The 57,671-nt window shown below is 73.1% G+C and carries 44 protein-coding genes (1 of these 44 running past the window's edge); 23 read left to right on the top strand and 21 right to left on the bottom strand.

Annotation, left to right across the window (positions count from 1 at the left end; all coding sequences use genetic code 11):
- Window positions 1-121, bottom strand: the beginning of a protein-coding gene (locus tag NFU81_RS22590; RefSeq protein WP_251492755.1) for a hypothetical protein. The gene continues 650 nt to the left of window position 1, outside the view; the window shows 121 of its 771 coding nt (coding positions 1-121); its start codon is at window positions 119-121; its stop codon lies beyond the left edge, outside the window.
- 390 nt (window positions 122-511) lie between these two features.
- Here NFU81_RS22590 and NFU81_RS22585 point away from each other — a divergent pair, with 390 nt between their 5' ends.
- Entirely contained in the window at window positions 512-1,390 is an 879-nt protein-coding gene (locus NFU81_RS22585; RefSeq protein WP_274038140.1) for a DeoR/GlpR family DNA-binding transcription regulator, read from the top strand.
- A gap of 21 nt (window positions 1,391-1,411) precedes the next feature.
- Here the strand turns inward: NFU81_RS22585 and NFU81_RS22580 are convergent, their stop codons facing one another.
- Complete coding sequence (locus tag NFU81_RS22580) at window positions 1,412-1,951, bottom strand: TetR/AcrR family transcriptional regulator (RefSeq protein ID WP_251492753.1); 540 nt, start codon at window positions 1,949-1,951, stop codon at window positions 1,412-1,414.
- Window positions 1,952-2,074: 123 nt separating this feature from the next.
- On the opposite strand from NFU81_RS22580, the gene NFU81_RS22575 reads away from it, so the two are divergent.
- Window positions 2,075-3,508, top strand: a complete 1,434-nt coding sequence (locus NFU81_RS22575; protein ID WP_251492751.1) for an MFS transporter — start codon at window positions 2,075-2,077, stop codon at window positions 3,506-3,508.
- Window positions 3,509-3,640: 132 nt separating this feature from the next.
- Here NFU81_RS22575 and NFU81_RS22570 read toward each other — a convergent pair whose 3' ends face one another.
- A complete protein-coding gene (locus NFU81_RS22570) occupies window positions 3,641-5,398 on the bottom strand; it encodes an acetyl/propionyl/methylcrotonyl-CoA carboxylase subunit alpha (protein WP_251492823.1) in 1,758 nt (585 codons plus the stop codon).
- Between the two features lie 418 nt (window positions 5,399-5,816).
- On the opposite strand from NFU81_RS22570, the gene NFU81_RS22565 reads away from it, so the two are divergent.
- Window positions 5,817-6,275 (top strand): hypothetical protein, encoded by a 459-nt coding sequence (locus NFU81_RS22565; RefSeq protein WP_251492749.1) that lies wholly within the window; start codon window positions 5,817-5,819, stop codon window positions 6,273-6,275.
- Here the strand turns inward: NFU81_RS22565 and NFU81_RS22560 are convergent.
- The 4 genes from NFU81_RS22560 to NFU81_RS22550 form a co-directional block, all read right to left on the bottom strand.
- Complete coding sequence (locus NFU81_RS22560; protein WP_251492747.1) at window positions 6,256-6,864, bottom strand: nucleoside triphosphate pyrophosphatase; 609 nt, start codon at window positions 6,862-6,864, stop codon at window positions 6,256-6,258. The genes NFU81_RS22565 and NFU81_RS22560 overlap by 20 nt on opposite strands.
- Window positions 6,865-6,960: 96 nt before the next feature.
- On the bottom strand, window positions 6,961-7,095 hold the full coding sequence (gene mmpB / locus NFU81_RS41335; RefSeq protein WP_422665262.1) for a morphogenic membrane protein MmpB: 135 nt from the start codon (window positions 7,093-7,095) through the stop codon (window positions 6,961-6,963).
- Window positions 7,096-7,144: 49 nt separating this feature from the next.
- On the bottom strand, window positions 7,145-7,363 hold the full coding sequence (locus tag NFU81_RS22555; RefSeq protein ID WP_422665261.1) for an acyl-CoA carboxylase subunit epsilon: 219 nt from the start codon (window positions 7,361-7,363) through the stop codon (window positions 7,145-7,147).
- A gap of 34 nt (window positions 7,364-7,397) precedes the next feature.
- The gene (locus tag NFU81_RS22550; protein ID WP_251492745.1) at window positions 7,398-8,987 is read right to left on the bottom strand and encodes an acyl-CoA carboxylase subunit beta; all 1,590 of its coding nucleotides are present in this window, start codon (window positions 8,985-8,987) and stop codon (window positions 7,398-7,400) included.
- Between the two features lie 234 nt (window positions 8,988-9,221).
- Between NFU81_RS22550 and NFU81_RS22545 the strand changes: the two genes are divergently transcribed.
- Both NFU81_RS22545 and NFU81_RS22540 read left to right on the top strand, forming a co-directional pair.
- Window positions 9,222-10,121 carry a biotin--[acetyl-CoA-carboxylase] ligase gene (locus NFU81_RS22545; protein ID WP_251492743.1) on the top strand — a complete coding sequence of 300 codons (900 nt, stop codon included), beginning with the start codon at window positions 9,222-9,224 and terminating at the stop codon, window positions 10,119-10,121.
- A gap of 136 nt (window positions 10,122-10,257) precedes the next feature.
- Window positions 10,258-11,376: an adenylate/guanylate cyclase domain-containing protein gene (locus NFU81_RS22540; RefSeq protein ID WP_251492741.1), complete on the top strand. Its 1,119-nt coding sequence runs from the start codon at window positions 10,258-10,260 to the stop codon at window positions 11,374-11,376.
- A gap of 254 nt (window positions 11,377-11,630) precedes the next feature.
- Here the strand turns inward: NFU81_RS22540 and NFU81_RS22535 are convergent, their stop codons facing one another.
- From NFU81_RS22535 to NFU81_RS22525, 3 genes are all read right to left on the bottom strand, one after another.
- Window positions 11,631-12,926 (bottom strand): condensation domain-containing protein, encoded by a 1,296-nt coding sequence (locus NFU81_RS22535; RefSeq protein WP_251492739.1) that lies wholly within the window; start codon window positions 12,924-12,926, stop codon window positions 11,631-11,633.
- A 263-nt stretch (window positions 12,927-13,189) separates the two neighbouring features.
- Window positions 13,190-13,438 carry an acyl carrier protein gene (locus NFU81_RS22530; protein ID WP_251492737.1) on the bottom strand — a complete coding sequence of 83 codons (249 nt, stop codon included), beginning with the start codon at window positions 13,436-13,438 and terminating at the stop codon, window positions 13,190-13,192.
- Window positions 13,435-19,422: a non-ribosomal peptide synthetase gene (locus NFU81_RS22525; RefSeq protein WP_251492735.1), complete on the bottom strand. Its 5,988-nt coding sequence runs from the start codon at window positions 19,420-19,422 to the stop codon at window positions 13,435-13,437. The genes NFU81_RS22530 and NFU81_RS22525 overlap by 4 nt, the downstream gene beginning before the upstream one ends.
- 211 nt (window positions 19,423-19,633) lie before the next feature.
- On the opposite strand from NFU81_RS22525, the gene NFU81_RS22520 reads away from it, so the two are divergent.
- The 9 genes from NFU81_RS22520 (at window position 19,634) to hutH (ending at window position 35,100) form a co-directional block, all read left to right on the top strand.
- Window positions 19,634-21,121, top strand: coding sequence for a class I adenylate-forming enzyme family protein (locus tag NFU81_RS22520; RefSeq protein ID WP_422665263.1), 1,488 nt, complete (start codon window positions 19,634-19,636; stop codon window positions 21,119-21,121).
- Window positions 21,118-22,560 (top strand): condensation domain-containing protein, encoded by a 1,443-nt coding sequence (locus NFU81_RS22515; RefSeq protein ID WP_251492731.1) that lies wholly within the window; start codon window positions 21,118-21,120, stop codon window positions 22,558-22,560. Before NFU81_RS22520 ends, NFU81_RS22515 begins: the two co-directional genes overlap by 4 nt.
- Window positions 22,557-23,492, top strand: a complete 936-nt coding sequence (locus tag NFU81_RS22510; RefSeq protein ID WP_251492729.1) for a thiamine pyrophosphate-dependent dehydrogenase E1 component subunit alpha — start codon at window positions 22,557-22,559, stop codon at window positions 23,490-23,492. Before NFU81_RS22515 ends, NFU81_RS22510 begins: the two co-directional genes overlap by 4 nt.
- The gene (locus NFU81_RS22505) at window positions 23,489-24,457 is read left to right on the top strand and encodes an alpha-ketoacid dehydrogenase subunit beta (protein WP_251492727.1); all 969 of its coding nucleotides are present in this window, start codon (window positions 23,489-23,491) and stop codon (window positions 24,455-24,457) included. Before NFU81_RS22510 ends, NFU81_RS22505 begins: the two co-directional genes overlap by 4 nt.
- Entirely contained in the window at window positions 24,450-25,511 is a 1,062-nt protein-coding gene (locus NFU81_RS22500; RefSeq protein WP_251492725.1) for a 2-oxo acid dehydrogenase subunit E2, read from the top strand. Before NFU81_RS22505 ends, NFU81_RS22500 begins: the two co-directional genes overlap by 8 nt.
- Window positions 25,511-30,946, top strand: a complete 5,436-nt coding sequence (locus tag NFU81_RS22495) for a non-ribosomal peptide synthetase/MFS transporter (RefSeq protein ID WP_251492723.1) — start codon at window positions 25,511-25,513, stop codon at window positions 30,944-30,946. Before NFU81_RS22500 ends, NFU81_RS22495 begins: the two co-directional genes overlap by 1 nt.
- Window positions 30,947-31,012: 66 nt before the next feature.
- Window positions 31,013-31,813 (top strand): enoyl-CoA hydratase/isomerase family protein, encoded by an 801-nt coding sequence (locus NFU81_RS22490; RefSeq protein WP_251492721.1) that lies wholly within the window; start codon window positions 31,013-31,015, stop codon window positions 31,811-31,813.
- 189 nt (window positions 31,814-32,002) lie between these two features.
- Window positions 32,003-33,163, top strand: coding sequence for a GGDEF domain-containing protein (locus NFU81_RS22485; RefSeq protein WP_251492719.1), 1,161 nt, complete (start codon window positions 32,003-32,005; stop codon window positions 33,161-33,163).
- 386 nt (window positions 33,164-33,549) lie between these two features.
- The gene (gene hutH, locus NFU81_RS22480) at window positions 33,550-35,100 is read left to right on the top strand and encodes a histidine ammonia-lyase (protein ID WP_251492717.1); all 1,551 of its coding nucleotides are present in this window, start codon (window positions 33,550-33,552) and stop codon (window positions 35,098-35,100) included.
- 8 nt (window positions 35,101-35,108) lie between these two features.
- On the opposite strand, the gene NFU81_RS22475 is transcribed toward hutH, so the two are convergent.
- Together NFU81_RS22475 and NFU81_RS22470 are read right to left on the bottom strand one after the other, a co-directional pair.
- Entirely contained in the window at window positions 35,109-35,378 is a 270-nt protein-coding gene (locus tag NFU81_RS22475) for a hypothetical protein (RefSeq protein ID WP_033171607.1), read from the bottom strand.
- Window positions 35,379-35,484: 106 nt separating this feature from the next.
- The gene (locus NFU81_RS22470; RefSeq protein ID WP_251492715.1) at window positions 35,485-36,687 is read right to left on the bottom strand and encodes a hypothetical protein; all 1,203 of its coding nucleotides are present in this window, start codon (window positions 36,685-36,687) and stop codon (window positions 35,485-35,487) included.
- A 278-nt stretch (window positions 36,688-36,965) separates the two neighbouring features.
- Here NFU81_RS22470 and NFU81_RS22465 point away from each other — a divergent pair, with 278 nt between their 5' ends.
- The gene (locus tag NFU81_RS22465) at window positions 36,966-38,318 is read left to right on the top strand and encodes a L,D-transpeptidase (RefSeq protein WP_251492713.1); all 1,353 of its coding nucleotides are present in this window, start codon (window positions 36,966-36,968) and stop codon (window positions 38,316-38,318) included.
- Here the strand turns inward: NFU81_RS22465 and NFU81_RS22460 are convergent.
- Together NFU81_RS22460 and xylB are read right to left on the bottom strand one after the other, a co-directional pair.
- Window positions 38,266-39,441 (bottom strand): ROK family transcriptional regulator, encoded by a 1,176-nt coding sequence (locus NFU81_RS22460; protein ID WP_251492819.1) that lies wholly within the window; start codon window positions 39,439-39,441, stop codon window positions 38,266-38,268. The two genes, NFU81_RS22465 and NFU81_RS22460, sit on opposite strands and share 53 nt — an antisense overlap.
- Window positions 39,442-39,838: 397 nt before the next feature.
- On the bottom strand, window positions 39,839-41,263 hold the full coding sequence (gene xylB, locus NFU81_RS22455; protein ID WP_251492711.1) for a xylulokinase: 1,425 nt from the start codon (window positions 41,261-41,263) through the stop codon (window positions 39,839-39,841).
- A gap of 102 nt (window positions 41,264-41,365) precedes the next feature.
- Here xylB and xylA point away from each other — a divergent pair, with 102 nt between their 5' ends.
- Window positions 41,366-42,547: a xylose isomerase gene (xylA, locus tag NFU81_RS22450; protein WP_251492709.1), complete on the top strand. Its 1,182-nt coding sequence runs from the start codon at window positions 41,366-41,368 to the stop codon at window positions 42,545-42,547.
- A 274-nt stretch (window positions 42,548-42,821) separates the two neighbouring features.
- Here the strand turns inward: xylA and NFU81_RS22445 are convergent, their stop codons facing one another.
- Window positions 42,822-43,718, bottom strand: coding sequence for a phosphatase PAP2 family protein (locus NFU81_RS22445; protein WP_251492707.1), 897 nt, complete (start codon window positions 43,716-43,718; stop codon window positions 42,822-42,824).
- A 443-nt stretch (window positions 43,719-44,161) separates the two neighbouring features.
- On the opposite strand from NFU81_RS22445, the gene NFU81_RS22440 reads away from it, so the two are divergent.
- Both NFU81_RS22440 and NFU81_RS22435 read left to right on the top strand, forming a co-directional pair.
- Window positions 44,162-46,225 (top strand): glycosyl hydrolase family 28-related protein, encoded by a 2,064-nt coding sequence (locus NFU81_RS22440; protein WP_251492705.1) that lies wholly within the window; start codon window positions 44,162-44,164, stop codon window positions 46,223-46,225.
- Between the two features lie 91 nt (window positions 46,226-46,316).
- Window positions 46,317-47,459, top strand: coding sequence for a cystathionine gamma-synthase (locus NFU81_RS22435; RefSeq protein WP_251492703.1), 1,143 nt, complete (start codon window positions 46,317-46,319; stop codon window positions 47,457-47,459).
- Window positions 47,460-47,481: 22 nt separating this feature from the next.
- Here NFU81_RS22435 and NFU81_RS22430 read toward each other — a convergent pair whose 3' ends face one another.
- Genes NFU81_RS22430 through NFU81_RS22420 form a run of 3 tightly spaced genes read right to left on the bottom strand, consistent with a single transcriptional unit; the run spans window position 47,482 to window position 48,931 of the window.
- Window positions 47,482-47,784 (bottom strand): hypothetical protein, encoded by a 303-nt coding sequence (locus tag NFU81_RS22430; RefSeq protein ID WP_251492701.1) that lies wholly within the window; start codon window positions 47,782-47,784, stop codon window positions 47,482-47,484.
- On the bottom strand, window positions 47,781-48,341 hold the full coding sequence (locus NFU81_RS22425) for a sigma factor-like helix-turn-helix DNA-binding protein (protein ID WP_251492699.1): 561 nt from the start codon (window positions 48,339-48,341) through the stop codon (window positions 47,781-47,783). Before NFU81_RS22425 ends, NFU81_RS22430 begins: the two co-directional genes overlap by 4 nt.
- Window positions 48,342-48,373: 32 nt before the next feature.
- Window positions 48,374-48,931 carry a MarR family winged helix-turn-helix transcriptional regulator gene (locus NFU81_RS22420; RefSeq protein WP_251492698.1) on the bottom strand — a complete coding sequence of 186 codons (558 nt, stop codon included), beginning with the start codon at window positions 48,929-48,931 and terminating at the stop codon, window positions 48,374-48,376.
- A 207-nt stretch (window positions 48,932-49,138) separates the two neighbouring features.
- Here NFU81_RS22420 and ilvA point away from each other — a divergent pair, with 207 nt between their 5' ends.
- From ilvA to NFU81_RS22405, 3 genes are all read left to right on the top strand, one after another.
- Window positions 49,139-50,368, top strand: a complete 1,230-nt coding sequence (gene ilvA, locus NFU81_RS22415) for a threonine ammonia-lyase (protein WP_251492696.1) — start codon at window positions 49,139-49,141, stop codon at window positions 50,366-50,368.
- Between the two features lie 192 nt (window positions 50,369-50,560).
- Window positions 50,561-51,580 carry an ATP-binding cassette domain-containing protein gene (locus NFU81_RS22410; protein WP_251492694.1) on the top strand — a complete coding sequence of 340 codons (1,020 nt, stop codon included), beginning with the start codon at window positions 50,561-50,563 and terminating at the stop codon, window positions 51,578-51,580.
- Window positions 51,577-52,431, top strand: coding sequence for an ABC transporter permease (locus tag NFU81_RS22405; RefSeq protein ID WP_251492692.1), 855 nt, complete (start codon window positions 51,577-51,579; stop codon window positions 52,429-52,431). Before NFU81_RS22410 ends, NFU81_RS22405 begins: the two co-directional genes overlap by 4 nt.
- Window positions 52,432-52,508: 77 nt before the next feature.
- Here the strand turns inward: NFU81_RS22405 and greA are convergent, their stop codons facing one another.
- Window positions 52,509-53,006: a transcription elongation factor GreA gene (greA, locus tag NFU81_RS22400; RefSeq protein ID WP_251492690.1), complete on the bottom strand. Its 498-nt coding sequence runs from the start codon at window positions 53,004-53,006 to the stop codon at window positions 52,509-52,511.
- A 114-nt stretch (window positions 53,007-53,120) separates the two neighbouring features.
- Complete coding sequence (locus NFU81_RS22395; RefSeq protein ID WP_251492688.1) at window positions 53,121-53,543, bottom strand: DUF4307 domain-containing protein; 423 nt, start codon at window positions 53,541-53,543, stop codon at window positions 53,121-53,123.
- Between the two features lie 135 nt (window positions 53,544-53,678).
- On the opposite strand from NFU81_RS22395, the gene mca reads away from it, so the two are divergent.
- Entirely contained in the window at window positions 53,679-54,551 is an 873-nt protein-coding gene (gene mca, locus NFU81_RS22390) for a mycothiol conjugate amidase Mca (protein ID WP_251492686.1), read from the top strand.
- A gap of 6 nt (window positions 54,552-54,557) precedes the next feature.
- Window positions 54,558-54,791, top strand: coding sequence for a hypothetical protein (locus NFU81_RS22385; RefSeq protein WP_422665260.1), 234 nt, complete (start codon window positions 54,558-54,560; stop codon window positions 54,789-54,791).
- A gap of 36 nt (window positions 54,792-54,827) precedes the next feature.
- Here the strand turns inward: NFU81_RS22385 and NFU81_RS22380 are convergent.
- Window positions 54,828-57,671: tetratricopeptide repeat protein (locus NFU81_RS22380; RefSeq protein WP_251492682.1), on the bottom strand; the 2,844-nt coding region annotated here is incomplete at its 5' end.

The raw sequence follows: 57,671 nt of genomic DNA, 5'->3' as shown, positions 1-57,671 counted from the left end.
AACTGGGCGGCGGGGTGGTGTCGGACGCGCCGCTGTCGTCGTCGTTGTTGTTGCAGGCGGTGAGGACGACCGCGCAGGCGAGCAGCGCCGCGGCCCTCGCGGAGATTTTTCGTATGGACATCAAATTTCCCGTGGGGTGATCTAAAGCGGAATGGACAATTGCCGATGCGTGGGGGACGGGGCGTACCGTCAGCCTAGGCGAGCCCTGAACTGCGCTTGATCCGGGGTCCTTTCACGTGCGAGCGCTTCACTGTACGGACACAGGTGTGGCGGCGACGCGAAATGAATGGTTCATGAAGTGATGTCCGCGGATGCCCGCGGCGAATAGCGGATTCCGTTTTCGTCGGTCGCGCTGCCCCGGTTCACGGCCGGTTGCGGATGCGCGGCGCGCGGGTGATGACATACGAACGTATGGTCGCCCTATAGCACTTGACGGTCTGTTTCAAGCGGAACTTCCCTCATCTGGTGCAAAACGCTGAAAGTAGCGTTCGTTGGGGTTACTGTCGGTTCCGTGTTCGCTGCAGAACGTCGCCAATTGATCCTCGAAATGGTGCGGGCCAACGGAGCGGTGTCGCTCCGGGAGCTCGCCCGCGTCGTCCAGACCTCCGAAGTGACCGTGCGCCGAGATGTGCGGGCGCTGGAGGCAGAAGGACTACTGGACCGCCGGCACGGCGGTGCGGTCCTGCCGGGTGGCTTCACGCGCGAGTCCGGCTTTCCGCAGAAATCCCATCTAGCGACCGCGGAGAAGACGGCCATCGCCGATCTCGCGGCCTCGCTCGTTGACGAGGGCGAGGCCATCGTCGTCGGCGCGGGCACGACCACGCAGGAGCTGGCCCGGCGGCTCGCCCGGGTGCCGGGGCTCACCGTGGTCACCAACTCGCTGCTCGTCGCCCAGGCGCTGGCGCATGCCAACCGGGTCGAGGTCGTCATGACCGGCGGGACGCTGCGCGGCTCCAACTACGGCCTGGTCGGCAGCGGTGCCGAGCAGTCGCTGCAGGGGCTGCGGGTGTCCAGGGCCTTCCTGTCGGGCGCCGGGCTCACGGCGGAGCGCGGCCTGTCCACGTCCAACATGCTGGCCGCCAGCGTGGACCGGGCGCTGGTGCAGGCGGCCGCCGAGGTCGTGGTGCTGGCCGACCACACCAAGCTGGGCTCCGACACGATGTTCCAGACGGTGCCCACCGACCTGATCACCCATCTGGTGACGGACGAGCCGCCGGCCGGCGACGACCGCGCCGCCACCGAGCTGCAGGCGCTCGCCGACCGGGGGGTGCAGCTCGCGGTGGCCTCCGCGGCCCAGGCCGAGCCGCCCGCCCCGCTCCCGGCGCCGCGCCGCTCGCACCCCCTGCGGCCCCCCACCGTCCCCCGTCTCGCGGACCTGCGCCCGCGCTAGCCCGGGTGCCGCACCCGCCCGTCAGCCGACCAGGATGCCGTTGACGGCGAGGGACATCAGCCGGTCGAAGGTCTTGCGGTCCTCCGGGTTCTTCTCCGCGCACAGCACGATCGCCGACGTCAGCTTGAGCAGGTCCGCGATCTCGATGCCGTCCCTGACCGCGCCCGCCTTCTGCGCGCGGGCCAGCAGCGCGCCGCCGGACTCGCGCAGCTGCGCCTTGCACTGCAGCATCCGCCCGTCCGACTGGGCGAGGATCGCCGACGACAGCCCGCGGTACATGGCAGAGTGCGCGCCTACTGAGCGTAGCCAGACGAAGAGCGCGTCCGCCGGGTCGTCCGCGGCGATCAGGGTCCTGGCCCGGTCGTTGAGGGCGTCCAGCTCCCGGATGAAGACCGCGTTCATCAGGGAGTAGCGGTCGGGAAAGTGCCTGTACAGCGTGCCGATGCCGACGCCTGCGTGGCGGGCGATGTCCTCAAGCGCGACGTCGGTGCCGTGCACGATGAAGGCCTGCTTGGCCTCCTCCAGCAACCGGTCGTAGTTGCGCTGCGCGTCTGCCCGCATGCCGTCCGCCTCCAGGGGTGCAGGGGATCGCTTCCCCGATTCCGATTGTAGAACCGGAGGAAGTCTCCGTATAGTTTCCGGAGACGACCTCCGTTTGTCTTCTCCGCTGGAGGCTTGACAGCCATGTCCACGCACCTCGTGCGCGACCAGACCTCGACCACCGGCGTGCCGGCCCCCTCCGGCATGCACTCATTCTTCGCCCTCGCCGCCATCCTCGGTACCCAGCTGATGCTGCTTCTCGACGCGACGGTGGTGAACGTCGCCCTGCCGGGTATCGGCACCCACCTCGGGTTCTCGCCCACCGGCATGTCCTGGGTGCTCAACGTCTACACCCTCGCCTTCGGCGGCCTGCTGCTGCTCGGCAGCCGGATCGGCGACCTGATCGGCCGGCGCACCGCGCTGGTCTGGGGCGTGGCGGCCTTCACCCTGGCCTCGATAGCCGGCGGCGTCGCCCACGACTCCACCACCTTGCTGGTCGCCCGCGGCTTCCAGGGCGCGGCGGCCGCGCTGGCCGCGCCCAGCACCCTCGCGCTGATCGCCACGTCCTTCCGCGAGGGCAGCGAGCGCAACCGCGCGCTCAGCGTCTTCTCGGCGATCTCCGGCGCCGGCTCCGCCGTCGGCCTGACCGTCGGCGGCATGCTCACCGACTGGGGCTCCTGGCGCTGGGTGTTCTTCGTCAACATCCCGGTCGGCATCGCCATCGTGCTGCTCGCGCCGCGCTTCATCCAGGAGACCGAGCGGCACCGCGGCGGCCGCTTCGACGTCGCGGGCGCCCTGACCGGGACCCTCGGCATGGCCTCGCTGGTCTACGCCTTCATCCGGGTCGGCGAGAGCAGCTGGAGCGACACCCGGGCGGTGAGCACCTTCGTGATCGCCGTCCTGCTGCTCGCCGCGTTCCTGGTCAACGAGATCCGGGTGGAGCGCCCGCTGGTGGTGCTGCGGCTGTTCGCCGACCGCAACAGGGCACTGGCGTACGCGGTGATGCTGCTGATGGTGGCCGGGATGTTCGGCACCTTCTACTTCTCCACGCAGTACCTGCAGACCTACCTGGGCTACAGCCCGCTCAAGACCGGCTTCGCCTTCCTGCCGCTGGCCGGACCGCTGTTCGTCGCCGCCAGGATCGCCCCGCGCGCGCTGGCCCGCTTCGGTGCCAAGCGGGTGGCGAGCGTCGGCTCGTCGCTCACCCTGGTGGCCGCGATCTGGATCACGCAGCTGAGCGCGTCGGACGGCTACGCGCAGGGCATCCTGCCGACGCTGATCCTGATGGGCGTCGGCATGGGCTGGACCGTGATGCCGCTGAACACCTTCATCCTCTCGGGCGTCGAGCCCAAGGACGCCGGGTCCGCGTCCGGGCTGCTGCAGACGATGCAGCAGGTCGGCGGCAGCCTGGGCCTGTCCGTCCTGGTCACGGTCTTCGGCACGGTCTCGCGGCACCACACCACCGACCCGTTCATCCACGGGGCGACGGCCGCGTTCACGCTGTCCGCGGTCTTCATGTCGGTCGCCCTGCTGCTGGTGCTGTCGCTCAAGCAGCCCCGGCAGCACGTCCTGAGCTGACGTCCCGAGCTGACGTCCCGAAGCGGCGTCGCGGGCCGGCGTCCCGGTCCGGGTGCGCCACGACGACGCGGCGCGGCACCCAGGACCTGGGTGCCGCGCCGCGTCGTCGTATCCGTATCGGTGGCCTGCGGGTCAGTCCTTGATCTCGCAGATGACCGCGCCGGAGGAGACCGAGGAGCCGACCTCCGCCTTCAGGCCGATGACCGTCCCCGAGCGGTGCGCGTTGAGCGGCTGCTCCATCTTCATCGCCTCCAGGACCACGATCAGGTCGCCCTCGGTGACCTGCTGGTTCTCCTCGACCGCGACCTTGACGATGGTGCCCTGCATGGGCGAGGCCAGCGAGTCGCCGGACGCCGCCACGCCGGACTTCACCGCGGCCCGCCGCTTGGGCTTGGCGCCCGCGGCCAGTCCGGTACGGGCCAGCGTCATGCCCAGCGACGCCGGCAGCGACACCTCCAGGCGCTTGCCGCCGACCTCGACCACGACCGTCTCACGGCCCTGGATCTCCTCCTCGTCCACCGCGGGACCGCTGAAGGGCGCGATCGTGTTGACGAACTCGGTCTCGATCCACCGGGTGTGGACGGTGAAGGGCCCCTGCGGCGGCGCGAACGCCGGGTCCTTGACCACCGCGCGGTGGAAGGGGATCGCGGTGGCCATGCCCTCGACGTGGAATTCGCCCAGCGCACGGGCCGCCCGCTGGAGCGCCTGCTCCCGGGTGGCGCCGGTGACGACCAGCTTGGCCAGCAGCGAGTCCCAGGCCGGGCCGATGACGCTGCCCGACTCCACACCCGCGTCCAGCCGCACGCCCGGTCCCGTCGGCCCGCTGAAGCGGGTCACGGTGCCCGGCGCGGGCAGGAAGTTGCGGCCCGGGTCCTCGCCGTTGATGCGGAACTCGAAGGAGTGGCCGCGCAGCGGCGGGTCGTCGTACCCCAGCTCCTCGCCGTCGGCGATCCGGAACATCTCGCGCACCAGGTCGATGCCGGAGACCTCCTCGGTGACCGGGTGCTCGACCTGGAGCCGGGTGTTGACCTCGAGGAAGGAGATCGTGCCGTCCTGGCCGACCAGGAACTCGCAGGTGCCGGCGCCCTCGTAGGACGCCTCGCGCAGGATCGCCTTGGACGCGGCGTACAGCTGCGCGTTCTGCTCCTTGCTCAGGAAGGGGGCCGGGGCCTCCTCGACGAGCTTCTGGTGGCGGCGCTGGAGCGAGCAGTCACGCGTGGACACGACCACGACGTTGCCGTGCTTGTCGGCCAGGCACTGCGTCTCGACGTGCCGCGGCCGGTCCAGGTAGCGCTCCACGAAGCACTCGCCGCGCCCGAAGGCGGCGACCGCCTCGCGCACCGCCGAGTCGTACAGCTCCGGGATCTCCTCCAGGGTGCGGGCGACCTTCAGGCCGCGCCCGCCACCGCCGAAGGCGGCCTTGATGGCGATCGGCAGGCCGTGCTCCTTGGCGAAGGCCACGACCTCCTCCGCGCCCGAGACCGGGTCGGGCGTGCCGGCCACCAGGGGCGCGCCGGCCCGCTGGGCGATGTGCCGCGCCGCGACCTTGTCGCCGAGGTCGCGGATGGCCTGCGGCGGCGGGCCGATCCAGTTCAGACCCGCGTCCAGCACGGCCTGTGCGAACTCGGCGTTCTCCGACAGGAAGCCGTAGCCGGGGTGCACTGCGTCGGCCCCCGACTCGGCGGCCGCCGCGAGCACCTTCGCGATGTCCAGATAGCTGGTGGCCGGTGTGTCGCCGCCCAGCGCGTACGCCTCGTCGGCCGCGCGGACATGCAGCGCGTCCCGGTCGGGCTCCGCGTAGACGGCTACGCTGGCGATCCCGGCATCCCGGCAGGCACGGGCGACGCGTACTGCGATTTCACCGCGGTTGGCGATGAGCACCTTGCGCACGATGGCTCCCTCCATGAAACAAGCCGAGTTTAGGTACTGGCCACACTTGATGCCGAGGCACCCCTGCACGTGAGCTTGCCCACACGGAGGGTGATCCAAGGGCCACAACAACCCGTGAACGCCTGCTCAGTCCACGGTACGGCCCTGCTCCCGCCCATGTCCCGCACTACCGGGTGTGGGGGACATCTCGCTCGAACTCCCCGCACCGGGCTGACGTTCTTTTGTAGAAACCCCACGAATAGTGCACGCAAACTTTGCTGACCGGTGTGCCTGAAAGAGTGACGGCCGCACGGCGGGTGACCGCGTGTCGGGCGTCCGCGGGCGCCTGCCGGGGGTCCGGCGTTGCGCGGCCCCTTGCCGGGTCTCTTACCCGTGAGTAGCCTGCGACGCGCACGAACAGGCCGCCGGAGGGGGAGAAGTGCGCAGAGGTATAGCCGTCGGCACGGCCGTGGTCCTGGTGCTCGAAGCCCTCGCGATCGCCTTCGTGAACTGGATACTCGGCCTGGCCGTACGCCACCAGAAGATGTCACTGGGCGGGCTCGACCCCGACGCCATGGCCGCCGGATCGTGGGCGGGCGGCGGGATCTTCGCCCTCTTCCTGATCGCCTGCGCGGTCCTGGTGGCCCGTATCGCGCTGCACGACCGCATGTCGGGCCGGGTGGGCCGGATCGTGCTCATCGTCTGCGCCGTCGTCCACGGCGTCCTCGGCGCGATCGTGGTCGGCCTCGTCGGCTGGTACGCCTTCGTCGTGCTGATGCTGGTGCTCGGCCTGCTGGTCGGCACCCTGCTCCTCTACGCCCCCGAGGACCGCGGCGACGCCCCCGCCGCCACCCCGCCCGCCCCGCCCGGCGCCCCGGCTACGTCCACAGGTCCGTGATCCGCACGCCGAGGTCGGCGAGCAGCGAGCGCAGCAGCGGCAGCGACAGGCCGATGACGTTGCCCGGGTCGCCGTCGACGCCGTCCACGAAGGGCGCGGAGCGGCCGTCCAGGGTGAAGGCGCCCGCCACGTACAGCGGTTCACCGCTGGCCACGTAGGCGGCGACCTCCTCGTCGTCAGGGGTGCCGAAGCGCACGCTGGTGGACGCCGTCGCCGACACCTGGCGGCCGCTCGCCGTGTCGATCACGCAGTGGCCGGTCCGCAGCACCCCGGTACGGCCGCGCATGGCCTGCCAGCGGGCGGTGGCCTCCGCGGCGTCCGCGGGCTTGCCCAGCGCCTCGCCGCCCAGGTCGAGTACCGAGTCGCAGCCCACGACGATCTCGCCGCCGTCCAGCATGCCGCCCGACGCCACCGCCGCCGCCTTCGCCTCGGCGAGCACCCGGGCCAGCTCGGCGGGGCTGTCCGCGCTGATCGCGTCCTCGTCCACCCCGCTGACCACGACCCGCGGGTCGAACCCCGCCTGCTTCAGCAGGCCGAGCCTGGCGGGCGATGCGGAGGCGAGGACGAGCACGCGGGCAGTCGAGGTCATCGCACCATCGTAGGGAGCGCCACCGACAGCCGGGCGCCGCACCCGGTTCCCGCACCCCGCACCCGGTTCCCGCACCGGCCCGCAGGCCCGGCACCGTCACACCCGGAAGGTCGCGAAGGCCATCAGGACGCCCGCGACCAGCGCGGCGACCAGCATCGCCCGCCGCAGCATCTTCAGTGCGTGGCGCATCTCCGCTGAGTGCTCTTCGCGTTGATCTTCCGGCCACAACATGTCCCCCAGGTTGCTCCGGGGCGACGTCGCGGCGCCTGAGTACGCGTACTCAGGCCGGACCACCCGGCCACGCGGACATCCGCCACGTGCCGGGGGCCGGGCGGGGCAGCGCCCGGGGGAGGTTGCGGGCCGGGGCCGACCAGCCGGCGGGCCGGCCCACCGGGCCGTCCTCCTCGGCGTCGAGTGCCGCGGCCCGCGCCTGGACCAGCGCCACGACGGCGGCCAGCTCCTCCGGCGTCGGCCTGCCGCGCTCCACCTTGATCACCACGGGTCGCTCCTTTCTGCAGTGTCCTGCGCTCCGGCTACAGCGGGATGTTGCCGTGCTTCTTCGGCGGCAGGCTCTCCCGCTTGTTGCGCAGCGTCCGCAGCGCCTTCACCAGCTGCGCGCGGGTCTGCGAGGGCGCGATGACCGCGTCCACGTAACCCCGCTCCGCGGCGATGTAAGGGTTGAGCAGGGTGTCCTCGTAGTCGGTGACGAGCTGCTGGCGCAGCTCGTCCGCGGCCTGCGGGCTGCCGACCTGGGCGAGGGTGCGGCGGTGCAGGATGTTGACGGCGCCCTGCGCGCCCATCACGGCGATCTGGCCCGTGGGCCAGGCCAGGTTGAGGTCCGCGCCCAGGTGCTTGGAGCCCATCACGTCGTAGGCGCCGCCGTACGCCTTGCGGGTGATGATCGTGATCAGCGGAACCGTGGCCTCCGCGTACGCGTAGATCAGTTTGGCGCCGCGCCTGATGATGCCGTCCCACTCCTGGCTGGTGCCGGGGAGGAAACCGGGGACATCGACGAAGGTGACCACGGGGATGTTGAAGCTGTCGCAGGTGCGGACGAAGCGCGCGGCCTTCTCCGACGCGTTGATGTCCAGGCAGCCCGCGAACTGCAGCGGCTGGTTGGCCACCACACCCACCGGGCGGCCCTCGACGCGCCCGAAGCCGGTGATGATGTTCGGCGCGAAGAGGTCCTGGGTCTCCAGGAACTCCCCGTCGTCCACGATGTGCTCGATCACCTTGTGCATGTCGTAGGGCTGGTTCGCCGAGTCCGGGATCAGCGTGTCCAGCTCCAGGTCCTCCGCGGTGACCGCCAGGTCCGCCGCGGCGGCGAAGGAGGGCGCCTCCTCCAGGTTGTTGCTCGGCAGGTACGACAGCAGCGCCTTGACGTACTCGAAGGCGTCCTTCTCGTCGCCGGCCAGGTGATGGGCGTTGCCCGAGGTGGAGTTGTGGGTGCGCGCGCCGCCCAGCTCCTCCATGCCGACGTCCTCGCCGGTCACCGTCTTGATCACGTCGGGACCCGTGATGAACATGTGCGACGTCTGATCGACCATCACCACGAAGTCGGTGATGGCGGGGGAGTAGACCGCGCCGCCCGCGCACGGCCCCATGATCAGGCTGATCTGCGGGATCACGCCCGAGGCATGGGTGTTGCGGCGGAAGATCTCGCCGTACATCCCGAGCGAGGTGACGCCCTCCTGGATGCGGGCGCCGCCCGAGTCGTTGATGCCGATCACCGGGCAGCCGGTCTTCAACGCGAAGTCCATCACCTTGACGATCTTCTCGCCGTAGACCTCGCCGAGAGCGCCGCCGAAGACCGTGAAGTCCTGCGAGAAGACCGCGACCGGGCGGCCCTCGACGGTGCCGTAACCGGTGATGACGCCGTCCCCGTAAGGGCGGTTGGCCTCCAGGCCGAAGTTGGTCGAGCGGTGCCGGGCCAGTTCGTCCAGCTCGGTGAAGGAGTCGTCGTCCAGCAGCAGTTCGATCCGCTCACGGGCGGTCAGCTTGCCCTTGGCGTGCTGCTTTTCCACCGCCTTGCCCGAGCCCGCGTGGTTCGCCTCCTCGATACGGCGGCGCAGGTCCGCGAGCTTGCCCGCGGTCGTGTGGATGTCGTGGTCCGGCTCGGCCATGGGAGGCGGCTCTCCTGCTCTCGACGGCGGTGACGCGCCCGACGGCTGCTGGCAGCCAGCCGCTGCGAACGGACGCTTCTTAACTCGTGAGTAACGCTGTGTTCCGTAGCGTAGTGGCGACTGTCGGGTACCGGCACTGCGGCGTTCACCACACTGCACCACCGCCCGCCCGCGCGGACCGGGCACCCCCGCGGCCCGGCGTGTCACCGGCGCCCGCGCTCGTAGGGTGGAGGTATGACGTCCAGCCGCTGGTCCGACCTCGACCGACCCCCGCTCAGCGCCGCGGCGCTGAGCCGCGCGGTGGTCACCCCCACATCGCTGTGGACCGCGCTCGACGTGGTCGAGGCCACCGGCTCCACCAACAGCGACCTCGCCGCCCGGGCCGCCGCCGGCGCCGCCGAGGGCGCGGTGCTGGTCGCCGAGGAGCAGACCGCCGGGCGCGGCCGGCTGGACCGCCGCTGGTCCGCCCCCGCACGCTCCGGGCTGTTCTTCTCGGTGCTGCTCCGGCCCGGCGAGCAGGCGCCGGCCCCGGAGTCCCGCGGTGTCGCCGGCGAGGCCGTGGCCGTCCGCGAACCCGTGCCCGTCCACCGCTGGGGCTGGCTGCCGCTGCTGGCCGGGGTCGCCACCGCCACCGCGCTGTCCCGGGTGGCCGGCGTCGACACCGCACTCAAATGGCCCAACGACCTGCTGGTCACCGTCGAGGGCGAGGAGCGCAAGGCCGGCGGCATCCTCGCCGAGCGCACCGGGGAGTCCGGCGTCGTCATCGGCATCGGCGTGAACGTCTCGCTGCGTGCGGCGGAACTGCCCGTGCCCACCGCCACCTCCCTCGCCCTGGCCGGCGCCCAGGGCACCGACCGCGACCCGCTGCTGCGGGCCGTCCTGCGCTCGCTGGCCGACTGGTACGACGCCTGGCGCGCGGCCGACGGCGACCCGGCCGCCTCCCGGCTCCAGCAGACCTACGCGGCCGGCTGCGCCACCCTGGGCCGCCAGGTGCGCGCGGAGCTGCCCGGCGGGCGGGAACTGGCCGGCACCGCGGTCGCCGTCGACGGCGACGGGCGGCTGGTGATCGCAGGACCCGACGGCGAGCAGCCGGTCGGCGCGGGCGACGTCGTGCACTTGCGGCCCTCCCGGTGACGCACTTCGCCCAGCTCCACGCGAGCCGCAGCCTCCCGGTGAGAGTGAGCTGCGGCACACCTGCCGTATCGTGGTCTCGCTGCGTCGTCTCGATGATCGGAAGGGCTGTGCGCAGGAGTTCCTCAGGGGCCGGGCGGTGAGCGTGGACGACCCGGGCGGCCCACCCGTTCCGGACGAGCCGTCCGACGCCGATCCGGGTACGGAAGCCGACCCGGACGGCGACGCCGTCACGGAAACCGGCGAGCATCCGCTGGCGCTGCGGCTCGAACAGCTCATCCTCGGCGCACCCCGCCGCTACACCCCCTTCCAGGCGGCCCGCACCGCCGGCGTCTCCATGGACCTCGCCTCCCGCTTCTGGCGCGCCATGGGCTTCGCCGACATCGGGCAGGCCAAGGCGCTCACCGAGGCCGACGTCCTCGCGCTGCGGCGGCTGGCCGGCCTGGTCGAGGCGGGACTGCTGTCGGAGTCCATGGCCATCCAGGTGGCCCGCTCCACCGGCCAGACCACCGCCAGGCTCGCCGACTGGCAGACCGACTCCTTCCTCGAAGGCCTCACCGAGCCGCCGGAACCGGGCATGACCCGCGCGGAGGTCGCCTACCCGCTGGTCGAGCTGCTGCTGCCGGAGCTGGAGGAGTTCCTCATCTACGTGTGGCGCCGCCAGGTCGCGGCCGCCACCAGCCGGGTCGTCCAGTCCGACGACGAGGAGGCCGTCGACCGGCGGCTCGCCGTCGGCTTCGCCGACCTGGTGGGCTTCACCCGGCTCACCCGGCGCCTGGAGGAGGAGGCGCTCGGCGAGCTGGTCGAGGCGTTCGAGACCACGGCCGCCGACCAGGTCGCCGCATACGGGGGCCGGCTCATCAAGACGCTCGGCGACGAGGTGCTCTTCGTCGCCGACGACCCCGGGACGGCCTCGGAGATCGGGATACGGCTCATCGAGACGATGACCGGCGACGAGACCATGCCGGCGCTCCGGGTGGGCATGGCCTTCGGCACGGTGACCACACGGATGGGCGACGTGTTCGGTACGACGGTGAACCTGGCGTCCCGCCTGACCTCGATAGCGCCGCGGGACGCCGTCCTGGTCGACGGGGACTTCGCGGAGGCGCTGGGCGAGGCGGGGGAGGCACCGCTCTCGGAGGCGGACGTGGAGGCGGCGGACTCGGAGAAGTACCGCTTCGCTCTGCAGCCGATGTGGCGCCGCCCTGTCCGCGGCCTCGGCGTCATCGAGCCCTGGCTCCTCACCCGCCGCACCTGACTCCGTCAGCAGGAGGGCACACTCCCCCCGGCGCGGGGGGACAGGGGCTCCCTTTGCGCAGGGGGGCGCTTCCGCCGGGCGCGGTGGGTGTGGGCTGCCCCTTCGGCAGGGGGTGCCTGACAGGGGCGCGGGGAACTGCGCGCTCAGCCCCCCCACCGGCCGGTGGTCCGGCACGGGACCGAACAGCCCCTTTGGGACGGAGACGACCCGCGCCCCGGTGGGGGCTGAGCGCGCCGCTCCGGGGGCGTAGCCCCCTACGCAGGGGGGAGGCCGAGGGCCTCGGGGACGTCGTGGAGGGCAAGCTCGCGGCATGCGGCGTCGCACAGGAGGGATTCGAGCCCGGACAGTACGCCCGGAATCCGGTCCGCCGGCAGGCGGCGCGTGTCGGCCAGGAGGGAGACCTGGCAGTCGGGACCCTGCTGGGCGAGCACCACGCAGAAGCTCATGTCGTTGCGGTCGTAGCCGCGCACGAACGCCGGCCCGCGCTCGGAGCGCCGTGCGGGACCCGGCGGAAGCGCCCAGTCATGGCTGAGGCGGGCGTCGTTGAAGTAACCGGTCAGGTCGAGCGGGTGCCGGCGGGAGCCGTTCAGCTCGGCGGTGAGGGCGGTCAGCGAGTCCGGGTTGTACTGGCCGCGCATGTAGCCGCCGGTCGAGCGGCGGTAGACCTCCCGCACGGCGTCGTCGAGGCTCACGTCGGCGCGCTCGAAGACCATCAGGCCGTCCTGCGCCGCCGAGCACGCGAGCCGCTGCTGCCGGTCGGTGAAGCGGTTGCCCGCGATGAGTTTCAGCGGCACCGTGCGCTGCCCGCGGATCGCGGACAGCGCGGTCGCGGCCAGCGTCAGCAGCACCGCCGAGGTGGAGGTGCGGGTGCGTTCTGCGAGGGTGACCGATGCCGCGGCCAGGGCGTTCGAGGTGACCCACCACTGCTGGATCGGCGGCGCGGCGGGCGGGTCGTACGCGGGGCGCGGTGCCGTGTCGGGGACCTCGGCCAGCCGGGAGCGCCAGTGCCGCATCGCGCGGGCGTCCTCGCGGAGGCCGCGCTCGGACCGTTCGTGGGCGGCCTGGTCGAGCGGCTGCCATACGTCGCCGGTGGGCGCGGGCCCGGGCTCCCCGGTCAGGAGCCGGCGCAGCGCGGTGCCGACCAGGTCGGCGGACCAGGCGTCGAAGGCCACGTGCGAGCAGACCAGGGTGACGGCACGTACCCGCCGGCCGCGGCAGACGACGCCGAAGCGGACCGGCCACTCGTGGCCGTGCCGGAACGGCTCGGTGGCCAGCTTCCGGCCGCGGCGCTCGGCGACCGCGGCCACCGCACCGTCCGAGGCGTGCTCGCCCAGCTCGTACACCTCGACCAGATGCGTACCCTCGGCGGCGACGTCCTGCCGGACGTCGCCCGAACCGGCGGGGTCCGCGAAGCGGGTACGCAGCGCCGGGTGCGTCTCGACCAGCCGCCGGATCGCGTCCAGGCACGCGCCCAGCGCCACCCCGGGCGCGGCCAGCGGCACCACCTGCCGCAGGCTGAGCGTCGCGAACGCGGCACCGTACCGGAGCATGGGGTGCCACATGTGCAACTGCCCCCAGGTGACCGGCCCGCTGCCCCCCTCCGCACGGAAGCCCACCGCCTCCCAGACCACCCGCGCATCCGCGCCCGGCGCGGCGGAGGCGTCCGGCCCAGGCGCTGTGTTCGGGTCCGCGCCCGACACGGCGCGTGCGCCGAGTCCCGGTTCCGCGTGCGTGCCCGCGCCCGGCGCCTTGGGGGCGTCCGCCCCCGGCGATGTGTCCGTACCCGGGGACGTGCCGGGGGCGGCGGGGCGCGTCATCGGGCCGTCAGGTGGGCGGCGAGGGAGTCGAGGTTGTCGACGAGGTCCCAGCCGGTGTCGTCGAGGTCGATCTCGACGCCGTACTCGTCCTCCACCGCGTCGATCAGGCGCATCCGGGACAGCGAGCTGAGCCCGAGGTCGGTGAGGGGCAGGGTGGTGGCGAGGGCCTGGTCCGCGGTGATCGCGCCGTCCGAGGACTCCGCGACCAGTTGGGCCAGGCGCTGCTTGATCACGAGCTGGGTCACAGCGATCCCTCCGTCACGACGGCGACGTCGCGGCTCTCGGCGAGCAGCCGGTCGGCCTCCGCCTCGGTCAGCTGGTCGATCTCGGCGAGCAGGGCGTCCTCAAGGGCCTGCGCGACGCCCGCCACCGTCCCGTGGTCGAACAGCGTCCTGATCGGCAGGTCCACGTCGGTGGCCGCCCGGAGCCTGGCGATCACCTTCACGGCCAGCAGCGAGTGGCCGCCGAGCGTGAAGAAGTCGTCCATGGCGCCGACGTCGGGCACCGCGAGGACCTCCGTGAAGACCTCGGCGACCAGGACCTCCGCGTCGGTGCGCGGGGCGACCGCCGCCGCGGTCCTGGCGGGTGCCGGCAGTGCGGCCCGGTCCAGCTTCCCGCCGGGGGTGAGCGGCAGCGCGTCCAGCTCGACCCACACCGCGGGCACCAGGTGCGGCGGCAGCGCGGCGCGCAACTCCTCGGCGAGCGGCGCCGGATCGCCGACGGTGTAGCCGACCAGCGTCTCGCCGTGCACGGCGACGGCTCCGCGGCCGCCGAGCCTGGCCTCGATCTCGCCGGGCTCGATGCGGAAGCCGCGCAGCTTGACCTGGTCGTCGAGGCGGCCGAGGAACTCCAGTTGCCCGTCGGGCCGCAGCCGTGCGCGGTCGCCGCTGCGGTACATCCGGTGGCCGCCGACCTCGGTGAAGCGTTCCGCGGTCAGGTCCGGCCGCCCGAGGTAGCCGTCGGCGAGCCCCGCGCCGCCGATGCACAACTCGCCGGGCGAGCCCGGCGGTACGGCCTCGCCGTGCGGGCCGAGCAGCACGATCCTGGTGCCGCCGATCGGCCGCCCGATCGGCGGCCGCCCGCCGCCGGTCAGCTCCGCGGCCGTCGCGATGACCGTCGCCTCGGTCGGGCCGTAGGTGTTGACCAGCCGCACCCGGTCGCCGAAGCGCCCGCGCCAGCGGGCCACCGCGGCCTCGTGGACCTGCTCGCCGCCGAGGACGACCAGCCGCAGGGTGTCGGGCCAGTCGATCCGGTCGATCTCGTCGACCAGGTGGTGCCAGTACGCGGTCGGCAGGTCGAGCACGGTGACGCCGTCGAGGTGGTCGGTCAGCGTGATCGCGCCCTCGGGCAGCAGGTCGATCCGGGCGCCGGCGGCGAGCGCGGGGAAGACCTCCTCGACGTGGGTGTCGAAGCTCAGCGACGCGAACTGCACGATCCGGTCGCCGGGCCGCAGTTCGTACGCCTCCCGCATCCATGCCACGCGGGCGGCGAGCGCCGGGTGCCCGACCGCGACGCCCTTGGGGACACCGGTGGAGCCCGAGGTGTAGATGACGTACGCCGCGTCGGCCGCCGTCGAGGAGGTCAGCCGCTGCGGCGCCTCCGGCGTCAGGACGACGGAGGCGCCGCTGTCCTGCGCCATGAACGCCAGTCGCTGCTCCGGGTATTCGGGGTCCAGCGGCAGGTAGGCGCTGCCCGCGCGCCAGGCGGCGAGCATCGCGGCGATCGCGTCGACGCTGCGGCCCAGCCGGATGCCGACGACCCCGCCGCGCGGCAGGCCCGCCGCCAATTCGGCTGCCCGGGCATCCAGTTCCGCGTAGGTGACCAGCCGCTCGCCGCAGGACAGCGCGACGGCGTCCGGACGCTCACGGACCGCCGCCGCGAACAGGTCGGGTACGGAGGGGGTTTCGCCGAGCGGCGGACCCTCCAGGGCCGCGGTGTCCTCGGGAGTGAGGATCGGGATCGCCGAGAAGGGCGTGGCGGTGTGCTCGGGCAGCGACCGCAGCAGGGTGCCGAAGCGCTCGGTGAGCCGGGTGACGGTCGCCGCGTCGAACAGCTCGGCGTCGTAGACGAGGGACAGCAGCAGCTCGGGGCCGTCCTGCCACGCCTCCAGCATCAGGTCGAACTTGGCCTGCTGGAAGCCGCCGTCGAAGGCGGTGCTGCGCATCCCGGCGAAGGCGTCCTCGTCGTGGTCGGCGCCCTGGGTGTGCAGGATCGCCATGGTCTGGAAGAGCGGGGTGCGCGACGGGTCGCGCACCACCCGCAGCTGCGCCGCCAACTCCTCGAAGGGGATGCCCTGGTGGGCGAAGGCGTCCAGGACGTCGCCGCGGGTGCGGTCCAGCAGCTCGGCCACCGTCGGGTCGGCGGCCAGGTCGCCGCGCAGCACCAGCACGTCGGTGAGGTAGCCGATGGCGGGCTCCAGCTCCAGCCGGTCGCGGCCCGCGGTGACGGTGCCGACCAGGATGTCGCTGCCGCCGGTGTGCCGGGCCAGCACCGCCTGGTAGGCGGCGAGCAGCACCATGAACAGGGTGCAGCGGTGCTCGCGGCCGAGCCGCGCGAGGGCCGCCGTCTCCCGCTCGTCGAGCCGCAGCGCGGTGATGCCGCCGCTGCGCTTGGGCACCGCCGCGCGCGGGCGGTCCACCGGCAGCGCGAGCGGCGCGGGGTCGGCGAGCCGCCGCTGCCAGTAGTCGAGCTGCCCGGCGCTGTCCTGGCCGCGCTGCCAGATCGCGATGTCGCCGAACTGCACCGGCAGCGGCGGGAGCTCGCGCCCCGAGTAGAGCGCGGCCAGCTCGTCGTAGAGGATGTTCAGCGACCAGCCGTCGCCGAGGATGTGGTGCATCACCAGGCACACCACGTGGTCGTCGTCGGCGATCCTGATCAGGCTCGCCCGCAGCGGCGGGGCCGCGCCGAGGTCCAGCGGGGTGTTGGTCCTGGCCGACACCATGGCGAAGGCCGCGTTCTCGTCGGCCGCCCGCAGCAGCTCCACCGGCACCGGCCGCGGCGGTTCGACGACCGCCGCGGGCGCACCGTCCACCTCGGGGAAGCGGGTGCGCAGGATCTCGTGCCGCGCGGTCACCGCGTCGAGCGCGCCGCGCAGCGCGGCCTCGTCCAGCGGACCGCGCAGCCGCTTGGCCAACCACATGTTGTACGAGGCGTCCTGCGGGTCGAGCCTGGCCAGGAACCACAGCCGCTCCTGCGCGAAGGACAGCGGCGCCTGCGTGCCGGCGGGCCGGGGCACGGGCGCCGAGACCGTCCCGGGCACGGCCGCCTCGACCAGCGCCGCCAGTTCCTCGACGACCGGGTGCCGGAAGACGTCGCCCATCGGGATCACCGCGCCGGTCCGTGCGCCGAGCCGCGCGGTGAGCATCGCGGCACGCAGCGAGTGGCCGCCCAGCGCGAAGAAGTCGTCGTCGGCGCGGACGTCCTCGGCGTCCAGCACCTCGGCGAAGACCTCGGCGACGAGCTTCTCCGCCTCGGTCCGCGGCGGCCGGCCGCCCGCGGTCCGCCGCTCGTCGCCCGGGCGGGGGAGGGCCTTGCGGTCCACCTTGCCGTTGGGCGTCAGCGGCAGCGCGTCCAGGCCGACGTACTGCGCGGGCACCATGTAGCCGGGCAGCAGGCGGGCCACGTGCTCGCGCAGGGCGTCCTGCAGCCCGGAGTCCGCGCTCTGCTCGGCCACGTAGAAGGCCACCAGGTTCTCGTCCCTGACGGCGACCACGGCCTGCCGCACTCCGGGGCCGGTCTCCAGGGCGGCGGCGACCTCGCCCAACTCGATGCGGTGGCCGCGCAGTTTGACCTGGTCGTCGGAGCGGCCGAAGAACTCCAGGGTGCCGTCGGGCAGCCGGCGGACGACGTCGCCCGTGCGGTACAGACGCCCCGAGCCGGGGACGTCGACGAAGCGCTCGGCGGTCAGCTCGGGCCGCCCGAGGTAGCCGTCGGCGACCCCGGCGCCGCCGATGAGCAGTTCGCCGGGTACGCCGATCGGGACCGGGGCGCCGTGCGGATCGACCACGTGGACCGAGGTGTTGGCGATCGGGGTGCCGACGGTGATGCGCTGCGGGTGCTCGGGCACCTCCCAGGCGGTGGACCAGACGGTGGTCTCGGTGGGTCCGTAGACGTTGACCAACCTGCTGGTTCTGGACCGCAGTTCGCGCGCGAGCCGGAGCGGCAGCGGTTCGCCGCCGGTCAGCCCCGCCACCCGCGGGAAGTCGCCGGTGAGCAGCACCCGCCAGCCCGAGGGGGTGGCCTGGACGTGGGTGACGCCCTCGTCCCTGATCAGCCCCGCCAGCGTGCCGCCGTCGCGCGAGGTCGCGGCGTCGGCGACGACCACCCGGCCGCCGGTGACCAGCGGCAGGTACAGCTCAAGGGCGGAGATGTCGAAGGACAGCGAGGTCAGCGCCAGCCACCGGTCCCGCGGTGTGCTGCCGACCAGGGTCCGCATCGCCAGCAGGAAGTTGGCCAGCGCCCGGTGCGGCACGACCACCCCCTTGGGGTTGCCGGTCGACCCCGAGGTGTAGAGCACGTACGCGGTGTCGCCGGGCCGCGGCCGCCCCTCGGGGACCTGCCCCGGCCCGGCGTCCAGGACGTGGTCCAGGTCCGCGTCGGTGAGGACCAGCGCGGCCCCGCAGTCCTCGACGACGTACGCGATGCGGGCCGCCGGATACTCCGGGTCGACCGGTACGTACGCGGCCCCGGACATCGCCACGCCGAGCAGCGCCACCACCATCTCGGCCCGCCGCGAGGTCTGCACGGCCACCAGCGCGCCGCGGCCGACCCCCCGCTCCCGCAGGTCACCCGCCAACGCGGCCGCCACACCGACCAGTTCGCGGTAGGTGAGCACGACCGAGCCGGCGACGACGGCGACCGCGTCCGGGTCGGCCGCGGCCCGGTCCAGCACCAGGTCGACCAGCGTCACCGCGGGCAGTTCGACGCCGGTGTTGTTCCAGGCGTCGAGCAGGTCGCGTTCCTGCGGCGGCAGCAACTCCAGTTGCCCGACCGGTCGTTGCGGGTCGGCCAGCACCGAGCCGAGCAGGTGCACGAAGCGGTCGGCCATCCGCCGGGCGGTGCCGTGGTCGAACAGGTCGGTGCTGTGGATCAGGAAGGCGACCATGCTGCCGTCGGGCTGCTCGTACAGGTCGAGCGACAGGTCGCAGCGCGCCGAGTGCCAGCCCAGCGGGAAGGGCTCGGCGGCCAGGCCCGGCAGCGGCTCGGCGACCGAACCGTGCGTGTGCAGGGCGAACATCGCCTGGTAGAGCGGGGTCCTGCTCAGATCGCGCTCGATGCCGAGCGCGCCGACGAGATGCTCGAAAGGCACGTCGGGGTGGGCGAGCGCGGCCAGCACGTTGCGCCGGGTGGCCCGCAGCAGGTCGCCGAAGGACGGGTCGCCCGCCAGGTCGCAGCGCAGCACCATCGTGGTGGACAGGAAGCCGACCACGCGTTCGAGCTCGGGCCTGCCCCGCCCGGCGGCAGGTGTGCCGACGCAGAAGTCGCTCTGCCCGCTGTGCCGGGCCAGCAGCACCTGGTAGGCGGTCAGCAGCACCATGTACGGGGTGCAGCGCGACTGCCGGGCCAACTCCCGTATCGCGTCCGCCGTTTCCACCGGCAGCTCGAACCGGACGTCGCCGCCCTCGGTGCTGCGCTCCGCGGGCCGCGGCCGGTCGGTGGGCAGGTCCAGGTCGGGCGCCCCGGCCAGCCGCTCGATCCACCAGCCGGGATCGGCGGGTTCGCCGGCCGCGGCGACCACGTCGCCGTACTGGAGAGGGAGTTCGGGCAGCGGCTGCCCGGCGTAGTGGGTCGCGATCTCGTCCCGCAGCACGTTGAACGACCAGCCGTCGCCGTTGATGTGGTGCAGGACGACGCACAGCACGTGGTCGTCGTCGGCCAGCCGGACCAGCGTGACCCGCAGCGGCGGCGCGGCGCCCAGGTCGAACGGGGTGTTGGCGCGCGCGGCGACGATCCGCTCGGCGTCCGCCACCGTCTCGGCTCCGACCGACTCGACGTCCACAGGCTCGGGTTCCTCGACGACGGCCCGCGGCTCCCCGTCCTGGGCGGTGAAGCGGGTCCGCAGCGCGTCGTGCCGTGCCACGACGGCGGTGAAGGCCGCCCGCAACGCGTCCGGATCGAGCACGCCCCGCACCCGGTAGGCGTACCCGGCGTTGTGCGAGGGGTCCTTCGGGTCGAACTGGTGCAGGAACCACAGTCTTTGCTGCCCGAACGAGAGCGGTCCGGTCTTCACAGGTGTCTCCACGTGCTGTGCTGGCGTGTCCGGGGTACGGCGTGCGGGGTGGCGGATCCGGCTCCGGCGCGGTCGGCGTCAGGGAGGGATCTGCTGCGGCCGGGGGATCGTGGCCGGGGAAATCGGAACTTTCGATTTCGTAAATCAGGCCGACACATTCGAAAGGGTTGACGGCTCTGGGCGACAATGCCAGGGTGAGCGCGCTCAGTCAATGAGCTGTTGTAGGGGGTTTGCTCGCCTTCAGACGGAGCCGATTCCTTCACTTTGCCGGTGGCAGGCCGGTGCGTACCAGGGGGAACAGCACGTGAGCACGACCCTGTCCGAATTGTTGCGGGCGCGCGCGACCGCAGAACCCGACCGTGACGCCCTAAAAGTTGCGGGGTCCGGTGCACTGACTTTCCGAAACTGGTGGCGCCGCTCCGATGCGGTGGCGGCGGGTCTGCTGCGGCGCGGGGTCGCGCCGGGGGACCGGGTCGGGCTGGTCTTCGGCAGCCCCGACTGGCTGGAGTACGCCGTCGCCTTCTTCGGCGTCCTGAAGGCCGGGGCCGTCGCGGTGCCGCTCTCCGACCGGCTGAGCAGCACCGACCTCGACGCGATGCTCGCGCACTGCGGCGCCTCGCTGGTGCTGCGGGCCGGCGCTCTGCCCACCGCCGAAGGCCCGGTCGGGCTGCCGGAGCCCGGCGACCTGGCGCAGATCCTCTACACCTCGGGAACCACCGGGCGCCCCAAGGGAGTTGCCGCGACCCACGCGAACCTCGGCTACGGCTGGGGCGGCCGGCGCAGGCCCTTCGCCCACTCCCACACCCTCGCGCACGCCTTCCCGATCGGCACCAACGCCGGGCAGTGGATGCTGGCCAACGCGGTCGGCGCCCACCCTGCCGTGCTGACCCTGGGCCACTTCACCCCCGGTCGCTTCGCCCGGATGATCGAGGAGCACCGGGTCGGCACCGTCTTCCTGGTCCCCACCATGGCGATCGAACTGCTCGCCGCCGGGGCGCACCTGAAGTCGGACCTGTCCAGCGTGCTGCTGCTCGGCTCGGCCGCGGCCCCGCTGCCCGGCAAGGTCGCCGCCGAGCTGACCGCGGCCTTCCCGCGGGCGACGATCGCCAACTACTACACCTCCACCGAGGCGGCACCGGCGCAGACCGTGATGCTCTACGACCCCGAGCGCCCGTCGAGCGTCGGCCGCCCCGCGTCCGGCGGCGCCGTCAAGGTCGCCACCGCGGACGGCGATCCGCTGCCCGCCCGCGCCACCGGCGAGGTGTGGATGCGCTCGCCCACCGCGTCGCGCAGCTACTACGGCGACGCGGCCGCCTCCGAGGGCGTCTTCCGCGGCGGCTGGGTGCGGATGGGCGACCTGGGCTACGTCGACGAGGACGGCTACCTCTACCTGGTCGACCGGGAGAGCGACGTCGTCAAGTCCGGTGCGCACAAGGTCTCGACGCTGCACGTCGAGGAGGCGGTCTACGAGCACCCCGGCGTGGTCGAGGCCGCGGCCTTCGGGGTGCCGCACCCCGCGCTCGGCAAGGCGGTCGCGGTCGCCGTCGTCGGCAGCGTCGACCACACGGACCTGCGGGCCTTCCTCAGATCCCGGCTGGCCCCCCACGAACTGCCGCAGCACCTGATCACGCTCGACGCCCTGCCCCGCAACCAGGGCGGCAAGGTGGACAAACGCGCGCTCCGAGAGGTCGTCCGATGAACAGCCAGCTCTCCTACACCCAGCATGGAATGTGGATCGCCGCGCGGACGGGCGCCGGCACCGCTTACCACATGCCGATCGTGGTGACCCTCGACGCGGCCCCGGACCGCGGCGCCCTGGCCAAGGCCTGCCGGGCGGTCGTCGAACGGCACCCGTTGCTCGGCTGCGCGCTGCGGGACGGCGACGGCGACCCGGTGCTGGTGCCGGCGGCCGAGCTGCCCGGGCTGGAGGAGGCCGGCTCGGTCGAGGAGGCCGTCACCCGGCCGTTCGACCTGGCCCGCGGCCCGCTGGTGCGGTTCGCGCTGGTCGGCGACGAGACCCTGGTCGTCGTCGCGCACCACCTGGTCTTCGACGGCCAGTCCAAGGACCTGCTGGTCGCCGACCTGGCCGCTTACTACGAGGGCAGCACACCGGCCGAGTTGGAGCACTCCGACCACGCCGGGCGGTCCGCTGCGCAGCGCGAGCGGGTGGAGGCGCTGCTGCCGGAGGCCACCGCCTTCTGGGCCGGGCGCTGGCACGAGCCGGACGCCACGGCGGTGCCCGGCGGCTCGCTGCGGTCCCGCCGGGCCGCGGCGGCCGAGGCCAGCCGGTTCCCGCTGGAGATACCCCGGTGGGACGCGGTGACGCAGTTCGAGGTGCTGGTCGCGGCCGTGCACGTGCTGCTCGCCTCGTACGGCAACGCCGAGGTGGCCACCGCCCTGGACCTGTCGACCCGCACCGAGCGGGAGGCCGGCCACGTCGGCCCGTACGTCAACGAACTCCCGCTGTTCTCCCGGCCGTCGGCGGACACGCCGTTCGCGCGGTTCGCTGCGGACGTACGCGCCGAGCTGCGCGGGATCTACCGCTACCGGGAGGTGCCACTGGCCCGCGCGGTGCCCGGGCTGCGGCCGCACGCCGCGCTCGCCCCGGTGTCGATCAGCTACCGGCGGCTGCCGGGCACCGCGAGCCCGCTGGGCGAGGTGCAGTGGCTGGCCGCCAACGGCAGCGTGCGGGGCGCGCTGCAACTCCAGGTCGCGCACGGGCCGTCGGGCGCGGTCGCGAGCCTGCGCCACGACCCGCTGGAGCTGCCCGACGCCGGGCGCTTCGCCGCAGACCTGGCCGGGCTGCTCGCGGCGGTCGCCGCCGACCCGCAGCGGCCGCTGGGCGAGCTGGTGGACTTCGCACCGGCGCTTCCCGCGACGGTGGCCGAGCCGCAGGCCCCGGCGGCGCCGGCCGACGCGGGCGACCCGCTGGTCGCGCAGGTCAGGGAGATCTGGGAGCAGGTCCTTGAGCGCTCGCCGATCGGCCCGCACGAGGACATCTTCGACCTGGGCGGCCACTCGCTGACCATCACCCAGATCATCGCCAGGATGCAGCAGCAACTCGGCGTGGAGATCGGCCTGGACGACTTCTTCGACAACTCCACGATCGCCGGCGTGGTCGCCGTGGTCCGGCGGTGAGCGCCCCCGCCCCGCTCCGGGAGCGCTCCCATGGCGACGCCCCGGCGAAGTCCCCGCTCACCGGCCTGTCCGACCAGGACCTGTCGCTGATGCTGACCATCCGCGCCTTCGAGTCCACGCTGCTCGACCTGTTCGACCGCGGCATGCTCAACGGCACCACCCACACCTGCCTCGGCCAGGAGTACGTGCCCGTGGCGCTCGAAGGGCTGCTGGCTCCGGGCGACCACGTGTTCAGCAACCACCGCGGGCACGGCCACTACCTGGCCAGGCACCGCGACCCCGAGGGCCTGCTCGCGGAGATCATGGGCCGCAGCGGAGCCGTCTGCGGCGGGGTGGGCGGCAGCCAGCACATCCGGCGGGACCGCTACCTGTCGACCGGCGTCCAGGGCGAGAGCCTGCCGGTGGCCTGCGGCGTCGCCCTGCACCTGAAGCGCACCGAACCCGGCGCGCTGGCCTGCGTCTACGTCGGCGACGGGACCTTCGGCGAGGGCGCGGTCTACGAGGCGCTGAACATCGCCTCGCTGTGGGACCTGCCGCTGCTGGTCGTCGTGGAGAACAACGGCATCGCCCAGTCCACCCCGCTGGCCGCGAACATGGCGGGCAGCATCGCCGGCAGGGCCGCGGCCTTCGACATCGAGCACCGCCGCGTCGACACCGTCGACGTCACCGCGATCCGCCGCCAGTTGGACCCCGCGGTCCGCGCGGTCCGCGAAGGGCGGCCGCTGGTCGTGGAGTTCGCCACGCACCGGCTCGGCCCGCACAGCAAGGGCGACGACACCCGCAGCGCCCAGGACATCGCCGAGGCGCGCGCGGCCGACTGGTACCCGCGATACGCCGCAGCCGACCCCGAGCGGTTCGCCCGGCTGGACGCGGCGGCCCGGGCGCACATCGACGCCGTGGCCGCTGACGTCGTCGCGAGGGAGCCGTCATGAGGGTCGCGGAGAACCTCAACGCGGCGCTGCACGGCCTGATGGAGCGCGAGCCCGGCCTGTACCTGCTGGGCGAGGACGTCGTGGACCCCTACGGCGGCGCCTTCAAGATCACCCGCGGGCTCTCGGAGCGCTTCCCCGGGCGGGTGCTGTCCACCCCGATCAGCGAGAACGCGATCACCGGTGTCGCCGCCGGCCTCGCCCTGGCCGGCGACAGCGCGATCGTCGAGATGATGTTCGGCGACTTCACCGCGCTGGCCTTCGACCAGCTGGTCAACTTCGCCGCCAAGTCCGTGACGATGTACGGCGAGCGGCTGCCGATGCGGATGGTCGTCCGCTGCCCGGTCGGCGGCGGCCGCGGCTACGGCCCCACGCACAGTCAGAGCCTGCAGAAGCACTTCGTCGGCGTCCCCGGGCTCGCGCTGTACGAGGCGTCGCCCTTCCGCGACCACGCCGACGTCCTCGCCGAGATGCTCGAACGCGCCGAGCCCTGCGTCCTGTTCGAGGACAAGGTGCTCTACACCCGGCCGATGTACGAGGTCGAGCCGCCGTTCGCGCTGCGGGCGGACGGGGGCACCGCCGAGGTGTCGCTGCCGGGAGTGCGGCCGGACTGCGTGGTCGTCGCGGGCGGCGGGGTCGCGCACCGGGTACTGGACGCGATGCGCTCGCTGCTGGTCGAGGAGGAGATCGTCTGCACCCTGCTGGTGCCCTCCCGCATCTACCCCGTCGAGCTCGAACTGCCCGACGTGCGGCAGGTCTTCGTGGTCGAGGAGGGCACCGCGGGCGGCACCTGGGGCGCGGAGGTCGCGCACGTCGTCCACCAGCGGCACTGGGCGCGGCTCGACGGCCCGGTCACGCTCGTCCACTCGGCGGACTCGGTCATCCCCACCGCCGCCCACCTGGAGCGCGAGGTGCTGGTCAGCGCCCGCGACGTCCACCGCACGATCCGGGAGAAGCTCCGTGGCTGAGCTGCTGGTGCCCAAGCTGAACAGCAACGACACCGACTACGTCCTGACCGACTGGCTGGTCGGGGACGGCGAGCCGGTCGGCGCCGGGGACCCGGTCGCGGTGGTGGAAACCTCCAAGGCGACCGAGGAGCTGGAGGCGGCGGAGTCCGGCACGCTGCACCACCTCGTCGCGGCCGGTGCCCGCTGCCGCCCGGGCCGGCCCATCGCCGACGTGCGCGACGGCGCGGCACCGGCCCGTACCGCCGAGGCGCCGCCCGCGGCCGCCGCGCAGCCCGCCGGCGGCCCGCTGGTCACCCGGCCCGCACAGGCCCTCGCCGACGAACTCGGCGTCACCGCACAGCAGATCGCAGCACTCGGCCTGGCGGTCGTGCGCCGCGAGGACGTCGAGGCACTGCGGCCCGCAGCCGCGCCCGCCGCGGACGCGCCCGCCGGTGTCCCGCTGACCCGCGTCCAGCAGGGCGTCGCCCGGGCCGTGGAGATCTCGCACCGGACCATCCCGGCCGCCTACACCGTGGTGCGCATGGACCTCGGCCCGGCACGCGCGCACGCGGTCCGGCTGACCAGGGCCGTCCGCAGGCCGGTCGGCCTCGCCGAGCTGTTCGTGCAGCAGGTCGCCGCGCTGCACGCCGGCTTCCCGCGCTTCTTCGCCGCCATCGACGGCAGCACCGCGACGCTCGCCGACGCCCCGCACATCGGCGTGACCGTCGACCTCGGCGAGGGCCTCTACGTGCCGTGCGTCCGCGACCCCAGAGCCCTGACGACCGCCGAGATCGCCACCCGGATGATGGCCTACCGGATCGCCGCGACCAGCGGCACCTTCCGGGAGAGCGACCTCGGCGGCGCCAACTTCGTCATCACCCTGCACACCGACGGGGACGTGGTGCTGGCCGTCCCCTTCGTCTTCCCCGGCACCGTCTGCGCGCTCGCGGTCACCTCGCCCGCCGACGGTTCGCCCGCCAACATCGGGCTCGCCTACGACCACCGGCTGATCAACGGGCGGGACGCCGCGCTGTTCCTGCACGCACTGAAGAACTCCATGGAAGGGCTCGCCTGATGCCGGCCGTCGAACTGTCCGAGGCGAAGCGGGAACTGCTCAGACGCCGGCTCAGCGGCCGGCGGGAGGCACCGGCGGTGCCCGTACGGCCCGAGGGGGAGCGCCCGTTGCTCGCCCCCGCCCAGGAACCCCTGTGGTTCATGGAGCAGTACATGCCGGGCACCGCCACCTACACCATCGCGCTCGCGGTACGGCTGCGCGGCCCGCTGGACATCGCACGGCTGGAGGCGGCGCTCGCCGAACTCCCGCGCCGGCACGACAGCCTGCGCCACCGCTTCCCCGCCGACGCCGAAGGCCATCCGGCCGTCCACGTCGCCGAGTCGGCCGCCGTGCCGCTGGCCCGCGCGGCCGCGTCCGGCGACCAGGAGACCGTCGCGGCGATCGACGCCGAGTGCGCCGTCCCGCTCGACCCCGCGAACGGGCCGCTGCTGCGGGCGCTGCTGGTCGCCCGCGGCACCGACGACCACGTGCTGGCGCTGCTGGTCCACCACCTCGTCGCCGACGGCCAGTCCGCCCAGCTGCTGGTCCGCGACCTCGTGGCCCTTTACCGCGTCGAGAGCCCGCAGCCGCCCGCGGTCCGCTTCCGCGACATCGCGGCCTGGCAGCGCGAGCGCCCCCTGGAGCGGGAGTCCGGCTACTGGCGGCGCCAACTCGCCGGCCTGCCACGCCTGGAGCTGACGACCGACCTGCCGCGCCCGGCCCGGCAGCGCTTCGAGGGCGCCTCCGTCGTCAGGGTCCTCGACCCGGCGCTCACCGCGGAACTGGCCGAACTGGGCAACCGGCACGGGGCGACCCGCTTCATGGTCGTGCTCGCCGCCTTCGAGACGCTGCTGTCCCGCAGTACCGGGCAGCGGCACTTCGGCGTCGGCACCCCGGTCGCCGGGCGGACCAGGGCCGAGTTCGAGTCCGTGGTCGGCATGTTCGTCAACACCCTCGTGCTGCAGGCGCGGTTGGACGACGACCCGACCTTCGCCGAGCTGCTGGCCAGGACCAGGGACGTGGTGATCGACGCCCTGGACCACCAGGAGCTGTCCTTCGCCCGGCTGGTCGAGGAGATGAACGTGCCGCGCGACCCGAGCCGGCAGCCGCTGGTCGACGCGCTGTTCTCGATGCACGACTTCCCCGTGGCGACCGGCGCGGACGGCGGCGCCGAGATCCAGGTCAGCGACTACCCGCTCACCCCCGGCTCCTCCCGGCACGACCTGGAGCTGTACGTCGTACCGACCGGCGACGGCGGCCTCGGCTGCACCTTCACCTACAAGACCTCGCTGTTCACCGCGGCCACCATGACCCGGATGGCCGGCCACCTGGAGACGCTGCTGCGGGCCGCCGTCGCCGCCCCGGACACCCCGGTCAGCCGGCTGCCGATGCTGGACGACGCGGAACGCGCGCTGCTGGCCGGCTGGAACGACACCGCCGCCGACTTCCCCGCCGACCGCACCCTGCACGGCCTGGTCGCCGACCAGGTGCGCCGCACCCCCGGCGCGACGGCCGTCACCTTCGGCGGCGGCTCGCTGACCTACGCCCAACTCGACGCGCGCGCCAACCAGGTGGCGCACCGGCTGATCGCCGAGGGCGTCGGCCCGGGGTCGCTGGTCGCGGTCTGCGCCGAGCGCTCCCTCGACCTGCCCGTCGCCCTGCTCGGCACCCTCAAGACCGGCGCCGCCTACGTACCGCTCGACCCCGAATACCCGGCGGAGCGCCTGCAGTTCATGCTCTCCGACGCCGCCGCGCCGGTCGTCCTCACCCAGCGCAGGCTGGTCGAGCGCAGCGCGCAGGGCGCGTTGGGCGACACGGCCGGCACCGTGAGCGCACTCGCGGGCTGCGACGCCACCGTCCTGGTCCTCGACGACCCGGGGCCGTGGGAGGGGCAGCCGGCCACCGCCCCACAAGCCGCGGGCGACCCGGCGTCGGCCGCGTACATGATCTACACCTCGGGTTCCACCGGTCGCCCGAAGGGGGTGCCCAACGCGCACCGCGGGATCGTCAACCGCCTGGACTGGATGCAGAAGCGGTACCCGCTGACCGCCGCCGACTCGGTGCTGCAGAAGACCCCCGCGAGCTTCGACGTGTCGGTGTGGGAGTTCTTCTGGCCGCTGCTGGCCGGTGCCCGGCTGGTGCTCGCCGAGCCCGGCGGCCACCGCGACCCCGGCTACCTGCGGGCGCTGGTCGCCGCGGAGGGCATCACCACCGCCCACTTCGTCCCGTCCATGCTCGGGCTGTTCCTGTCCGACAACGCCGACGCCCCCGCGGCCGGCTGCGCCTCGCTGCGCCGGATCATCTGCAGCGGCGAGGAGCTGCCGGTCGACCTGGCGCAGCGCTGCCTGCGGACGCTGCCGGACACCGAGCTGCACAACCTCTACGGCCCCACCGAGGCCGCCATCGACGTCTCGTCGTGGCAGTGCACCCCGGCAGCGCTGGCCGGGCGGGCACGGGTGCCCATCGGCAGCCCCATCCAGAACGTCACGATGCACATCCTGGACGCGCACCGCGAACCCGTGCCGGTCGGCGTACCGGGGGAGTTGCACCTCGGCGGGGTCGCGGTGGCGCTCGGCTACCACCGGCGGCCCGAGCTGACCGCCGAGCGCTTCGCCGGCGGCCTCTACCGCACCGGGGACGCGGCACGCCGGCTGCCCGACGGCACCGTCGAATTCCTCGGCCGGCTCGACAACCAGGTCAAGCTGCGCGGCCTGCGGATCGAACTCGGCGAGATCGAGGCCGCGTTGCGCGACCGGGCGGGCGCCCGCGAGGCGGCCGTCGTGGTCAGCGCGGACCAGCGGCTGATCGCCTACCTCGTCGGCGGCCCCGAGGACGCCGCCCAGGCCCGCGACGCGGTCCGCGGCACCCTGCCCGACTACATGGTGCCCTCGCACGTCGTCGCCCTCGACGCCCTGCCGCTGACCCCCAACGGCAAGCTCGACCGCAAGGCGCTGCCGGAACCCGAGGTCACCGCGGCCGCGTACCGCGCACCGGTCACCGAGGCGGAGCGGGCCGTCGCCGCGGTGTGGGCGGAGGTCCTGGAGGCCGAACAGGTCGGCCTGGACGACGACTTCTTCGACCTCGGCGGCCACTCGCTGCTGGCCATCCAGGCGGTGGCGAAGCTGCGGGCCGTACTCCCCGCGGGCGGCCGCCCGGTGGGCCTGGTCGACATGTTCTCGCTGCGCACGGTCGCCGAACTCGCCGCATTCGCCTCGCAGTCCGCCCCCGAGGGACCGCGGCAACTGCTCCAGCGGCTCACCCCGCAGCGCCGCGCCACCGCCACCGTCACCTACGTCTGCGTGCCCTACGGCTCCGGCAGCGCGATCGTCTACCAGCCGCTCGCCGACCAACTGCCGCTGAACGAGGCCCTCTACGCGCTGTCCATCCCCGGCAACGACATCGGACTCGACGAGGACCCGATGGAGTTCGACGAGCTGGCCGCGCGGACCACCGAGGAGATCCTGGCGATCGAGGGGCCGCTGGTCATCTACGGCCACTGCGGCGTCGGCGCCGCGCTCGCCGTCGAGCTGTCCCGCCGCGTCGAAGCCGCGGGCCGGGCCGTCGAGGCCTGCTACATCGGGGCGATCTTCCCCTTCGCCAAGCCCGGCGGCCTGTGGCGCGGCCTCACCCGCCCGGAGTTCTTCGAGCGGCTGCGCAGCAGCCAGAGCGACCTGGACTCGCTCAAGGCCCGCGGAGTCGACCTGGACGAACTCGACCCCGCCGTCGCCGACCGGATCATCAGGACGATGCGGCACGACTCCAAGGCCGCGGAGGAGTACTTCACCACCCTCTTCGACACCCCCGACCTGCGCAAACTCGACGCGCCCATCATCTCGGTGGTCGGCGAGCGCGACCCGGCGACGCAGCTGTACGAGGAGCGCTTCAGGGAGTGGCGCTCCTTCACCGGCACCTCGGCGCTCGTCGTCCTCGACGAGGGCGGCCACTTCTTCCTGCGCTACCGCGCCGAGGAACTGGCCTCGGTGATCAGGACGCACACCCGGCTCGGCGACCCGCCGCCGCGTACCGCGTCCGACACCTGGTGGATCGAGGACATCGCCACCGCCGAGTCCGAGGCGGCCGCCAAGGCCGGGGCGGCCTCCGGGGTACGGCCCAGCATGGGCCGCTTCCTGACCATCGCCGCCGGCCAGCAGATCTCGCTGATCGGCTCGGCACTGACCGGCTGGGCGCTGCCGCTGACCGTCCTGGTCGACCACAAGTCCCTCGCGCAGTTCTCCCTGCTCGCGGTGCTCAACCTCGCCGGCCTGCTGATCTCGCCGCTCGCCGGCGCGATCGTGGACCGCGGCAGCCGCAGGACCGTCATGCTCGCCGCCGACTGCGCCTCCGGCGCGATCGAGGCGCTGCTCGCCGTCCTGCTGCTCACCGGCGGCATCCACCTGTGGCAGATCTACCTGCTGGTCACGGCACTGTCGATCAGCACGACCTTCCAGCGGCTCGCCTACGGCTCCGCGGTGCCGCAACTGGTCCCCAAGCAGTACCTGGGCCACGCCATCGGCGTCACGCAGATGACCAACGGCGTCGCCCAGCTCGTCGTCCCGCTGATCGCCGCGGGCCTGCTGAACGTCATGGGCCTGGGCGGCATCGTCGTCATCGACGTCGTCAGCTACGCCTTCGCCATCGGCGTGGTGCTCCTCGTCCGCTTCCCCGACACCCTGCCCTGGCGGCCCAGGGAGCCGCTGACCACGGAGATCGCCAAGGGCTTCAGCTACACCTGGCGGGACCGCGGGCTGCGCTCGATCCTCACCTACTTCGCCGTGCTCAACATCTTCCTGTCCCCGCTGCTGCTGCTCGTCTCGCCGCTGGTGCTGTCCTTCGCCACGCTCGGCGACGTCGGCCGGGTCTCGGTGGTCAGCGGCCTGGGCGTCATGCTCGGCGGTACGACGATGGCGCTGTGGGGCGGGCCGCGCAGCCGCCGCTTCCAGGGCGTGCTGATCACCACGCTGTGCATGGCCGCCGGCGGCGTCCTGGTCAGCCTGCGCCCCTCGCTGTGGCTGATCGGCGCCGGCGCCTTCGCGCTGACCTACTTCCTGACCGTCATGAACTCCCTCTACACCACGATCGTGCAGCTCAAGGTGCCCTACCGATACCACGGCCGGGTCTTCGCGCTGAACACCCTGGTGGCCTGGTCCACGCTGCCCATCGGCATGGGCCTGGTCGCTCCCTTCGGCTCCGCGCTGTTCAATCGGCTGCTCACCGAGCACGGCGCGCTCGCCTCCAGCGCCGGCGTGGTCGTCGGGACCGGGCCGGGGCGCGGTGTCGCGTTCATGTTCCTGCTCTGCTCGGCCGGCATGGCGCTGGTCGTCGCGGGCGCGCTGCGGATCAGGCGGCTGGCCCGCTTCGACACCGAGATGCCCGACGCGCTGCCGGACGACCTGCTGGGCGTGGAGGCGTTGGCGGAGAAGCGGGAGCCGGTGCCGGTGCCCGTGCCGGTGGGCTGAGGCGGGCCTGTCGTTCCGCCGTGCGAGGATGGCCGTGTTCACGGTCGTTAACCGGGAGGCGGTCCGATGGGTGAGGTGCGGTACGGAGGGCTCGTGCGGGTCGAGCGGCACGGGGAGTACGTGGCCGAGCTGGTGCTCGACCGTCCCACGGCCATGAACGCCGTGTCGACGGCGATGGCCGAGGCCATCGCGGCGGCCTGCACCGATCTCGCGGCGGACCGCACGGTGAGCGTCACCGTGCTCAGCTCCTCCAGCACGAAGGCCTTCTGCGTCGGCGCCGACCTCAAGGAGCGCAACTCGCTGACCGACGCCGAGCTGGGGCGGCAGCGGCCGGTGGCCCGCGCCGCGTACACCGGGGTCCTCGACCTGCCGATGCCGGCCATCGCCGCGGTCCACGGCTACGCACTGGGCGGCGGCTTCGAGCTGGCCCTCGCCTGCGACCTGATCGTCGCCGACGACTCGGCGGTGGTCGGGCTGCCCGAGGTCTCGGTCGGCGTCATCCCCGGCGGCGGCGGTACGCAGCTGCTGCCGCGCCGCGTCGGTGCCGCGCGGGCCGCCGAGCTGGTCTTCACCGCCCGCAGGGTGCCGGCCGCGGAGGCGGCCGAGCTCGGCCTCGTCGACCAGCTCGCCCCCGCGGAGTCCGACGCGCGCAGCGCGGCGCTCGACCTGGCGGCGCGCATCGCGGCGAATTCTCCCGTGGGGTTGCGGGCGGCCAAGCGGGCGCTCCGGCTCGGGCACGGGCTCGACCTCAGGTCCGGGCTCGACGTCGAGGACGCGGCATGGCGCACGGTCGCCTTCTCCCCCGACCGCGCGGAAGGCGTCGCCGCTTTTGCCGCGAAGCGGCCTCCCGCCTGGCCTGGCCTCTAGCCCCCTGCCGTGCCCCTGCGGGCGGAGCTGCGCGACCAGCCGCGATGCACGGGAAGGTGCGAGCCCACCGCGAGGGGCAATCACCCGGGGGACACCGCTCGCGCCTGCGTGCACGCAGGAGCGCCCAGGCAGGGGCCGTTCGGCGTAGCAGGGGTACGTACCGGGGCAAAGGCTCTCTAGCCTGGGGAGATGGTGGACGGTACGGCCGACCTTCGGCTCAGGGCTGTCGTCGAGCTGGCGCAGGTGCTGGCGACCGCGCAGACCCCGCAGGATGCGGCCCGGGAAGGCGCGCGCCGCACACGGCTGGCGATGGGCGGGTCCTTCGCCGCGGTGTCCGCGTGGGAGCGGGAGACCGGACGGCTGCGGGTACTGGTCAACGACGGCGACCTCGCACCCGGCGAGGAGGCGGAACCCGCCGACGAGTCCTACTCCGTGCACGACTTCCCCGAGATCGCCGAGTTCCTGCACGGCAGCTGGGCGCGGGGCGGCGAGCCGCACGCCTGGGTCGAGACCTCCGAGGGCACGGGCGCGTCGCCGGGCGGCAGCAGCTGGGGCCGGGCCGCGGCCCTGCGCCGCCGCGGGCGCGGCAGTTGCGTGGTCGCACCCCTCGTCCTGCACGGACGGGCGTGGGGCGAGGTGTACGTCGCCCGCAGTCACGGCGAGCCGCCGTTCGCCCGGCCCGACGCGGATTTCGCGACCGTGCTCGCCGCGGTCATCGCGTCCGGTATCGCCCAGACCGAACGCCTCGCCGAGGTCCAGCGGCTGGCGTTCACCGATCCGCTGACCGGGCTGGGCAACCGCCGTGCCGTCGACCAGCGCCTCGACGAGGCGCTGGAGCGGCACCGGGCCGACGGTACGGTCGTCAGCCTCATGGTCTGCGACCTCAACGGCCTCAAGCGGGTCAACGACCGCCTCGGCCACGCGGTCGGCGACCGGCTGCTCGAACGCTTCGGCTCGCTCCTGTCGCTGTGCGGCGCCATGCTGCCGGGGAGCCTGGCGGCACGGCTGGGCGGTGACGAGTTCTGCATCGTCGCGATCGGGAGCTCCGCGGACGAGGTGGTGCGGGCGGCGGGCGAGCTGTGCATGCGGGCGGCCAAGCTGGACGTCGGGGAAGGGGTCGCCTGCGGTGTGGCTTCCACGGGCGATCAGATCGGGCCGGTGCGGTCGGCCCGGCGGCTCTTCCGCCTTGCCGACGCGGCGCAGTACCGGGCGAAGGCGCTGCGCTCAGCTCGCCCCGTCGTCGCCGGCCGCGAAGGCCCTGAGGACCCGGTGGTCCACCTGGCCGACTCGCCGCCCCCGGCGCCCCCCGCCGAACGCCGCCGCCTGCGCGGCCACCTCCCTCCCGACTGATCCGCCTGCGGCCGCCCCGTCCCGCCCCTGCGGCGGCCCCGCGACCTTCCCCTGGCGGTGGGCTGGGCGCGCGGTTCCGCCTGGAGTGACTGCCCCTTGCGGTTCGCGATCGCCTTTCCCGCCGTCGTGGCTGGCCGCGCAGTTCCGCCCCCAGAGCTTCGCCTGGGGGTACCCCCAGCGCCCCTCGTGGCCTGCGTCCTCCAACGTCCGGCATTCGCCCCTGCCGGGGGCTTGTCCTCTGCGAAGAGGACAAGCCCCCGGCAGGGGCTCGGGGAACTGCGAGACGAGCCACCACCCGGCAGAAGGTCCCGGAGCCGCCCGCAGGGGCAAGGCAGGGGGACCCGGGAGGATGACAGGTAGAGATTCAGTGCCTAGGGTGCGTGAATATGGATATGCACAACGTGGTGATCGGCCCCCACGGGGCCACGCCCGAGGACGTACTCGCCGTGGCCCGCGACGGCGCCGTCGTCGAGGTGGGGGAGGCCGCCCGCGAGGGCATGGCGTTCGCACGGGCCACCGTCGACGCCCTGGCCGCACGGCCGGAACCGGTGTACGGCGTCTCCACCGGATTCGGCGCGCTCGCAGTGCGCCACATCTCCCCTGAGCTGCGAGCGCAGCTCCAGCGCTCGCTCGTGCGCTCGCACGCCGCCGGCATGGGGCCGCACGTGGAGCGCGAGGTCGTCCGCGCGCTGATGTTCCTGCGGCTCAAGACGCTCGCGTCCGGCCGCACCGGCGTGCGCCCACTCGTCGCGGACACGATGGCCGCGCTGCTGAACGCCGGCATCACCCCGGTCGTCCACGAGTACGGCAGCCTCGGCTGCTCGGGCGACCTCGCGCCGCTCGCGCACTGCGCCCAGGTGCTGATGGGCGAGGGCGAGGCGGAAGGCCCGGACGGGCAGGTGCGGCCGGCGGCCGAACTGCTCGCCGCGCACGGCATCGAACCGGTCGAGCTGCGCGAGAAGGAGGGCCTGGCCCTCATCAACGGCACCGACGGCATGCTCGGCATGCTGGTGATGGCCTGCGCCGACCTCGCGGGCCTGTTCACCGCGGCCGACGTCACCGCCGCCCTCTCGCTGGAAGCGCTACTCGGCACCGAGCGCGTGCTCGCGCCCGAGCTGCACGCCATCCGGCCGCACCCCGGCCAGGCGGCCGCCGCGGCCAACATGGCCAAGGTGCTGGCGGGTTCGGGGCTGACGGGGCACCACCAGGACGACGCGCCCCGCGTGCAGGACGCGTACTCGATCCGCTGCGCCCCGCAGGTGGCGGGTGCGGGCCGGGACACCCTCGCGCACGCCCGGCTGGTCGCGGAGCGCGAACTGGCCGCGGCCGTCGACAACCCCGTCGTCCTGGAGGACGGCCGGGTGGAGTCGAACGGCAACTTCCACGGCGCCCCCGTCGGCTACGTGCTGGACTTCCTCGCCATCGCCGCCGCCGACCTCGGGTCGATCGCGGAGCGGCGCACCGACCGGCTGCTGGACAAGAACAGGTCGCACGGCCTGCCGCCCTTCCTGGCCGACGACCCGGGCGTGGACTCCGGGCTGATGATCGCCCAGTACACCCAGGCCGCCCTGGTCAGCGAGATGAAGCGGCTCGCGGTGCCGGCCTCGGTCGACTCGATCCCGTCCTCCGCGATGCAGGAGGACCACGTGTCGATGGGCTGGTCGGCGGCGCGCAAGCTGCGGACCGCGGTCGACGCTCTGGCGCGGATCGTCGCCGTGGAGATGTTCGCCGCCACCCGGGCGCTGGAGATCCGGGCGGTCGCGGGCGGCACGCTCGCGCCGGCGACCGCGGCCGTGCTCGCGGCCGTACGTGCGGCGGGGGTGCCGGGACCGGGCAGGGACCGCTTCCTGGCACCCGACCTGGAGGCGGCCCACGCCTTCGTACTGTCAGGCGCGCTGGTCCGGGCGGCCGAGACCGTCACCGGACCGCTGGCGTAGCGGCAGGGTCAGAGCGCGGCCCGGCGCGCGCGCCGGGTCGCGTCCACGACCAGGGCCGCGCCTGCCACCAGGAAGGCGGAGCCGCCGATCACGTACGGCTTGGTGTCGATGCTGCCGGTGTCCGCGAGGTCGAGGTGCTGCGACGCCGGGACACCGGTGGTGGTGTGCGAGGCCGTCGCGGGCGCGTGCTGGGGGCTGGCGCTCGCGGACGGTACGAAATACAGCGCTGCCAGGACGGCTGCGGCTGCGGCGGCCACGTAAGGGCGGGGCGAGGCCAATGGAACCCCCAGGGGTTGCGACGACTTGACCGTGGTGGCCGATCGTAGTGACTCAGGCCACTGCTTGGGAAGCCGCGTCCCGTCCATCGGCCCCGCCCTCCCCCGTTCAGCTGTGCGGGCTCGCCCGGCGGCGGCGTGCCGCACCGAACGTCAGACCCGCTCCTACGGCGGCGAGCAGCGCGGCGACACCCGCGAGCATGCCGGTGCCGGCCGCACCGGTGCTGGCCAGTTGCTCCCCGCCGCCCGAGGTCCCGTCGGGCGCCGGGGAGTTGGCCGCCGGCGTGGTGGGCCCCGGCGTGGTGGGCGCGGCGGACGCGGACGCCGACGCCGACGCTGTCGGGGTGGGGGTGGCGGTGGCCGAGGCGGGGTCGATCTGCAGCCGACCCGCGGCCGTCACGAACGGCATGCGGCCGAGGTACCTGGTCGTTGCCCCGAGGCCAACCTCCTTCACCCCCGGCACCTCGGTCTTGAGGGAGAAGCGCAGCTCGTAGCGATGCTTCTGGCCGTGCGAGAACCCGGCGGGGATTGCCGGGAGCAGCCACTGGGTCTGGTCGCCCTCGTGCTCCAGCGCGACCCATTTGCCGCCGCTGCGTACCTCCAGGGTCAACGCCGAGGCGACTGCCGACGGCGCGCCGTAGTCGGAGATCTCGGTCGTGAGCGCGCCGGGGAAGGAGCCGCTCCCGTAGTCGTCCAGTTCCAGCCAGGTCACGGCGGGCTTGCCGGGCGCCACCACGGCCCCCGTGTCGAATGTGTCGACGAGACCCGGCTCGACGTCGAAGCGGTGGGTCGCGTTGTCCTGCTCTTGCCGGGAAGCGCCCTGACCGTAGAGGTAAATCCAGAACGATCCCTCCTCCTCGGGGGAGGAGTTCGAAGGGTAGTCCGGAGCAGGGCTGACGGTGATCTTCCAGCTGTAACTGGAATGGGCCGGCACCATGAACGGCTTCTCCAGCTCGCCCTTCGGGTAGAACGCCAGATCCGCACCGTTGACGTCCCCCGGCTCGGAGTCGGTGGCCGGCGCGTCCAGCGGTGTGACACCGATGGTCACGCTGCCCTGGTAGAGGAAGCCCTCGGAGGCCGTCAGGGCGGCGCTTCCCTGGTAGGGGAGCGGTGCGTCCGACGGGTTGGTGACGGCGAAGGTCAGCGTCGCCGGAGTGTTGCCGCGGTGAAGGACGGTCTGGCTGACGTCGCTGATCTTGTACGTCAGCGCGCTGTCGGCGGCGTGTGCGGAAGTGGCGGGCAGGAGCAGGACGCTCCCTGTGGCGACGGCGGCCAGTGCCGTCGCCAGAGCGGTGGTGCGGCGAGATGACATCGATATCCCCCCCGGGATCCATGACCAGGCCCGACGGCCTGTGACCGGGTCAGCGTACGGCGCTGTTGACCATGGCCAGGCAGGGGAATCGTCACGTCCACGTAACGGAGCCCCCCGGGTACGGAGGGTGGCCCGGAATGCGCTCCGCGGGGCGCTGACGTGGGAAAGGCCACAATTACGACCGAAAAGGGTGATTTGCTCCGGGGTGGCTGTTTCCATGGGCTAGGAAGAAGCCCGTGGTGCCGCCGCGGGGGACCCCAGCCCCATTGGAGAGATGCGTGACGTCGCCCGAGAACGGATCTGCCCCGGCCAAGCACCCGAAGGTCACCAAGCGCCGCACGCTCGCCGCCGCGGCCGCCGTGCTGATCGCCGGCAGCGTCGCCCTCACCGCGTGCAACAGCGGTGGCGGTGGGCACGCGGACAGCAAAGCCTCGGCCAGCCCCTCGCCGTCGACGCAGACGCCGACCCCCACGCAGACACCGTCCCCCCTCACCCAGGCCAGCCAGGACGCCGCGGCGGCCAAGCACGCCTCCGCCGCGAAGATCACCATCACCCCGAAGACCGGCGCCACCGGCGCCAAGGTCAGCGGGGCGGTCAAGGTCTCCGTCACCGGCGGCACCCTGACCTCGGTGACCATGACGTCCAAGTCCACCGGGCACGCGGTGGCGGGCAAGCTGTCCGCCGACAAGAAGAGCTGGACCCCGTCCGGCTCGCTGGCGCACAGCACCCAGTACGCGATCTCCGCGGCCGCCGTCGACGCGCAGGGCCAGCCCGCGGCCGCCACCTCCGGCTTCGGCACCGCCGCGGCCAAGCCGTCGAACTTCGTCGGCTACTTCACGCCCGAGGACGGCTCCACCGTCGGCGTCGGCATGCCGGTGTCGGTGAAGTTCGACCACGCGATATCCAAGGCCGACCGGGCCGCCGTCCAGCGCGGCGTCACCGTGACGTCCAGCAGCGGGCAGCAGGTGGTCGGCCACTGGTTCAACGCCAAGCGGCTCGACCTGCGCCCGCAGACCTACTGGGTTGCCGGCTCGCACGTCACGCTCGACCTGAACCTCAAGGGCGTCAAGGGCGCTCCCGGCGTCTACGGCGTCCAGGACAAGACCGTCGGCTTCGACGTGGGCCGCTCGCAGGTCTCCACGGTCGACACCAAGACCCACATGATGACCGTCGTCCGCGACGGCCAGGTCGTCAACACCATCCCGATCTCCGCCGGCGGCAAGGGCCACACCACCTACGACGGCCAGATGGTCATCGAGGAGAAGGACCAGACCACCCGGATGAACGGCGCCACGGTCGGCTTCACCGACGCCGACGGCAAGGGCGAGTACGACATCCCGGACGTGCCGCACGCCATGCGGCTGAGCGACTCGGGCACCTTCATCCACGGCAACTACTGGGGCGACCCGTCCGTCTTCGGCACGACCAACACCAGCCACGGCTGCATCGGCATCGAGGACGTCAAGGGCGGCAAGGACCCGAGCACCGACGCCGCGTGGTTCTACGACAACTCGCTGATCGGCGACGTCGTCACGGTCGTCAACTCGCCCGACAAGGTCATCCAGCCCAGCAACGGCCTCAACGGCTGGAACATGACGTGGAGCCAGTGGGTGGCAGGCTCGGCTCTGTGACCGTACGGATCCACGTCGCGGGGTCGTCCAGCACGGTACGCACCGAGCTGTAGGCGGCCCCGCGCAGTACGCCGTCGTGGCCGAGCCGGGAGACCAGCACGTCCTGGGCACGCCACTGGCGGTCCGTGACGCGGGCGGCGAGCTCGCGGCGCACGCCCGGCAGCAGCCAGGGCGCGAGGTCCGCGAGCGGGCCGCCGACCACCACGGCCTGCGGGTCGAGCAGGTTGACCGCACCGCTGAGGGCTATGCCCAGGGCGGCGCCTGCCTCCTCCAGCGCACGCAGTGCCGCGGGGTCGCCCGCGACGGCCGCCGCTTTCAAAGCCGGGCCGCGTCCGGTGCGCACACCGGCGGCCCGCAGCAGCGCCTCCTCGCCAGCGTAGGTCTCCAGGCAGCCGTTCGCACCGCACGAGCAGCGGGGTCCCTCCGGGCGTACCGGCACGTGCCCCAGCTCGCCCGCGAAGCCGCGGGCACCGCGGAAGAGGCGGCCCTCCACGACCAGGGCGGCACCGATGCCGATCTCGGCGGACACGTGCACGAAGTCCGTGAGGCGGCCGTCGTGGCCGCCGAGCCACAGCTCGGCCAGGGCACCGAGGTTGGCCTCGTTCTCCACGGCGGCGGCCTCGCCGAAGGCCGCGGCCAGCGGGACGTCCTCCCAGCCGAGGTTCGGCGCCCGCAGGACGGTGCCGCGGTCCTGGCCGATCAGTCCCGGCACCGCGACCGTCGTCCGCACCGGGTGCAGGCCGGCCGCCGCAGCCTCGGCGACGACGCCGGCGGTCAGGTCCGCCAGCTCGGCCAGGACGGCCTCCGCAGGGCGGCTGCGGTTCGCCGCGGGGCGCTGGGCGCGCGCCCGCACCCGGCCGTGCAGGTCCACCGCGCAGGCGGCGAGGTGGTCCACGCCGATCTCCGCCCCGATGCCGGCGGGGCCTGTCTCCGACAGGGCCAGGACGGTGCCGGGGCGGCCCACCGTGCCGGGGCGCTGGGCGCCCTGCTCCTCCACGAGGCCGGCCGCCAGCAGCTCGTCGACGAGGGTCGACACGGTGGCCCGCGTCAGGCCGACCTCCGCGGCGACCGCGGCCCTCGTCACGTTCTCGCCTGCGGCGAGGGCTTTCATGACCAGGGCCATGTTCCGCCGCCGGAGCCCGGCTTGCGCGCCGGTGCCTTTCCCCACGATGTGACCTCCGGTCCGGTTGGGGGGTGCCCCTACCTGCTGCGTTCACAGTGCCAGTACGCCGTGCCTCCTCGCGCAGTTCCGCGCGCCCCTTGCGTGATTGCCCCTTGCGGTGGGCTCTCACCTTTCGGTGCGCTGTGGTTGCGCGCGCAGTTCCGCCCCCAGAGCTCCGCCTGGGGGTACCCCCAGCGCCCCTTGTCGGCCTGCGTCCTCCGCCGTACAGGGTTCGCCCCTGGCAGGGTTGCCCTCCGCGCAGAGGGTGAGCGTTTTTCAGGGGCGCGCGGGACTGCGCGACCTCCCCCCGCCGGGGGAAGGTGGCAGGCCACCGCAAGGAGCACCCTCCCGGGGAGGGCTAGGCGGAAGCCAAGGGCATGGCTGAGGCCAGGCGGGAGAGGGTCGGGGTGTCGAGGGGGAGGGCCGCGTGGACGCGGCCCGACGTGGTGCCCCAGCGGGCGGCGATCGCGGAGGCGGGCTCACCCGTGAGGGTGCAGGCCGCCTGGACCGCCGCGCCCAGCGCGACGAGCTCGCCCGCCTCGGGGACCTGGACCGCGCGGCCGGACAGCCGGCGTACCGTCTCCAGCCAGGCGACCCCGCGGGAGCCGCCGCCGATGACGAGCAGCGGCTCGTCGGAGGGGGCGCCGCCGTCCACGGCGAGGACCTGGTCGAGCGCGCCGAGCAGCGCGTAGACGGCGCCGTCGTACGCACCCTGCAGCACCTGCCCGGCCGTCGTGTCGTGGCGCAGCCCGGTGAGCAGGCCCGACGCGTACGGCAGGTTCGGCGTGCGCTCGCCGTCCAGGAAGGGCAGGAAGGCGACCGAGCCGCCGGGCTCGACGTCCTCCCGCTCCCGGCCGAGCAGCGCGGCCACCTTGTCGACCGCGAGCGTGCAGTTCAGCGTGCACGCGAGCGGCAGCCACCCGCCGTCGGCCGCGGCGAAACCGGCCACGACACCGCTCGTGTCGGTCGGCCGCTGCCGCGACACCGCGTAGACGGTGCCGGACGTGCCGAGGCTGAGCGCGGCGCGGCCGGGCGTGAGCCCGAGGCCCAGCGCGGCGGCCGCGTTGTCGCCGGTGCCTGCGGCGACCAGCGCGCCGGCCCGCAGCGGCAGCCCGTCGCGTACGGTGCCGGCCTGCTCGCCGGGGCCGAGCACGGTGGGCAGCAGTTCGGGCGCGAGCCCGATCTCGGCCAGCAGCGCCTCGTCGTAGCGCTCGGTGTCGGAGCGCCACCAGCCGGTCCCCGACACGTCGCCGCGGTCGGTGACGCCGGCGCCGGACAGCCGCTCGGTCAGGAAGTCGTGCGGCAGCCGCACCGCGCGGGCGGCCTCGGCGGCCGCCGGCTCGTGCTCGGCGAGCCAGGCCCACTTCGAGACGGTGAAGCTCGCCCCCGGCACCGAGCCGAAGCGCTGCGCCCAGTGCCCGGCGCCGTACTTGTCGACCAGCGCGGCGGCCTGCGGCGCGGAGCGCACGTCGTTCCAGAGCATGGCGGGCCGCAGCGCCCGCCCCTGCGCGTCCAGCACCACGAGGCCGTGCTGCTGCCCGCCGACCGAGATCGCCTCGGCGCGGCCGGCCCACTCACCCGTCTGGCCCAGCGCGGATTGCAGCGCGGACCACCACACCTCAGGATCGGTCTCCCGTCCCGCGCCGGTGCTCACGGTGTGCCGTGCCTGGCCCGAGGCCAGTACCTCACCGGTCTCGACGTCCACCGCCAGCACCTTCGTGGACTGCGTGGAACTGTCGACCCCGAGGACGACCGACCCGTGCGATGCGCTGTCCGACCCCATGTGATTCCTGTCCCTTCCGGAGCCCATAGCGAGCTGCCACTTCCCATCATCGGCCTCGCATACTAATTTGTTCAACAGTCTGACGAATAGGAGCGAGCCGTAATGACTTCCGAGACGAACCTCACCCCGGGGCCCGAGCACAAGTTCACCTTCGGCCTGTGGACGGTGGGCTGGCAGGGACGCGACCCCTTCGGTGAGGCGACCCGCGCGCCGCTCGACCCCGTCGAGACCGTCACCAAGCTCGCGGAGCTCGGTGCGTACGGTGTGACGTTCCACGACGACGACCTGATCCCGTTCGGGTCCTCCGACGCCGACCGCGACGCGCTCATCAAGCGCTTCCGCGCGGCGCTCGACACCACCGGGCTGACGGTCCCGATGGCGACCACCAACCTCTTCACCCACCCGGTCTTCAAGGACGGCGGCTTCACGGCCAACGACCGCGACGTGCGCCGCTTCGCGCTGCGCAAGACCATCCGCAACATCGACCTGGCCGCCGAGCTGGGCGCCAAGGTCTACGTCGCCTGGGGCGGCCGCGAGGGCGCCGAGTCCGGTGCCGCCAAGGACGTGCGGGTCGCGCTCGACCGCTTCAAGGAGGCCTTCGACCTGCTCGGCGACTACGTCACCGAGAAGGGCTACGACCTGAAGTTCGCCATCGAGCCCAAGCCGAACGAGCCGCGCGGCGACATCCTCCTGCCGACCGTCGGCCACGCGCTGGCGTTCATCAACACCCTGGAGCGCCCCGAGCTGGTCGGCGTCAACCCCGAGGTCGGCCACGAGCAGATGGCCGGGCTGAACTTCCCGCACGGCATCGCCCAGGCGCTGTGGCACAACAAGCTCTTCCACATCGACCTCAACGGCCAGACCGGCATCAAGTACGACCAGGACCTGCGCTTCGGCGCCGGTGACCTGCGGTCGGCGTTCTGGCTGGTGGACCTGCTGGAGTCGGCGGGCTACGAGGGCCCGCGGCACTTCGACTTCAAGCCGCCGCGGACCGAGGACTACGACGGCGTGTGGGCGTCGGCCGCCGGCTGCATGCGCAACTACCTGATCCTCAAGGACCGTGCCGCCGCCTTCCGCGCCGACCCGGCCGTCCAGGAGGCGCTGGTGGCCGCGCGCCTCGACCAGCTCGCGCAGCCGACCGTCGCCGAGGGCGAGGGCCTGGCCGGCCTGCTGGCCGACCGCTCGGCGTACGAGGACTTCGACGCGGATGCCGCTGCCGCGCGGGGGATGGCGTTCGAGCAGCTCGACCAGCTGGCGATGGAGCACCTGCTCGGCGCTCGCTGAGCCCCTCCCCGGGGCGCGGGGTCCGCAGGACGGCCCGTCGTGGCTGGTCGCGCGGTTCCTCGCGTCCCTGGGGTGATCGCCCCTTGCGGGCGGGCGGTCGGCTTTCCCCCGGCGGGGGTTGCGCGCGCGGTTCCGCCCCCAGGGCTTCGCCTGGGGGCGCCCCCAGCGCCGCCTGGGGTGATTGCCCCTAGCGGTGGCGTTGCCTGCCTGCGGCCGCGTCGTGGTCGTCGCGCTCGCGCGGCGGCGGCCGCAGATCAGATGCGGCCTCGCGACGTCAGGGGTGCGGGGAACCGTGCGGCCAGGCCGTGCGGGGGGAAGGTCCGTGGGCGTCCAGGGCGGGCTGTCGGGTCGGCGCCGGCAGACGGCGGATCGGCCAGGCCCAGTGGCCGCGGCCCGGGCGTGGGGTCGGGGGGTCGGTGACCGGGCCGGGGATGACCGCGAGCGCCACGCCCAGCAGGGCGGAGCCCACGAGGCAGTCCAGCCAGTAGTGGTTGGCGGTGCCGACCACCACGAGCATGGTCACCAGCGGGTGCAGCAGCCACAGCCACCGCCAGCGCGAGCGGTACGCGGCGATCAGGCCGACTGCGATGGCCAGCGCCCAGCCGACGTGCAGCGACGGCATCGCCGCGAACTGGTTGGCCATCGAGTCGCTGTCCGGTCTGCCGTAGACGGCCGGGCCGTAGACCGCCGCGGTGTCGACCATGCCGTCGCCGGGCAGCAGCCGCGGCGGGGCGAGCGGGAAGAACAGGTGGCCGATCAGCGCCAGCATCGTCTGGATCACGATGGCCCGCCTGATCCACAGGTAGTGCGCCCGCTTCTTGGTGAACATCCAGCCCAGGAAGACGACCATCGCCGGGAAGTGCACCGTGGCGTAGAGGTAGTTGGCGGTGTGGACCAGCGTCTCGCTGTGCAGCATCAGGTCCTGCAGGGACCGCTCGCTCGGCAGGTGCACCGCGCGTTCGAACGACCAGACCCCGTCGGCGTGCCGGTAGGCGCCGTCCGTACGGCCGTTGGCCACCATGCGGCCGTACTTGTACAGCGCGTTGACGGCGAACAGCAGCACCAGCTCGGGCAGCAGCAGCGGGAGTCTGGCCGGCAGCGGGATGCGTGGTGGTCTCGGAAGGAGGCGCTTGGCGGTGATGACCGACGACGTCCCGCTCCCCAGTCCCATACCAGCAGCCCCTGCCCCTCCATCGACGTTCACCGACAGCCCGGACGCAGCGGTCGTCTGCAACGCCTGCCCCGGAGAACCGACGCGAAGCCGACCGCTCCCGGCCATCCTTGCAAAACCACCGCGAAATGTCCGTGAGGCCAATCCCACGCGCCCCGTGCTCAACCTTTTTGCGCCGCGGGGCGAGGGCCGGGGCGGGCGTCCCCCGAGTGTCCGGTGAGTCGCAAGCGGCGGATCAGGCTACGCAAAAACTGTGCACACCCGTGAAGTTGTGCGCCAAAGACGCGAAATACGCTCGCACGAGCCTTGTGGAAACGGACGGCGCCGACCTAGGTTCACCTCACCCGGTGCCTGCCGGCGCCCCGCCGTCAGACCGGGCCGCCGCGGGTGCCGGGGGCGAACGGACCCCCACCTGAGCCTGTCCTGAGAGAATCGAGCTTTCGATGTCACGGAGCATCACCGGTGCTGTGGCGAGATGGTCATCGGGCCCGCGGCGAAGAGCCGCCGTGACGGTCGCGTCGGTGACCGCGGCGGCGGCCGCGCTCGGCGTGCTGAGCGGCGGCACCGCGGTCGCCAAGGCGCCGGCGCCCGACGCCGGCAAGGCCGTGGTCACCCGGGCCGCCCTCGACCCGGCGCTGACCGCGGGACGCGGCGCCGATGTCGGCTTCGCCGAGCAGGAGGCCGAGAACGCGCGCACCGACGGCACCGTCATCGGCCCGGGCCGGGACGCCTACACCCTGCCCGCCGAGGCCTCGGGCCGCAGCGCGGTGACCCTGAAGCCGGGGCAGTACGTCGATTTCACGCTGCCGAGCGCGGCCAACGCGGTCAACGTGCGCTACAGCATCCCCGACGCCCCCGCGGGCGGCGGCGGCACCTCGCCGCTGAAGGTCACCGTCGACGGCGGCGCGGCGAAGACCATGACGCTGACCTCGCAGTACGCCTGGCTCTACAACCTGTATCCGTTCTCGAACGACCCGAACGCCGACATCACCCACCCCGACTGGTGGGTCACCGAGTGCGGCTGCGTGCCGAACGCCACCACGCCCACGCCGGTCTTCGCCAAGCCCTTCCGGCCCAACCACTTCTACGACGAGCAGCGGCTGCTGCTCGGCCGTACGTACAAGGCGGGCCAGACCGTACGGCTGACCGTGCCGGCCGGGGCCGCGACCACCACCGTCGACCTGCTGGACTCGCAGCTGGTCGCGCCGCCGAAGGTCGACCTGCCGGCGGCCGACGTGCTGCTCTTCGGCGCCGACCCGACCGGCCGGCGGGACTCGGCCGGCGCGATCGACAAGGCGATCGCCTTCGCGCAGCGCGCCCACCTGAAGGTCTACATCCCGCCGGGCACCTACCAGGTCAGCCGGCACATCATCGTCGACCACGTGACCATCGAGGGCGCGGGCAGCTGGTACACGGTCATCAAGGGCCACCAGGTGGACCTGGCGACCCCGGCCCCCGATGGGAGCGTGCACACCGGGGTCGGCTTCTACGGCAAGGACGCGGCGGCGGGCGGCAGTTCCGACGTCCACCTGTCGGGCTTCGCGATCCAGGGCGACGTGCGCGAGCGGATCGACACCGACCAGGTCAACGGGATCGGCGGCTCGCTCAGCGACTCCACCATCGACGGGCTGTACATCCAGCACACCAAGGTCGGCATGTGGTTCGACGGGCCGATGAGCAATCTGCGGATCACGAACAACGTGATCGTCGACCAGATCGCCGACGGCATCAACTTCCACACCGGCGTGACGCGTTCGGCGATCTCCGGCAACTTCCTGCGCAACACCGGCGACGACGCGCTCGCGATGTGGTCGGAGAGGACCGAGGACGCCGGCAACACCATCGACCACAACACCGTGCAGACCCCGGTGCTCGCCAACGGCATCGCCGTCTACGGCGGTACGGACAACACCGTCTCCGCCAACCTGATCGCCGACCCGGTCCGCGAGGGCAGCGCCCTGCACGTCGGCTCGCGCTTCGGCTCCGAGGCCTTCACCGGCAAGCTGACGATCGCCGGCAACACCACGGTCAGGGCCGGGACGTACGAGCTGAACTGGAAGATCGGGCTCGGCGCGATCTGGTTCTACGCGCTGGAGAAGAACATCGACGCCGACGTCCAGGTGACCGGCGACCGCTTCCTCGACAGCACCTACAACGCGATCATGCTGGTCAGCGACTTCCCGGTGAAGGACCTTTACTCCATCACCGGCGCCCACTTCAAGGACATCCAGGTCGACGGCACCGGCACCTCCGTGCTCAGCGCCCGGGCCAAGGGCGGCGCGACCTTCGAGAACGTCGACGCCCGCAACGTCGGAGCCGTCGGCATCAACAACTGCGGCTCCTTCAACTTCCCCGCCACCGGCTCCGAGTTCGCCGTCACCGACCTCGGCGGCAACGACGGCGGCGGCACCACCGGTCCCTGGCTGGCCCCGTGGGAGCTGCCCAACACCATCACCTGCGACGACCGCCCCGCCGTGGTCCCGCCGCCGGCCCCCTCCGCCTGGTAGCCGGAACCACCCCGCCGGCCGGTCGCGTCCGCCGCGGCCGGCCGGTGCCGTTGTCCGGGGGAGGCCCCCGCGGGGCACTACGCTCGGCGGCATGAGCGATCAGCACTTCGAGACCCTGGCCATCCACGCGGGGCAGCCGGCCGACGCGCAGACCGGCGCCGTCGTCACCCCGATCTACCAGGTGTCGACGTACAAGCAGGACGGCGTCGGCGGCCTGCGGGGCGGTTACGAGTACAGCCGGTCGGCGAACCCCACCAGGACCGCGCTCGAAGCGAACCTGGCGGCGCTGGAGGGCGGCAGCCGCGGGCTCGCCTTCGCGTCGGGCCTGGCGGCCGAGGACTGCCTGCTGCGTACCGTGCTCGCCCCCGGCGACCACGTGGTGATCCCCAACGACGCCTACGGCGGCACCTTCCGGCTGTTCGCGAAGGTCGTGGAGCGCTGGGGCGTGACCTGGTCGGTGGCCGACACCTCCGACGTGCAGGCGGTGCGCGACGCGGTACGCCCCGAGACGAAGCTGATCTGGGTGGAGACGCCCTCCAACCCGCTGCTGGGCGTCAGCGACATCGCCGCGCTCGCCGGGGTGGCCCGGCAGGCGGGGGTGCGGCTGGTGGTGGACAACACCTTCGCCAGCCCGTATCTCCAGCAGCCGCTCGCGCTGGGCGCCGACGTGGTGGTGCACTCCACGACGAAGTACATGGGAGGCCACTCCGACGTGGTCGGCGGCGCCCTGGTGACCTCGGACGCCGGTCTCGGCGAGGAGCTGGCCTACCACCAGAACGCGATGGGCGCGGTCGCAGGTCCCTTCGACGCGTGGCTGGTGATGCGCGGCATCAAGACCCTCGCGGTGCGCATGGACCGGCACAGCGCCAACGCCACCCGGGTCGCGCACCTGCTGTCCGCGCACCCGAAGGTGACCCAGGTCTACTACCCGGGGCTGCCCGAGCACCCGGGCCACGAGGTGGCCGCCAAGCAGATGAAGGCCTTCGGCGGGATGGTGTCCTTCCGGGTCGACGGCGGCGAGGAGGCGGCGGTCGCGGTGTGCGACCGGGCGAAGCTGTTCACCCTCGGCGAGTCGCTGGGCGGCGTCGAGTCGCTGATCGAGCACCCGGGCCGGATGACGCACGCGTCGGTCGCCGGCTCCGCCCTGGAGGTGCCGGCCGACCTGGTCCGGCTGTCGGTGGGCATCGAGGCGGTGGACGACCTGCTGGCCGACCTGAGCCAGGCCCTGGCCTGACCCCCGGGCCGCCCGTCCCGGCTCAGCGCGGCAGCCGCAGCAGCGGCGCCGGGAGGCGGCCCAGGCTCACCGGCGACCACCAGGTGCCGTCGCCGGTGTCGCCGGCCGGGTCGTGGTGCTCGGGCCAGGCGAGCACCGCCAGCACGATGCCGGCCACCACCGCGGCCACCAGCAGCACCCACAGCACCTGCCGCCGGACGCGGCGGCGGCGTACCGTACGCCGCCCCCGCACGGTCGCGCGGGCCACCAGGTCGGCGGGCACCGCCGGGTGCGGGGTGTCGAGCAGCTGCCGCACCTCGTCGTCGCGCCGGTTCGGCGCCCTCACGGCGCCACCTGCTGGGCTGCCCGGCGGTCGGCGCGGTCCGCGCGGTCGCGGGCCTCGGCGACCGTACGCGGCGCCGCCTGGGGTGTGCGGCCGGCCGGCGGTGTGCCGCCGGCCGGGGGTTTGCCCGACGGGTCGTAGCGGCGGCTGCGCAGGGTCGCGGTGGCCCGGGCGCCGATCGCCCTGACCCGGTCGGTGGCCAGTCCGAGCTGGGCCGCGGTCTGCTCCTCCGCGACACCCTCGAAGTACCGCATCGTGACGACGAGCCGCTCCTGCGGGGTGAGCCGTGCGAGCACCCCGCCGCGCGGGCGCCGCCACCACGGCCGGTAGGCGAAGCGGCGTACCAGCTCCGCCCGCGCCTGGTCGTACGGGTCGTCGGCGCGCATCCGCAGCCAGTCGGCGTACGTGCGGGCCAGCGTCGCGGTGAGCAGCCGCTCGGCCTGCTCCCGGTCGCCGGTCAGCAGGGTGGCGGTGTGCAGCAGTCGGCCCGCCGCCCCGGCGCTGAACGCCGCGAATTCGGCGTCCCGTCGGATCTCCGCTGCCGCCCGGCGCTTCCCCACGCGGCCATGGGACGGCAACCGGGTGTTCCCGGTCAAGCCCCTTGCGGGTCCCCCTGTGACTCGTACGCACCATGCGCACGCGAGGCACCTGCCGTCGCTCCCGGGGCCTCGTCGTCGCCGCGGCCGAGGCCGGCGTGCCAGTCGGCGAGCGAGATGTTGAACCGTACGAGAAGGTCGGTGAAGACCTCCCGCTCCCCTTCCGTCCACCCGTCGGTGACCTGGGCCATCAGCCGGCGGCGCGAGTCGCGCACCTCGTCGAGCCGGCCGCGGCCGCGCGGCGAGACCGCGAGCACCACGGCCCGGCCGTCGTCCGGGTGCGAGGTGCGCTTGACCAGGCCGGTGTCGACCAGCGGCGCCACCTGCCGGGTGACCGTGGAGGAGTCGATACCCATGGCCTCGGCGAGTGCCTTGACACCCATGGGACCCTCCCGGTCGAGCCGGTTGAGCAGCAGATATGCGGCGCGGTCCATCGAGTTGCGGGCCTTGCCCACACCGCCGAGCCGGGTCTGTTCCGCGCGGCGGGCGAAAAGGGCCACCTGGTGCTGGAGGCGCTCAAGAAGTTCTGACGAGGTCTCCGTCGGTTTGGACATGACCTTGAAGCTCGCGTTCTGTCGGTCCTGTGAAGGGCGATCGGACGGCGGGAAGTTGGGAGAAGAGTACGCGGACCGGATGCCCGAGTGACCCTGCACGCACAAACCGCAACCGGGTTCTGACACCACTGTGAAGGTCGGCGGGCGCACCCCTGCCCCGGTCGTGCCCCGGGCGTGGCGCGGGCGCGGGACTGCGAGACTGGTCGTATGGACCGACCGTCACCCTCCGCGCTCCTCCCGGTCACCCTCGACGACGTGCGCGGCGCCCACAAGATGCTCTCCGGCGTGGCCCGGATGACCGTGATGGAGACCAGCAGGCACCTGTCGTCGCTGGTCGGGGCACCTGTGCACCTCAAATGCGAGAATCTGCAGCGCACCGGTTCGTTCAAGATCCGCGGCGCCTACGTCCGGATCGCAGGCCTCAGCCCCGAGGAGCGGGCGGCCGGCGTCGTGGCGGCCAGCGCCGGCAACCACGCGCAGGGCGTGGCGCTCGCGGCCGCCCTGCTCGGGGTGCGCTCGACGGTCTTCATGCCGGTCGGCGCCCCGCTGCCGAAGGTCGCCGCGACCCGCGACTACGGAGCCGAGGTCCGGCTGCACGGAACGGTGGTGGACGAGACGCTGCGGGCGGCGATCGACTACGCCCAGGAGACCGGCGCGGTCTTCATCCACCCCTTCGACCACCCGGACATCATCGCCGGGCAGGGCACGGTGGGCCTGGAGATCCTGGAGCAGTGCCCCGAGGTGCGCACCATCGTGGTGGGCGTCGGAGGCGGCGGGCTCGCGGCGGGTGTCGCGGTCGCCGTCAAGGCGCTGCGGCCCGACGTGCGGGTGGTCGGGGTGCAGGCGGCAGGCGCCGCCGCGTACCCGCCCTCGCTCGCGGCCGGGCGCCCGGTCGCGCTGGGCTCGGTGGCCACCATGGCCGACGGCATCATGGTCGGCCGCCCCGGCGACGTGCCGTTCGCGCTGGTCAGGGACCTGCTGGACGACGTGGTCACGGTCTCGGAGGACCAGCTGTCGTCGGCGCTGCTGCTGTGCCTGGAGCGGGCGAAGCTGGTGGTGGAGCCGGCCGGGGCCAGCTCGGTGGCGGCGCTGCTGGCCGCGCCGCACGCGTACGAGGGGCCGGTCGTGGCGGTGCTGTCCGGCGGCAACGTGGACCCGCTGCTGATGCAGCGCATCCTGCGGCACGGCATGTCGGCGGCGGGCCGCTACCTGTCGCTGCGGCTGCGGCTGACCGACCGGCCGGGGGCGCTGGCCACGCTGCTCGGGGTGCTGTCAGTGGTGGACGCTAACGTCCTCGACGTCAGTCATGTGCGGACCGACCCGCGGCTCGGGCTCACCGAGGCGGAGGTCGAACTGCACCTGGAGACCAAGGGTCCCGAGCACTGCGCCGCGGTCGGCACGGCGCTCGAGGACGCGGGGTACGTGGTGATCGCCTGATCGGGGCGGAGCTGTCGGCGGGGTTGACGCGATATATCGCGTCTGACATTCTCGCTATATCGCGAGGATGCCCGGTAAACCGTTCGCACACCGCGGGGCATCCGGCAATCATCGGCCGATGAGTTCCGGTTGTCGGACCGGTCGTACAGCCGTAACAGCACACAGCGCAAGCAACGGACGGGAGCCAAAAAAATGCCGGGCGCCATCTATGCCGAAGGTCTGGTCAAGACCTTCGGCGATGTCAGGGCACTGGGGGGAGTGGACCTTGACGTGCCGGAGGGCACGGTCCTCGGTTTGCTCGGTCCCAACGGGGCGGGGAAGACCACCGCGGTGCGCGTCCTGACCACACTTCTGCAGCCGGACAGCGGCAGGGCCACCGTCGCGGGCATCGACGTGCTCAAGCACCCCAACGAGGTGCGCCGGCACATCGGCCTGTCGGGCCAGTTCGCGGCCGTCGACGAGTTCCTCACCGGCCGGGAGAACATCCAGATGGTCGGCGAGCTGTACCAGCTCAGCCCCAAGGCCGCCCGCCGGCGGGCCGACGAGCTGCTGGAGCGGTTCAACCTCACCGAGGCCGCCAACCGGATCTCCAAGACCTACTCCGGCGGTATGCGCCGCCGGCTCGACCTGGCCGCCGCCCTGGTCGTCAGCCCGCCGGTGATGTTCATGGACGAGCCCACCACCGGGCTCGACCCGCGCAACCGGCAGCAGCTGTGGGAGGTCATCCAGGAACTGGTCGCGGGCGGCACCACGCTGCTGCTCACCACCCAGTACCTGGAGGAGGCCGACCACCTCGCCCACGACATCTGCGTCATCGACCACGGCAAGGTCATCGCCCGCGGCACCTCCGACCAGCTCAAGGCGCAGATCGGCGGCGAGCGCGTCGAGGTCGTGGTGCACGAGCGGGACCGGATCGACGACGCCGCCCGCGCGATGGCCGCGCACGGCAAGGGCGAGGTCAAGATCGAGCAGCACACCCGGCAGATCACCGTCCCGGTCACCGGCGGCGCCAAGCTGCTGGCCGAGGTGATCCGCGACCTCGACGCCCAGGGCATCGAGATCGACGACATCGGCCTGCGCCGCCCCACCCTGGACGACGTCTTCATCTCGCTCACCGGCCACGCGGCCGAGGTGCCCGCGAACGGCGAGAGCGAGGAGGGCGACGGCGGTGCCGCCGCCGACGGAACCGCGGTCAAGGAGGCCGTCAAGTGAGTGCCGTGACCGACACCCCCCAGCTGACGCTGGCGCCGAAGGCCCGCGGCGGCCTGATCCAGTCCGCCCACGACTCGCTCGTGGTCGCCAAGCGCAACCTGCGCCGCATGATGCGCATCCCCGAGGTCGTGATCTTCGGCCTGATCCAGCCGATCATGTTCGTGGTGCTCTTCAGCTACGTCTTCGGCGGGTCCGTCAACGTCGGCGGCTCGTCCAGCGCCTCCGACTACCGCGAGTTCCTGATGGCCGGCATCTTCGCGCAGACCGTCACCTTCGCGACCGCCGGCGCCGGCGCCGGCATCGCCGACGACATGAGCAAGGGCCTGATCGACCGGTTCCGCTCGCTGCCGATGTCCCGCGGCGCGGTCCTCACCGGCCGCACCCTGGCCGACCTGGTGCAGACCGCGCTGACCGTCGTGGTGCTGGCCTGCGTCGGCCTGCTGGTCGGCTGGCGCATCCACAACGGCATCCCGAAGATGTTCGGCGCCTTCGCGCTGCTGCTCCTGCTGGGCTACGCCTTCTCCTGGATCGGCGCGCTGATCGGCCTGTCCGTGCGGTCGCCCGAGGCGGCCACCTCGGGCGGCCTGATCTGGCTGTTCCCGGTGACCTTCGTGTCGAACGCGTTCGTGTCGCCGCAGTTCATGCCGGCCTGGCTGCGGCACGTGGCCGAGTGGAACCCCTTCAGCGCCACCGTCCAGGCCTCCCGCGTGCTGTTCGGCAACCCGGGCGTCGTCAAGTCCGGCGCCTGGCCGATGGAGCACCCGGTGTGGGCGTCGCTGATCTGGTCGGTGATCATCATCGCGGCCTTCCGCACCCTGGCGGTCCGCAAGTACCGCTCCGCGACGGCGTAACGCCGCAGGCGTACAGCAGCGAGCCCCCGGCGGTCCTGCGCCGGGGGCTCGTCCTTGTACTGGGGGGCCTGCGAGGCTCAGCCCTGGTACGGCCTGACGTCGAGGATCTTCACCGACGCGCTCCTGCCGTTCGGCAGCTCGTACGTGGCGTCGTCGCCGGTCCGCTTGCCGGCCACACCGCGACCCAGCGGGGACTGCGGCGAGTACGTCTCCAGGTCGCTGGAGATCCCCTCGCGGGAGCCGAGCAGGAAGGTCGTGGTGTCGTCCGGGTCACCGTCGAAGGCGATCGTGACGACCATGCCGGGGGCCACCACACCGTCGTCCGCGGGCGCCTCGCCCACCTTGGCGCTCTCCAGGATCTGGTTGAGCTGCCGGATGCGCAGCTCCAGCTTGCCCTGGTCCTCGCGCGCCGCGTGGTAGCCGGCGTTCTCCTTGAGATCGCCTTCCTGGCGGGCTTCCTCGATCTTTGCGACGATCTCGGCGCGCGCCGGACCAGACAGATGCTCCAGCTCGGCCTTGAGCTGGTCGTACGCCGCCTGGGTCAGCCAGGTGACGTTGTCGCTGGTCTGGGTCACAGGTGCTCCTCGTCGGTACTGTCGTGAAGAATTGCATTGCCACCGGTAGCCGGGACGAAACCACGAGCCTAACAATTACCGGCGGGCGACGGGAGCGGGTAAAGGGCGGGCGGGTCAGTCGCGCGGCGCGGCGCTGCACCCGACCAGTTCGCCGGTCTCGCCGCGGGCCGTCGTGCGGACCGTGACGACCGTGTCGACCTGTTTCGCGTGCTGCGCCAGGCGTACGTCCTTGCGGCCCACCTCGACGTGGTCGGTGCCCACCGAGCGGACCGTGCACACCGCGACGGTGCCCGCGCCCTTGTGGACCTCCAGGTGGATCTGCAGGGACTGGTCCGAGACCGCCTCGAACGCCACCACCTGGCCGCTGACCTTGTCACCGCTCAGCGAGTCGTAGCCGTACCAGCCGATACCCGCTGTGACCAGCACCGCAGCCACGATCGCGGCGATCCGCAGCTTGCGGTCGGCACGCGCGTCCGCACCGGGGCCGTAGCGTCCTTCGGGCAGGGAACCGGGCGGACCGGCCTGGACAGCCGCCATGATCGTTTCTCCCGTTCACTGACCGCGGAATTATTCGCCCCCTCGCTCGGTCACTATAGAAGGCGTTCCCCCTGCGCCGACCGAGGGGGCTCCACGACCAACAGCAGAACCAACGGGACTTTGAGGACACCTGCCTTGACTGAGCAGCTTCGACTGATGGCCGTACACGCTCACCCCGACGACGAGTCGAGCAAGGGTGCCGCCACCATGGCCAAGTACGTGTCAGAAGGGGTGGACGTACTGGTGGCCACCTGCACCGGCGGCGAGCGCGGTTCGGTGCTCAACCCCAAACTCCAGGGCGACAAGTACATCGAGGAGCACATCCACGAGGTACGCGCCAAGGAGATGGACGAGGCCAGGGAGATCCTGGGCGTCAAGCAGGCCTGGCTCGGCTTCGTCGACTCGGGACTGCCCGAGGGCGACCCGCTGCCGCCGCTGCCCGAGGGCTGCTTCGGCCTCCAGGACGTCGACGAGGCGGCCGGCGCGCTGGTGAAGCTGATCCGCGAGTTCAAGCCGCAGGTGATCACCACCTACGACGAGAACGGCGGTTACCCGCACCCCGACCACATCATGACCCACAAGATCACCATGGTGGCCTTCGAGGCCGCCGGCGACCCGAACCGGTACCCGGAGGCCGGCGAGCCCTGGACGCCGCTCAAGCTCTACTACAACCAGGGCTTCAACAAGGCCCGCACCCTCGCCCTGCACGAGGCCATTGAGGCCCGCGGCATGGAGTCCCCCTACGGGGAGTGGCTCAAGCGCTGGGACGAGTTCGCCCGGCCCGAGCGCAACATCTCCACCCACGTGCCGTGCTCGGAGTTCTTCGAGATCCGCGACAAGGCGCTGCTCGCGCACGCCACCCAGATCGACCCGGACGGCGGCTGGTTCCGGGTCCCGATGGACCTCCAGCGGGAGATCTGGCCGACCGAGGACTACGAGCTGGCGAAGACCCGCGTCGACGTCTCGCTCCCCGAGACCGACCTCTTTGCGGGCGTCCGGGAGGCCTGAGGGACAATGGGCGGCGTGACAGCAACCCACGCCTTCGGCCGCCCGCTGGTTTCCCTCGCAGAGGTGAACCAGGACAAGGTGACGCCGGGGCTCCTCGGATTCGTGATCTTCGCTGCGCTGGCCTTCGGGCTGTGGATGCTCATGAAGAACATGGGCAAGCAGATGAAGAAGATCGACTTCGAGGAGCAGGCGCCACCGGCGGCGCCCGCCCCTTCCGACCCCGAGGCCCCGCGGCCCTGACCCCCGCGTGAGGGGGCGCCCCTGGAGGGCGCCGCCCTACGCCGGGCTGTCCTGGGCCAGGATCACCCGGGCCGCGCGGCCCGGGGTCATGCCCAGGCGCCACGCCTCCCAGGGCGTGCCCGCGGCGGCGGACCCGCGTTCGACCAGCAGCGCGTACGCGGCGACGTACTCGTCGAGGTCCGGGTCGCGCCCCGGGTACCCCGCGCGTCCCGCGAGGTCGCGCAGGACGGCCAGCGCCTGCTCGACCTCCCCGCCGGAGGCGAGCAGCGTGGCGCGCAGGAACGCCGCCCAGTCCTGCCCGCGCCGGTCGCCGAGGCCGCCGAAGAGCTGGTAGGCCTCGTCCAGCAGGGTCAGCGCCTCCACCATGCGCTCGTTGCCCGCGTCGATCACCGCCAGCTCCACGCACGACCAGGCCTCGCCGTGCTCCACGCCGATCCGCCGGAAGTCCTGCCGGGCGTCCTGCAGCAGCTGCCGGGCGAAGCCGCTGTTGCGCAGGTTGCCGGTCCTGGCCGCGCGCTGGTCCCGGGTGACCCGCGCCGAGTGGTGCCGGGCGCAGGCCAGCCCGTAGACGTCCCGCATCCGGGAGAACATCGTCCGCGACCGCTCCAGGGTCCGCAGCGCCGCGTCGGTGTCGCCGCACTCCTCCAGGGCCTGCCCCAGGTGGTACAGCGTCCACGCCTCACCCCGGGCGTCCTCGCTCGCCCGGTGCCGCTGGACCGCCTCGTCCAGGTCGCGGGCCGACTCGCGGGGCTCGCCCCGCAGCAGCCTGGCCCTGGCCAGCTGGGTCATCGTCCAGGCGGTGCCGCGCGGGTCGCGGGCCAGCGCGTACGCCTGGCCGGCCGCCCGCAGCTCCGCCTCGCCCTGGTCGAGCCGGCCGAGCAGCAGATAGGTCTGGCCCAGCTGGAGGTGCGCCCACGCCTCGCCCTGCACGCTCTCGTTGGCCCGGTGCAGCGCCAGCGACTCGTGCAGCAGCTTGACGGCGCTGTCCAGCTGGCCCATGTCGCGCAGCACCGCGCCCAGCGCGTGCATCGTCCAGGCCCGGTCCTCCTCCAGCTCCGGGTCCGCCTGGATCGCCAGGCCCTCCCGCAGCTTGACCTCGGCCTCGCGCAGGTTGCCCTGGTGGTGCAGGGTGATGCCGAGGCTGTCCAGCGCGCGGGCCGCGCCCGCCGGGTGCTGCGCCTCGAAGTAGAGGTCCACCACGGTGCTCAGCGTCGACTTGGACTTGTCGAGGTCGCCCAACTGCCGTGCTGCGATGCCGGTACGCCACTGCACCGAGCGCACCAGCACGGAACGGTCCTCGTCATGGCCGGACTTGGGCTGCCGTGCGTGCTGGGCCTGCGCCATCTCGCTGATCTCGCCCAGCCGGTAGAGGTCGCCGCGCAGCAGGCAGTAGTCGCACAGCGCGCCCAGCAGCGCCTGGACCGCTGCCCGGTCGACGCCCTCGGTCTCGCGCAGCGCGGCCGTGATGAAGCTGGACTCCTCGTCCAGCCAGCGCAGCGCCGTCTCCAGCGAGGCGAACCCGTGCTGCCCGAACCGCCCGGCCCGCGTCGAGGTCTTGCCCTCGACCAGCCGCACCACGGTGTTGGCCAGGTCGGCGTACGAGCGGATGAGCCGCTCGTGGGCCGCGGCCCGCTCGACCGGGTCCTCCTCGTCGAGCAGCCGCTCGGCGGCGAAGGCGCGCGCCAGGTCGTGCGGCCGGTAGCGGCTGCCGCGGACGTTGTCGAGGAGCCCGGCCGCGGCCAGCTCGCCGAGCCTGCGGGCCGCCTCCTGGTCGTCGGTGGCCATGAGGGCGGAGGCCGCCGCGGCGCCGAAGCTCGCCCGGCCGGCCAGCGCGAGGCGGCGCAGCAGCCGGCGGTTGGGCTCCGGCTGGTCGTGGTAGCGCAGCGCCAGCACCCGGTCGACCGGGTCGCGCGGGCCGAACACCTCGATGTCGTCGACCAGTTGGGTAGGCCCGTGGTGGTCGGCCAGCGCCGACCCGGCGATCCGCAGCGCCAGCGGCAGGCCCGCGCACAGCTCGCGCAGCCGCTCGGCCTGCGCCGCGTCCGGCGCCGGCAGGCCCGCCGCCTGTGCCAGGTGGCCGAGCAGGCCCTGCGCGCCGGCGGACGACAGCGGGGCGATCTCCAGGTGGCGCACCCGGGCGTCCGGCATCTCCAGCGCCAGCGGCTCGCGCGCGGTGACCAGCACCAGGCTCTCCGAGCGCTCGGGCACCAGCGCGCGCACCTGCTCGGGGTCCGTGGCGTCGTCCAGCACGATGACCACCGGCACGCCGGCCAGGTGCTGCTGGTACTGCTCGCTGAGCCGGCGCAGGTGCTGGCCCTGGTCCTGGCGGTCCTGCCGCTCCCTGAACAGGAGCTGGTCGCGCGGCGCCCCGAGCCGGTTCAGCAGGTGCAGCAGCGCGTCCCGCACCGGCAGCGGCCCCCGGCCGTCGCCCGCGCCGCGCAGATCCACCACGCAGGCGCCCCTGAACTGGTCCTTCAACTGCTGCGCCGCGCGCACCGCGAGGGTCGTACGCCCGCTGCCGGGCGGGCCGTGCAGCACGATCACCGTGGGCTGCACGGTGACGGCCGCGCGGGCCTGGTGCACGGCCTGCGCGATCTGCGTCATCTCGCCGGTGCGGCCCGTGAAGAAGCCCTCCGCTTGCGGGAGTTGGGCGAAGGACCCCTCCAGCACCGCCCGGGTGCGGGCCGCCGCGCTGCGGTCGGAGCCGGTGCGGCGCTGGCGCGGCACCTCGGCGGTGGTCCGCTTCACCGCGACCGTCTGCGCGGCGGGACGCTCCTGGCCCGCGGCCTCCAGGAACGGCCGCACTCCGCGGCGCTCCAGCGCCGCCAGCCACAGCAGCCGCAGCTGCTCGGCGCCGCCGGGCGCCCCGCGCTCCGGCGC

Origin of the sequence: Actinacidiphila cocklensis (assembly GCF_907177275.1) — a bacterium.
GTDB classification, from domain to species: Bacteria; Actinomycetota; Actinomycetes; order Streptomycetales; family Streptomycetaceae; genus Actinacidiphila; species Actinacidiphila cocklensis.
Note: the sequence above shows the minus strand (reverse complement) of the source record. Positions and strands in the feature narration are given on the sequence as shown.

Bases quoted from the DNA above. Each gene is read 5' to 3' on its own strand.
- NFU81_RS22580 (WP_251492753.1), bottom strand. From the start codon at position 1,951: ATGCGGGCAGACGCGCAGCGCAACTACGACCGGTTGCTGGAGGAGGCC.
- NFU81_RS22575 (WP_251492751.1), top strand. From the start codon at position 2,075: ATGTCCACGCACCTCGTGCGCGACCAGACCTCGACCACCGGCGTGCCG.
- NFU81_RS22560 (WP_251492747.1), bottom strand. From the start codon at position 6,864: ATGACCTCGACTGCCCGCGTGCTCGTCCTCGCCTCCGCATCGCCCGCC.
- mmpB (WP_422665262.1), bottom strand. From the start codon at position 7,095: ATGTTGTGGCCGGAAGATCAACGCGAAGAGCACTCAGCGGAGATGCGC.
- NFU81_RS22550 (WP_251492745.1), bottom strand. From the start codon at position 8,987: ATGGCCGAGCCGGACCACGACATCCACACGACCGCGGGCAAGCTCGCG.
- NFU81_RS22545 (WP_251492743.1), top strand. From the start codon at position 9,222: ATGACGTCCAGCCGCTGGTCCGACCTCGACCGACCCCCGCTCAGCGCC.
- NFU81_RS22535 (WP_251492739.1), bottom strand. From the start codon at position 12,926: ATGCTCCGGTACGGTGCCGCGTTCGCGACGCTCAGCCTGCGGCAGGTG.
- NFU81_RS22520 (WP_422665263.1), top strand. From the start codon at position 19,634: ATGAGCTGTTGTAGGGGGTTTGCTCGCCTTCAGACGGAGCCGATTCCT.
- NFU81_RS22515 (WP_251492731.1), top strand. From the start codon at position 21,118: ATGAACAGCCAGCTCTCCTACACCCAGCATGGAATGTGGATCGCCGCG.
- NFU81_RS22505 (WP_251492727.1), top strand. From the start codon at position 23,489: ATGAGGGTCGCGGAGAACCTCAACGCGGCGCTGCACGGCCTGATGGAG.
- NFU81_RS22495 (WP_251492723.1), top strand. From the start codon at position 25,511: ATGCCGGCCGTCGAACTGTCCGAGGCGAAGCGGGAACTGCTCAGACGC.
- NFU81_RS22490 (WP_251492721.1), top strand. From the start codon at position 31,013: ATGGGTGAGGTGCGGTACGGAGGGCTCGTGCGGGTCGAGCGGCACGGG.
- NFU81_RS22485 (WP_251492719.1), top strand. From the start codon at position 32,003: ATGGTGGACGGTACGGCCGACCTTCGGCTCAGGGCTGTCGTCGAGCTG.
- hutH (WP_251492717.1), top strand. From the start codon at position 33,550: ATGGATATGCACAACGTGGTGATCGGCCCCCACGGGGCCACGCCCGAG.
- NFU81_RS22470 (WP_251492715.1), bottom strand. From the start codon at position 36,687: ATGTCATCTCGCCGCACCACCGCTCTGGCGACGGCACTGGCCGCCGTC.
- NFU81_RS22460 (WP_251492819.1), bottom strand. From the start codon at position 39,441: ATGGCCCTGGTCATGAAAGCCCTCGCCGCAGGCGAGAACGTGACGAGG.
- xylB (WP_251492711.1), bottom strand. From the start codon at position 41,263: ATGGGGTCGGACAGCGCATCGCACGGGTCGGTCGTCCTCGGGGTCGAC.
- xylA (WP_251492709.1), top strand. From the start codon at position 41,366: ATGACTTCCGAGACGAACCTCACCCCGGGGCCCGAGCACAAGTTCACC.
- NFU81_RS22445 (WP_251492707.1), bottom strand. From the start codon at position 43,718: ATGGGACTGGGGAGCGGGACGTCGTCGGTCATCACCGCCAAGCGCCTC.
- NFU81_RS22440 (WP_251492705.1), top strand. From the start codon at position 44,162: ATGTCACGGAGCATCACCGGTGCTGTGGCGAGATGGTCATCGGGCCCG.
- NFU81_RS22435 (WP_251492703.1), top strand. From the start codon at position 46,317: ATGAGCGATCAGCACTTCGAGACCCTGGCCATCCACGCGGGGCAGCCG.
- NFU81_RS22420 (WP_251492698.1), bottom strand. From the start codon at position 48,931: ATGTCCAAACCGACGGAGACCTCGTCAGAACTTCTTGAGCGCCTCCAG.
- ilvA (WP_251492696.1), top strand. From the start codon at position 49,139: ATGGACCGACCGTCACCCTCCGCGCTCCTCCCGGTCACCCTCGACGAC.
- NFU81_RS22410 (WP_251492694.1), top strand. From the start codon at position 50,561: ATGCCGGGCGCCATCTATGCCGAAGGTCTGGTCAAGACCTTCGGCGAT.
- NFU81_RS22395 (WP_251492688.1), bottom strand. From the start codon at position 53,543: ATGGCGGCTGTCCAGGCCGGTCCGCCCGGTTCCCTGCCCGAAGGACGC.
- NFU81_RS22385 (WP_422665260.1), top strand. From the start codon at position 54,558: ATGGGCGGCGTGACAGCAACCCACGCCTTCGGCCGCCCGCTGGTTTCC.